General features: G+C 35.8%; 50 protein-coding genes, 3 pseudogenes and 2 riboswitches (2 of these 55 running past the window's edge). Of the genes and pseudogenes, 11 read left to right on the top strand and 42 right to left on the bottom strand.

From position 1 onward, the window contains the following. The 3 genes from ACFOZ1_RS04245 to ACFOZ1_RS04235 form a co-directional block, all read right to left on the bottom strand. Positions 1–730, bottom strand: the 5' portion of a protein-coding gene (locus tag ACFOZ1_RS04245) for a DegV family protein (RefSeq protein ID WP_390196305.1). 113 nt of this gene lie to the left of the window's left edge; 730 of the gene's 843 nt are visible here — the first part of the coding sequence; the start codon lies at positions 728–730; its stop codon lies off the left edge, out of view. Positions 731–876: 146 nt separating this feature from the next. Continuing rightward, a complete protein-coding gene (locus ACFOZ1_RS04240; protein ID WP_390196304.1) occupies positions 877–1578 on the bottom strand; it encodes a response regulator transcription factor in 702 nt (233 codons plus the stop codon). A gap of 112 nt (positions 1579–1690) precedes the next feature. Next, positions 1691–2815, bottom strand: coding sequence for a sensor histidine kinase (locus ACFOZ1_RS04235; protein ID WP_390196302.1), 1125 nt, complete (start codon positions 2813–2815; stop codon positions 1691–1693). A gap of 145 nt (positions 2816–2960) precedes the next feature. Here ACFOZ1_RS04235 and ACFOZ1_RS04230 point away from each other — a divergent pair, with 145 nt between their 5' ends. Continuing rightward, entirely contained in the window at positions 2961–3602 is a 642-nt protein-coding gene (locus ACFOZ1_RS04230; RefSeq protein ID WP_390196299.1) for a YigZ family protein, read from the top strand. A 43-nt stretch (positions 3603–3645) separates the two neighbouring features. On the opposite strand, the gene ACFOZ1_RS04225 is transcribed toward ACFOZ1_RS04230, so the two are convergent. The 3 genes from ACFOZ1_RS04225 to ACFOZ1_RS04215 all read right to left on the bottom strand — a co-directional run bounded on the left by ACFOZ1_RS04225 (position 3646) and on the right by ACFOZ1_RS04215 (position 4897). Further along, positions 3646–3789: a hypothetical protein gene (locus ACFOZ1_RS04225; protein WP_390196296.1), complete on the bottom strand. Its 144-nt coding sequence runs from the start codon at positions 3787–3789 to the stop codon at positions 3646–3648. Between the two features lie 55 nt (positions 3790–3844). Continuing rightward, the gene (locus tag ACFOZ1_RS04220; RefSeq protein WP_390196293.1) at positions 3845–4339 is read right to left on the bottom strand and encodes a VanZ family protein; all 495 of its coding nucleotides are present in this window, start codon (positions 4337–4339) and stop codon (positions 3845–3847) included. A 231-nt stretch (positions 4340–4570) separates the two neighbouring features. Next, the gene (locus tag ACFOZ1_RS04215) at positions 4571–4897 is read right to left on the bottom strand and encodes a helix-turn-helix domain-containing protein (RefSeq protein WP_390196291.1); all 327 of its coding nucleotides are present in this window, start codon (positions 4895–4897) and stop codon (positions 4571–4573) included. Positions 4898–5120: 223 nt separating this feature from the next. Between ACFOZ1_RS04215 and ACFOZ1_RS04210 the strand changes: the two genes are divergently transcribed. After that, complete coding sequence (locus ACFOZ1_RS04210) at positions 5121–6656, top strand: MDR family MFS transporter (protein ID WP_390196288.1); 1536 nt, start codon at positions 5121–5123, stop codon at positions 6654–6656. A 14-nt stretch (positions 6657–6670) separates the two neighbouring features. Here the strand turns inward: ACFOZ1_RS04210 and ACFOZ1_RS04205 are convergent, their stop codons facing one another. Continuing rightward, a complete protein-coding gene (locus ACFOZ1_RS04205) occupies positions 6671–7108 on the bottom strand; it encodes a cell wall hydrolase (RefSeq protein ID WP_390196285.1) in 438 nt (145 codons plus the stop codon). Positions 7109–7234: 126 nt separating this feature from the next. Here ACFOZ1_RS04205 and ACFOZ1_RS04200 point away from each other — a divergent pair, with 126 nt between their 5' ends. Further along, on the top strand, positions 7235–7498 hold the full coding sequence (locus ACFOZ1_RS04200) for a hypothetical protein (RefSeq protein ID WP_390196282.1): 264 nt from the start codon (positions 7235–7237) through the stop codon (positions 7496–7498). Between the two features lie 765 nt (positions 7499–8263). On the opposite strand, the gene cobA is transcribed toward ACFOZ1_RS04200, so the two are convergent. After that, a complete protein-coding gene (gene cobA, locus ACFOZ1_RS04195) occupies positions 8264–9037 on the bottom strand; it encodes a uroporphyrinogen-III C-methyltransferase (protein WP_390196279.1) in 774 nt (257 codons plus the stop codon). Next, positions 9030–10097, bottom strand: coding sequence for an inorganic phosphate transporter (locus ACFOZ1_RS04190; RefSeq protein ID WP_390196277.1), 1068 nt, complete (start codon positions 10095–10097; stop codon positions 9030–9032). Before ACFOZ1_RS04190 ends, cobA begins: the two co-directional genes overlap by 8 nt. Before the next feature lie 91 nt (positions 10098–10188). Next, a riboswitch (SAM riboswitch) is annotated at positions 10189–10290 on the bottom strand. Positions 10291–10519: 229 nt separating this feature from the next. After that, positions 10520–10627: riboswitch (SAM riboswitch) on the top strand. Positions 10628–10758: 131 nt separating this feature from the next. On the opposite strand from ACFOZ1_RS04190, the gene ACFOZ1_RS04185 reads away from it, so the two are divergent. Together ACFOZ1_RS04185 and ACFOZ1_RS04180 are read left to right on the top strand one after the other, a co-directional pair. Continuing rightward, positions 10759–11865, top strand: a complete 1107-nt coding sequence (locus ACFOZ1_RS04185; protein ID WP_390196275.1) for a methionine biosynthesis PLP-dependent protein — start codon at positions 10759–10761, stop codon at positions 11863–11865. Beyond that, entirely contained in the window at positions 11858–13033 is a 1176-nt protein-coding gene (locus ACFOZ1_RS04180) for an aminotransferase class V-fold PLP-dependent enzyme (protein WP_390196272.1), read from the top strand. Before ACFOZ1_RS04185 ends, ACFOZ1_RS04180 begins: the two co-directional genes overlap by 8 nt. Positions 13034–13295: 262 nt before the next feature. Here ACFOZ1_RS04180 and ACFOZ1_RS04175 read toward each other — a convergent pair whose 3' ends face one another. From ACFOZ1_RS04175 to ACFOZ1_RS04085, 19 genes and pseudogenes are all read right to left on the bottom strand, one after another. After that, positions 13296–14021, bottom strand: coding sequence for a CoA-transferase subunit beta (locus ACFOZ1_RS04175; protein ID WP_390196269.1), 726 nt, complete (start codon positions 14019–14021; stop codon positions 13296–13298). After that, positions 14000–14836 (bottom strand): CoA transferase subunit A, encoded by an 837-nt coding sequence (locus tag ACFOZ1_RS04170; RefSeq protein WP_390196266.1) that lies wholly within the window; start codon positions 14834–14836, stop codon positions 14000–14002. Before ACFOZ1_RS04170 ends, ACFOZ1_RS04175 begins: the two co-directional genes overlap by 22 nt. 32 nt (positions 14837–14868) lie before the next feature. Continuing rightward, positions 14869–16200: a CoA-disulfide reductase gene (locus ACFOZ1_RS04165; protein WP_390196264.1), complete on the bottom strand. Its 1332-nt coding sequence runs from the start codon at positions 16198–16200 to the stop codon at positions 14869–14871. A 26-nt stretch (positions 16201–16226) separates the two neighbouring features. Beyond that, positions 16227–16487 (bottom strand): EutN/CcmL family microcompartment protein, encoded by a 261-nt coding sequence (locus ACFOZ1_RS04160; protein ID WP_390196261.1) that lies wholly within the window; start codon positions 16485–16487, stop codon positions 16227–16229. A 30-nt stretch (positions 16488–16517) separates the two neighbouring features. Beyond that, positions 16518–17183, bottom strand: a complete 666-nt coding sequence (gene pduL / locus ACFOZ1_RS04155; protein ID WP_390196259.1) for a phosphate propanoyltransferase — start codon at positions 17181–17183, stop codon at positions 16518–16520. Positions 17184–17196: 13 nt separating this feature from the next. After that, on the bottom strand, positions 17197–17472 hold the full coding sequence (locus ACFOZ1_RS04150) for a BMC domain-containing protein (RefSeq protein ID WP_390196256.1): 276 nt from the start codon (positions 17470–17472) through the stop codon (positions 17197–17199). A gap of 25 nt (positions 17473–17497) precedes the next feature. Further along, entirely contained in the window at positions 17498–17773 is a 276-nt protein-coding gene (locus ACFOZ1_RS04145; protein ID WP_390196253.1) for a BMC domain-containing protein, read from the bottom strand. Then, positions 17766–18110 carry a BMC domain-containing protein gene (locus ACFOZ1_RS04140; RefSeq protein ID WP_390196251.1) on the bottom strand — a complete coding sequence of 115 codons (345 nt, stop codon included), beginning with the start codon at positions 18108–18110 and terminating at the stop codon, positions 17766–17768. The genes ACFOZ1_RS04145 and ACFOZ1_RS04140 overlap by 8 nt, the downstream gene beginning before the upstream one ends. Beyond that, entirely contained in the window at positions 18107–18394 is a 288-nt protein-coding gene (locus ACFOZ1_RS04135) for a BMC domain-containing protein (protein ID WP_390196248.1), read from the bottom strand. The genes ACFOZ1_RS04140 and ACFOZ1_RS04135 overlap by 4 nt, the downstream gene beginning before the upstream one ends. Before the next feature lie 11 nt (positions 18395–18405). Beyond that, positions 18406–18726: a BMC domain-containing protein gene (locus ACFOZ1_RS04130; RefSeq protein WP_390196245.1), complete on the bottom strand. Its 321-nt coding sequence runs from the start codon at positions 18724–18726 to the stop codon at positions 18406–18408. A 52-nt stretch (positions 18727–18778) separates the two neighbouring features. Continuing rightward, on the bottom strand, positions 18779–20278 hold the full coding sequence (locus ACFOZ1_RS04125) for an aldehyde dehydrogenase family protein (RefSeq protein WP_390196242.1): 1500 nt from the start codon (positions 20276–20278) through the stop codon (positions 18779–18781). Further along, positions 20279–21064: a class II aldolase/adducin family protein gene (locus tag ACFOZ1_RS04120; RefSeq protein WP_390196240.1), complete on the bottom strand. Its 786-nt coding sequence runs from the start codon at positions 21062–21064 to the stop codon at positions 20279–20281. A gap of 35 nt (positions 21065–21099) precedes the next feature. Further along, on the bottom strand, positions 21100–22161 hold the full coding sequence (mtnA, locus tag ACFOZ1_RS04115) for an S-methyl-5-thioribose-1-phosphate isomerase (protein WP_390196238.1): 1062 nt from the start codon (positions 22159–22161) through the stop codon (positions 21100–21102). A gap of 12 nt (positions 22162–22173) precedes the next feature. Next, complete coding sequence (mtnK, locus tag ACFOZ1_RS04110; protein ID WP_390196235.1) at positions 22174–23391, bottom strand: S-methyl-5-thioribose kinase; 1218 nt, start codon at positions 23389–23391, stop codon at positions 22174–22176. A gap of 12 nt (positions 23392–23403) precedes the next feature. After that, entirely contained in the window at positions 23404–24402 is a 999-nt protein-coding gene (locus tag ACFOZ1_RS04105) for an ABC transporter permease (protein WP_390196232.1), read from the bottom strand. 2 nt (positions 24403–24404) lie between these two features. After that, complete coding sequence (locus ACFOZ1_RS04100) at positions 24405–25907, bottom strand: sugar ABC transporter ATP-binding protein (RefSeq protein WP_390196229.1); 1503 nt, start codon at positions 25905–25907, stop codon at positions 24405–24407. A 104-nt stretch (positions 25908–26011) separates the two neighbouring features. Continuing rightward, a complete protein-coding gene (locus ACFOZ1_RS04095; protein ID WP_390196226.1) occupies positions 26012–27139 on the bottom strand; it encodes a sugar ABC transporter substrate-binding protein in 1128 nt (375 codons plus the stop codon). Between the two features lie 155 nt (positions 27140–27294). Next, positions 27295–28581, bottom strand: a pseudogene (locus ACFOZ1_RS04090) (O-acetylhomoserine aminocarboxypropyltransferase/cysteine synthase family protein); the annotation flags it as partial. A gap of 183 nt (positions 28582–28764) precedes the next feature. Beyond that, positions 28765–29517 carry a sulfite exporter TauE/SafE family protein gene (locus tag ACFOZ1_RS04085; protein WP_390196224.1) on the bottom strand — a complete coding sequence of 251 codons (753 nt, stop codon included), beginning with the start codon at positions 29515–29517 and terminating at the stop codon, positions 28765–28767. Between the two features lie 213 nt (positions 29518–29730). Between ACFOZ1_RS04085 and ACFOZ1_RS04080 the strand changes: the two genes are divergently transcribed. From ACFOZ1_RS04080 to ACFOZ1_RS04065, 4 genes and pseudogenes are all read left to right on the top strand, one after another. Next, the gene (locus ACFOZ1_RS04080; protein ID WP_390196221.1) at positions 29731–30549 is read left to right on the top strand and encodes a lipoate--protein ligase family protein; all 819 of its coding nucleotides are present in this window, start codon (positions 29731–29733) and stop codon (positions 30547–30549) included. Between the two features lie 14 nt (positions 30550–30563). Further along, complete coding sequence (lipA, locus tag ACFOZ1_RS04075; RefSeq protein WP_390196218.1) at positions 30564–31511, top strand: lipoyl synthase; 948 nt, start codon at positions 30564–30566, stop codon at positions 31509–31511. An 11-nt stretch (positions 31512–31522) separates the two neighbouring features. After that, complete coding sequence (locus tag ACFOZ1_RS04070) at positions 31523–32320, top strand: Cof-type HAD-IIB family hydrolase (RefSeq protein WP_390196211.1); 798 nt, start codon at positions 31523–31525, stop codon at positions 32318–32320. A 451-nt stretch (positions 32321–32771) separates the two neighbouring features. Beyond that, positions 32772–32855 (top strand): annotated as a pseudogene (locus ACFOZ1_RS04065) (YjcZ family sporulation protein); the annotation flags it as partial. 957 nt (positions 32856–33812) lie between these two features. On the opposite strand, the gene ACFOZ1_RS04060 reads toward ACFOZ1_RS04065, so the two are convergent. Next, entirely contained in the window at positions 33813–36083 is a 2271-nt protein-coding gene (locus ACFOZ1_RS04060) for a beta-L-arabinofuranosidase domain-containing protein (protein WP_390196209.1), read from the bottom strand. Positions 36084–36217: 134 nt separating this feature from the next. On the opposite strand from ACFOZ1_RS04060, the gene ACFOZ1_RS04055 reads away from it, so the two are divergent. Continuing rightward, a complete protein-coding gene (locus ACFOZ1_RS04055) occupies positions 36218–37081 on the top strand; it encodes an AraC family transcriptional regulator (protein WP_390196206.1) in 864 nt (287 codons plus the stop codon). Between the two features lie 358 nt (positions 37082–37439). Here ACFOZ1_RS04055 and ACFOZ1_RS04050 read toward each other — a convergent pair whose 3' ends face one another. From ACFOZ1_RS04050 to ACFOZ1_RS03995, 12 genes are all read right to left on the bottom strand, one after another. Then, positions 37440–38009 (bottom strand): biotin transporter BioY, encoded by a 570-nt coding sequence (locus tag ACFOZ1_RS04050; protein ID WP_390196203.1) that lies wholly within the window; start codon positions 38007–38009, stop codon positions 37440–37442. Positions 38010–38606: 597 nt separating this feature from the next. Next, positions 38607–40052 carry a tetratricopeptide repeat protein gene (locus tag ACFOZ1_RS04045; RefSeq protein WP_390196200.1) on the bottom strand — a complete coding sequence of 482 codons (1446 nt, stop codon included), beginning with the start codon at positions 40050–40052 and terminating at the stop codon, positions 38607–38609. A 52-nt stretch (positions 40053–40104) separates the two neighbouring features. After that, entirely contained in the window at positions 40105–40794 is a 690-nt protein-coding gene (gene narI / locus ACFOZ1_RS04040; RefSeq protein ID WP_390196197.1) for a respiratory nitrate reductase subunit gamma, read from the bottom strand. A gap of 14 nt (positions 40795–40808) precedes the next feature. After that, positions 40809–41438, bottom strand: coding sequence for a nitrate reductase molybdenum cofactor assembly chaperone (gene narJ, locus ACFOZ1_RS04035; RefSeq protein ID WP_390196195.1), 630 nt, complete (start codon positions 41436–41438; stop codon positions 40809–40811). Positions 41439–41554: 116 nt separating this feature from the next. Beyond that, positions 41555–43030, bottom strand: a complete 1476-nt coding sequence (narH, locus tag ACFOZ1_RS04030; protein ID WP_390196192.1) for a nitrate reductase subunit beta — start codon at positions 43028–43030, stop codon at positions 41555–41557. After that, complete coding sequence (locus ACFOZ1_RS04025) at positions 43020–46703, bottom strand: nitrate reductase subunit alpha (protein ID WP_390196189.1); 3684 nt, start codon at positions 46701–46703, stop codon at positions 43020–43022. Before ACFOZ1_RS04025 ends, narH begins: the two co-directional genes overlap by 11 nt. A 180-nt stretch (positions 46704–46883) precedes the next feature. Further along, the gene (locus tag ACFOZ1_RS04020; protein WP_390196188.1) at positions 46884–49226 is read right to left on the bottom strand and encodes a bifunctional diguanylate cyclase/phosphodiesterase; all 2343 of its coding nucleotides are present in this window, start codon (positions 49224–49226) and stop codon (positions 46884–46886) included. Between the two features lie 203 nt (positions 49227–49429). Further along, entirely contained in the window at positions 49430–49852 is a 423-nt protein-coding gene (locus ACFOZ1_RS04015) for a DUF3237 family protein (RefSeq protein ID WP_390196186.1), read from the bottom strand. Positions 49853–50086: 234 nt separating this feature from the next. Beyond that, entirely contained in the window at positions 50087–51478 is a 1392-nt protein-coding gene (locus ACFOZ1_RS04010; RefSeq protein ID WP_390196185.1) for a glycoside hydrolase family 32 protein, read from the bottom strand. A gap of 21 nt (positions 51479–51499) precedes the next feature. Next, positions 51500–52891 (bottom strand): sucrose-specific PTS transporter subunit IIBC, encoded by a 1392-nt coding sequence (locus ACFOZ1_RS04005; RefSeq protein WP_390196183.1) that lies wholly within the window; start codon positions 52889–52891, stop codon positions 51500–51502. 152 nt (positions 52892–53043) lie between these two features. Then, positions 53044–54027: a LacI family DNA-binding transcriptional regulator gene (locus tag ACFOZ1_RS04000; protein WP_390196181.1), complete on the bottom strand. Its 984-nt coding sequence runs from the start codon at positions 54025–54027 to the stop codon at positions 53044–53046. Between the two features lie 29 nt (positions 54028–54056). Next, positions 54057–54671: a TetR/AcrR family transcriptional regulator gene (locus ACFOZ1_RS03995; RefSeq protein WP_390196178.1), complete on the bottom strand. Its 615-nt coding sequence runs from the start codon at positions 54669–54671 to the stop codon at positions 54057–54059. Between the two features lie 140 nt (positions 54672–54811). Here ACFOZ1_RS03995 and ACFOZ1_RS03990 point away from each other — a divergent pair. Further along, positions 54812–55204, top strand: a pseudogene (locus tag ACFOZ1_RS03990) (VOC family protein). A gap of 197 nt (positions 55205–55401) precedes the next feature. Here ACFOZ1_RS03990 and ACFOZ1_RS03985 read toward each other — a convergent pair. After that, a protein-coding gene (locus ACFOZ1_RS03985; RefSeq protein WP_390196175.1) for a PEP/pyruvate-binding domain-containing protein crosses the window boundary here: on the bottom strand, positions 55402–57671 show its 3' portion. The gene runs 286 nt beyond the window's last position; only the last 2270 of its 2556 coding nucleotides appear in the window; the start codon falls outside the window, past its right edge — the gene reads right to left on this strand; the stop codon is at positions 55402–55404.

The following is a 57671-nucleotide window of genomic DNA, read 5'->3' as shown; positions in this document are numbered from 1 at the left end:
TTTTTATCTGTATTGCATCTTCTTCTCTATTCGCATGAATGATAGATGCTTCTATTTGCACACCTGTACTTGCATCTTCATCAAATAATTGGAAGATTCGTTTTAATGCTTTTTTCTCTGTGCGGATTTTTTCAAATGGTACAATCAATTTATTTTCAAAATGTAAAATTGGTTTTACTTGTAACATGCTACCAATCAGTGCTTGAGCACCATTTAATCTGCCACCACGATGTAAGTGTGACAAATCTGCTACCATAAAGTATGCACGTAACGATTCTTTCATCACATCTAGTCGTGCTAAAATAGTCGAAGCATTCTCGCCAGCTTTTGCGAGTCTAGCCGCTTCTAAAACGTAGAATCCTTGTGCCATACAGCTAATCTCAGAATCATATGGGTATACATCGATATCTTCGACCATTCCTTTTACTGTCACAGCTGTTTGATATGTCCCGCTTATACCACTAGATAATGTAATGAAAATTGCTTCATCGTAATCTTTTGCTAAATTTTCAATGGATTCTGTTACAAGTCCAATAGATGGTTGGGATGTTTTTGGTAGTTGGGCAGCTGATTTTACTTTTGGGTAAAACTCTGCAGTTGTAATATCTATCTCTTCTTGATACACCTCGTCACCGAATACCACACTTAACGGAATCATGTGAATAGATAATTCGGCACGCGTCTGTTCGGATATGTAAGATGTACTATCCGTAATGATTGCAACACTCATTCCATCGATTCCTTCCCTGTAAATTTTCTTAATCTCTATTTTACCTAACTATGACAGGCTTGCATAGTAATATTATTTTCTACGATCCTATTATACAAAAGAAAGCGAGCAATCTCATTCGATTCGCTCGCTTCCCTTACTTCCTATTAAAGAATTTCTACCCAACCTTTTTTAATTGCAATAACAACTGCTTGTGTACGGTCTTTTACTTTCATCTTTTGTAAAATACTGCTCACATGGTTCTTTACTGTTTTTTCACTAATATACAACGATTCAGAAATACCTTTATTACTCTTACCTTCTGCAAGTAATTGTAACACTTGGCACTCTCTTCTTGTTAATAAGTGCAATGGTTTTCTATGATCGATTTTCTTTAATTTAGATAAAGTATTATCAGATCCGTATAATGCATCTTCTTCTGTTACTAGACGACGATATTCTTTCACTAGATTGTGTGTGACTTTTGGATGTAAGTAAGAGCCGCCTTCACTTACAACAGTAATCGCATCAATTAGTGCATCTGAATCCATTTCTTTTAATAAGTATCCTTGTGCACCTGATTTAAGTGCATGTGTCACATAGTTTTCATCATCATGAATTGATAAAATAATAACTTTCACACCAGGATATGTCTCTAATAATTCTGCAGTTGCTTCTACCCCGTTCACACTTGGCATGTTAATATCCATTAACACAACATCTGGCTTATATTTGCGCACAAGTTCGATAGCCATCGAGCCATCGTCCCCTTCTGCTAAAACGTTAAAGCCTGATTCTAATTCAAGTATACGTTTTACCCCTTCACGAAATAATTTATGGTCATCTATTAATATAATATTTGTGGACATTACTTTTCCTCCTAATTGTTCTATAACTATTTTCTTATTTCACAACTCATTGATAGTTATTTTTATTCATTATACACTTATTATACAGTAAGTGTATAATTATTATCTACTATTAATTGATCGGGATCTTAATCCACACTTTTGTACCTTTGTTTTTCTCACTATCAATCGTCAATTCTCCGTCAAGCATTTCAATACGTTCTCCCATGCCAATTAAGCCAAATGACTTGTCTTTCTTCTGAGTTCGGTCAAAGCCAATCCCATCATCCTTAATCAGTGCGTTAACACTATCTCTAGTCACTTCCAACTTCACATCAATACGTTTTGCGTTCGCATGTTTGATTGCATTTTGAATCGATTCTTGAATCAAACGAAAAAGTGCTACTTCATACTTACTAGGAAGCCTGTCATCTTGTGAACGATAATTAAAATGAATATTATCATGTTGTTCTTCTAATGTAGCGATATATTTCTTAATTGTTGGTATTAACCCCAAATCATCCAATGCCATTGGGCGTAAATCATAAATAATCCGACGTACTTCTTGTAAAGAGGTGCGGACTAATGCTCTTACATTACGCAATTCATTCATTGCTGCATCTGTATCGCCTTTTTGATATGTACGTTGGACAAATTCTGAGCGAATCAATATATTTGCTAACATCTGCGCAGGGCCATCATGCATTTCCCTTGATAAGCGACGTCTTTCTTCTTCTTGTGCTTCAATAATCTGTAAGCCAAATGCTTGTTTTTCTTGTGCATCTTGGATGAGATTTGTCATTGCTTTAAAATCATCATTTAAATAGTTTAAAACAATACTGATTTTTCCCATTAATCCTTCTGCACGTTCCACTAATGCTTCAATGGATTTCAATCTTAGCTCAATTTCATCTCTTCGTTCGCGCAATTGTCTTTCTTTATCTTGTTTCACTACATATTCTGACTGTACTTTATGTGCATGATCATATGCTTCACGAATCACATCTTCCGAATAAATCTTGAAGTTTTTGCTAACAACGGATAATCTATTGCGCGCTAATTTGGACTGTCTTTCTAATTCATCACTTTCTTCAATTGTAATAATGACTTTTTCCTTCAATATTTCTAACTCATTTTTCAAATTTTCGTATTCTTTACGGGATTCTTCCGCAATATGAAATACTTCATCTTTACTATTTTTTACTGTATCAACCATCTCTTGTATAATAGTATCTAAGTGTTGTTCTTTTAAGCTCATAAATTGCCTTCTCACCACCTAATTATTGCATGTAAACCATTCGATATAATTAGTACTTTTTATGGGGGCCTTTTCACATTTTATAGTTTTAATTAATTTTACATGGTTGTATAGAAATACACAACAAATATAGGAGGAGATTACTATGTTAGATAACTATTATACAGTTAAATTAGAGGGATCTGATGAACAGATTATTCAAAAATCCCGCTTTATTGGTTATGTGAGACGTGTGGAAACAGAAGAAGAAGCGCTCACATTTATCCAAGAAATCAAGAAAAAGCACTCAGATGCCACACACAATTGCTCAGCATATATGATAGGTGAAAATGATCAGATACAAAAAGCAAATGATGACGGTGAACCTAGTGGTACTGCTGGTGTGCCTATCTTAGAAGTGTTGAAAAAAAGAAATTTGAAAGATACATGTGTTGTTGTTACACGCTATTTTGGAGGTATTAAACTAGGTGCTGGAGGACTCATTCGTGCATATGCAAGCACAACCACATTAGCAATTAATACAACAGGTGTAGTAGAACGCAAAATGATGTATGCACATGATGTGACTGTTGATTATACATTACTCGGAAAAATAGAAAATGAACTACGACAATCTAATTATCTATTAGAGAAAATAGACTATTTAGAACAAGTTACACTTCAAATTTATGTAATGAGCGGTGATGAAGAAGGATTCGAAGCTTGGATGACAAATTTATCGAATGGAACAGCACACATACAAAAAGGTGACCAGAAGTATGTAGAAATCGATGTTGTAAATCCTTAAATATGATTAGCGCCTGATGAAAGATAATCTGGCGCTTTTGTTATTAAAATTTGGCATTGATTACATTGGAACTACGCAATTCTTGTGTTAATTTTTTTATAAAATCTTCAGAACTATTGATTTGTTTCTGTTCTGTCTGGATCAGCATTTTTTCTAAAATAGATTGGTAAATTTCTTGCTCAGACAACATTTCACCTCATTTATCCCCATCTAATATATTTTATGTCTACTCATATGTTTTGTTACTGTGTCTTTTTAGTACGAAAATGAAGTACAATCCAAATAAACAAGATTGCTAGACTTGCACCGAGGCTATCTAACCACACATCACCAATGTATGGTGTACGATTCGGTGTGAGACTTTGATGCCATTCATCAAATAAAGCATACAATACTGTGACAAAAAACGCAAAGCACAATTTTGAAAAGTCTGACAATTGCGCAAAACTCTTCGTAATCCCATAGTAAAGAAATAGACATATGAGAAGAAAAACCGTGACATGTGCACCTTTACGAAGAAAGAACTCAATAAATCCTTCGATCCCATGCGTTTCGACACTGACAATATTATTGTGATAACTTATCCTAATGTTTTCAAATAGTGGTGTAAGAAAAGATAAATCCACATATTGTTTAAGCAATGGCCTTATATCTTGTTCTTGATATTCTTGTGAAGAGGAATAGAATACAATCCCCATCATGATGATTGCTGGTATAAAGTAAACAACTTTCTTCATTATTCTCTCCTTTTTGCACTACTTGTCTATCATATAATAGAAAAGGAATAATGAAAAGAAGAAAATTGAAATAGTTTACCAAAATTTTATAAAAAATATGTGTATATACATGTATCGAATGAACTATATTAAAGTTAATTAAAAAAATCCGTACTTTTCGCTTTTATGCGTAAGTACGGATTTTTTATGTAATATATCCTATTTCAAACATTACTTAAAATTACTGTTAGATTAGTGACTTTTTTTCCATTTATTAAATTCGACAAATTCTCTAAATTCTTCTTTGGAAATACCTGATTTTCTCGCATCCTCAAGTAATTTCAACCATTCATCATCTAATTGCTCTCTAATAGCTAAACCTTCATTATTTATTAATAATTCATTTACAGTAACTCCTAACACTTTTCCTACTTTTTCCATGAATTGTATCGAAGGGTTTGATTGAATCCCGCGCTCAATGGAACTCAGATATGATTTAGCTACCCCTGCTTGTTCAGCAACTTCCGAAAGCGACATTCGTTTGTTTTTTCTAAGCTCTTGTAATTTTTGTCCTATCATATCGCAACTCCTAATTATTTTTTTATATTCTTATTATAGCACAAAATTACTATTTTGTTCTATATAAAGTATATTTTTTGTCGAAATAATAAAATAAACGTTAGAAAATGTATATTATATTATGTGAATCAGTCATTTTTTCCTTTGTAAAGTATACAATAATTCACATTAATATAGGTAATTGTAAATAAACACTTTTTAATCATATAGTCTTTATACATTTATGTCATATTTTGCTACAATGACAGTATACCACTTTCACGCAAAGGAGAAACATATGGCAAAAAGGAAAACAAATCGACCTCTAGTGCTTATTGCGCTCATTCTGTCTATGTTCATGGCAGCGATTGAAGGTACCATTGTCGCTACAGCTATGCCAAACATTGTGGCAGACTTGGGTGGTTTTTCATTATATAGCTGGGTATTCTCTAGCTTCCTATTGATGCAAGCTATTACGACAATGATTTATGGGAAACTAGCAGACTTATATGGTCGTAAGCCTGTATTCATTATTGGTGTTATTATTTTTCTCATCGGTACAGTACTATGCGGTTTCGCTGCATCGATGGGATGGCTTGTTATCTTTCGTTTAATTCAAGGGATTGGTGCTGGTGCCATACAACCAATCGTTACAACAATTGTTGGCGATATGTATTCAGTAAAGGAGCGAGCAAAAGTACAAGGATACCTAGCAAGCGTATGGGGGATCTCCTCTGTAATTGGTCCATTACTAGGTGGTTTCATCGTTCAGTTCATCGATTGGGCATGGATTTTCTGGATGAATATCCCTCTTGGTATCTTCGGATTAATTGGTGTTGCTAAGTATTTCCATGAAGATATTAGCACAGCCAAAAAGCATATCGATTATATAGGTTCTAGCCTTTTTCTTGTCGCAATCTCTGCATTAATCATCATATTTGTACAAGCAGGTACAGCATGGGCATGGCTCTCCATAGAGAATATCGGCTTCATTTTGATTTTTTTAAGTTGTATGACCATATTTATTTGGCATGAGCGGAAGGCAACGTCACCAATGATTCCATTATTTCTATGGAAAGACAGATTAATTGTAATTGCAAACATTTGCGCACTGTCCTCAGGGATGATTATTTTAGGTTTGTCTAGCTTTCTACCAACATATGTCCAAGGTGTCATGGGAGAAACTGCGATTGTAGCTGGATTTGCACTCAGTACGATGTCAATTGGATGGCCAATCTCATCAACCATTGCTGGACATCTAGTCATTCGAATTGGTTTTCGTACAACTGCAATTTGTGGAGGGACTTTTCTATTAATTGGAACATTTTTATTTTCTCTACTAGATCCTAGTAAAGGTCCAATCTATGCGGCTGTTAGTTCATTTGTCGTCGGATGTGGAATGGGATTAAGTAGTACAACATTCATCGTCTCCATTCAAAATCATGTGGACTGGAATTTGCGTGGTGTCGCAACATCATTACATATGTTTATGCGTATTATCGGAAGTGCTGTTGGTGCATCATTCTTAGGAGGACTTTTAAATCAACAAATGCAACAATATTACCAAAAGCAAAATGTCGAATTAGATGTTGCAAGTACAGATATGCTACTTGATGAATCAACGAGACAAACATTATCTCAAACTGAATTACATACACTACAAGATGGATTGACATTTGCATTGCATCATGTCTATATCGGGTTATTTATTATTGGAATTTTTACATTTATCATGTGTTTGTTCTATCCTAAAATACAGCTAGAAAAAGCAGGAGACTAATCTTCTGCTTTTTCTTAAAAAGTTTGATATACAGATGGGCATTCACTATTTAATGGTGTAAAAAAGCAATGACTCTTGTACCTGCCTGAATTCCATTGTCCATACCACTGTGCAGGACACGCCCCTTCAGGCATGAAAAACCATAATGAATAACTCGCTGGGTGATACCTCGTTCCTTTAATTACCTCTCTCGCTAATTCAATATCATTTTCCCTTGCTCGTTGATAGAAATACCCTTTCTGTGTTGCTTCAAATCCTCCAGGCGATTGAAAAACCATTCGAGAAATCGTATTAATATCGCGAAAATCAAGACATTTTGCTTTTACTCGATTTACCCCAACATTTCCCACCATTAACATACCTAATTTCCCATCACCTTCTGCTTCTGCACGCATCAATCTCGCTAACAACTTCACATCTTCCTCATTTGCCTTAATTACAGCCACGCTCATTCCTCCTTTGCCTACTTCCTATATATTCAAAGTGGAAATAAAATGTACCATACCTAAAATTATAGTGAAAGCGGTATCGGTTCGTGATATACTAGAAATAAGACTTCATACGAGGGGGCGCTATCATTGAAACTAACCAATATGATTCTGCATAAAGATATTCTATTGATTCATACAGAAATTAATAATAATGATTATATATTTACAGTCCAATGGAAAACACCTTCTGATGGGAAAGGTGGTAGATGGGAATTGAAATCATACCTCAATAACACAACAGGTAAAAAAGATTTAGCAGAAGCTACCATTCGAACATTTTTAAATCAAATTAATCCGAAATGGGACTGGGAGGAAGACCAAAAAGAGATTGAACGGGTATTAGGAAAATAGTTTTTCGTGAAGTATCGGTTGATGGGGCCGATACTTTTTCTTTTTTGGGGACTGGTGAGTATTTATCAGCCCATGTTCTTATGGGTTGTGGGTGATTTAATGTGATATCTACCTGTTTCTCTCATTGTTGGAGGGGGATATTTTCATCGGATGGGTGGATATACGCTTTATCTACCTTTCTTTCCACATACATCGGCCGATATAACACATTATCCTCCTCACTCTCTCGTAACTCGGGCGATATTTTCATTGGATGGGTGGATATACGCTTTATCTACCATTCGCTACATTTTATCTGCCTTTCTTCCCACTTACACCGGCCGATATAACACATTATCCTCCTCACACTCTCATAACTCGGGCGATATTCTCATCGGATGGGTGGATATACGCTTTATCTACCATTCGCTACATTTTATCTGCCTTTCTTCCCACTTACACCGGCCGGTATAACACATTATCCTCCTCACACTCTCATAACTCGGGCGATATTTTCATCGGATGGGTGGATATACACTTTACTACCTTCCGCTACACTTTATCTACCTTTCTTCCCACTTACACCGGCCGATATAACACGTTATCCCCCTCACGCTTTCGTAACTCGGGCGATATTTTCATCGGATGGGTGGATATACGCTTTATCTACCTTCCACTGCATTTTATCTGCCTTTCTTCACTCTCACATCGGCTGATATAATGCATTATCCCCCTCACCCTCTTGTAATTCAAGCTAATAAACCACATATCACTCAATAAAACTCACTAAACACTCGCTCCATTTGTAACAACTGTTTGCTTTGTCGCAATTTGCTCGAACCATTGTAATTCTTCATGTAATGACACCACATCACCGATCACAATCATGGATGGGTTACTTATCTCATGCAATCTTGCTTCAATTGTATCCAGTGTACCGATAATTGTTTTTTGGTGAGCAAATGTTCCCCAGTGGATCATCGCAACAGGTGTGGATGGTTTTAATCCTGCTTTTATTAAATACTCGGCTGTTTTTGGAAATTGACGGACTCCCATATAAAAGCAAAGTGTATCTGCACCTTTTGCTAAGTGTTCCCACTCCTCACTAGTTCGCGCATCAGGATTGGATGCATTAATAAAGCTTACAGAGCCACTAATACCGCGATGTGTCAATGGAATACCCGCATATGCCGCTGCGCTAATTCCAGAAGTGATACCAGGCACGATTTCAAATGGGATATTTTCTCTACTAAGTACTTGGCCTTCTTCTCCACCACGACCAAAAATGAATGGGTCGCCACCTTTTAATCTTGTCACAACTTTTCCTTGTTTTGCATAGAAAACGAGCAAACGATGAATCTCATCTTGAATTACACCATGTAATTTCGGTTCTTTCCCACAAAAAATGAGTTCCGCACCTTCTTTTGCTTCTTCTAATAAATCCATATTTATTAAACGATCATATAATATTACATCCGCTTCTTGAATTGCGCGCAACCCTTTAACTGTAATCAATTCTTTGTCCCCAGGTCCCGCTCCAACTATATATACTTTACTCATTCGCCTGCCATTCCCTTCCGATTTTTTTGTCAACTTTTACTTCATACTTTAATAATACAAAAGTTATGACGATTGTGAGTATTAATAATGTCACAGTATAGAAAGATTTTTGTACAAAAATTTCTGTTAAGCTATACGCGATGACTAATGAAATCACAGGTGACGTTACCCATACCTTTACAATTTGATGAATAATACGCTGTTTCCATACGAGTTTCCAGCTTTTTGTTGCGCTAATTCCAACAATTGCTGTTGTCGTTACTTGTGTCATTGGAATTGGCATACCGAAAAATGAAGCAATAATGACTAATACTCCTGTTGTACTTGAAATAACCACACCATTTGCTAATGATAGATTGGTAATCTTCTTTGCATTTGTTTCTAGTACTTTTCCACCAAATAAGAAACTACCAAATGCGACAACAATCGCCAATAATGGCAAACCTACTTCCATTGAGACAATACTTGCACCAACTAATGGTCCTAGTGCATTTGCTACATTATTCATTCCTGCAGCAATTGCTTCGAAAAATCCTGTAATTAATAATAGAATTGCTAATACTTTGTGCGGGATTTTCCATTTAATCCGATGCCCTATTTTTACTCGTAACTTCTCAAACGTATACGTAATTAAAAAAGCAATGAATGGAATGATTAACCATAGACTTACAATTTGTATGACATTTGTGACATATAATTGTTGAAAAGAAATTCCGATACCAACAATTGCACCAACCGTTACTTCACTTGTTGACAATGGAATTCCTATATAATTCGTAATGAGTAACGTCCCTCCAGCTACAAGTAAGATAATTGCAGCAATTGGTACATCAATAATTTCTTCAGAGATGATTCCTTTACCTAATGTGTTCGTCACATGCTGACCGCCCCATAATGCACCAACAATCGCACCAATCCCTGCTAAAAAAAGAGCCATTCTTCTTTTTTTAATGACTTTTGCACCATAGACAACGCCCATGCTTGCGGCAGAACCACTTGCTCCTATATTAAAGGCAAACAGACAAGCTGCTAATATCGCAATTGTAACTAACATATCCATTCCTACTTCCTCATTTAGATTATATGTGCAGAACATTCTTTAGTTTGCAAAAAAACTCCTACTCTTGGCAAAGGTAGAAGTTCATCTCTACATCTTATCTACCAAGTTCATATCCTTGCTGGAATTAGCACAGTGCATTTTGCCTGTTGCTGAGATTTCCTCGGGCCAGTCCCTCCATCTCTCACGATAAGAATTTATCTAATTTTCGAAAAAATGAAACAATGATTTGTATTGAATATAATGGCAATTAATTCGATTGTCAATATACATTTCTTCCCTATAATAGCGGAAAATAGCTAAAAACCCTTATATCCCATGCATTTACTAGGTTTTAAATTTTTTTTATTTTTTTATTGAATTCTCATGCAATAAGATGTATGATGTATTGTATAGTATTTCCATAAAAACTAAATAGTTGTATACACTTATCAAGAGAGGTTAAGGGACTGGCCCAGTGATGCCTCAGCAACCAGCATGTTTTTTGTGCATGGTGCTAATTCCAGACGGTATATTTATACCAAAGATAAGGAGAAAATAAACCTTACGTAACAAGAGGCATTCTTCTTATCTAGAAGTGCGCCTCTTTTTTGTATTTTTTTTAACTTTTTTACAAGTGTATAGAAATAGAATATGAAATGACATTAGAAAGTGAGTGGTCTTTGTGAAACATTTAGAAACAATTCTTGCCCAAATAGGCAATCGTACAGATCCTAGAACAGGTGCCGTGGAAGCTCCAATCTATTTATCTACTGCATATCAACATCAAACAATTGGTCAATCGACTGGTTTTGATTACACAAGAACAAAAAATCCAACACGTGATGTCGTAGAGTCAGCAATTTGTGAGTTAGAAAATGGCACGAGAGGATTTGCATGTTCATCAGGTATGGCAGCAATTCAATTGGTACTTTCTTTATTCAAACATGGCGACCATATTCTCGTGACAGAAGATGTGTATGGTGGTAGTTATCGTTTATTTCAACAATTTGAACAATTATATGGAATTAAACCAATCTACGTCACACCAGATGAAATCGAAACATCAATCACGGAAGAAACAAGGGCAATTTTTATCGAGTCTCCAACTAATCCATTACTAATCGAGTTAGATTTAGATGAAATCGCAACAATTGCCAAAAAACATGACCTATTATTCATTGTGGATAATACCTTCTACACACCATATATACAAAAACCTATATCTAATGGCGCAGATATTGTTGTGCACTCAGGAACAAAATACCTGGGCGGTCACAATGATGTATTGGCAGGATTAGTTGTTGTAAAGGGTGAGCAATTAGCAGAAAAAATAACGTACTTACATAATGCTATTGGCGCAGTTCTTTCTCCATTTGATTCGATGTTGTTAGCGCGAGGAATGAAGACATTGAGTCTACGAGTAGAGAGACAACAAGAAAATGCTAGAGAGCTAGCAAAGTATTTACGTTCCCATGAACTCGTTACAGATGTGTTGTATCCAGGGAAAGGCGCAATGCTAAGCTTCCGTATAGAAGATAAGCGAATGGTTAAACCATTTTTAGAAAATCTGTCTACTATTCTATTTGCAGAAAGCTTAGGTGGTGTGGAAAGTTTCATCACATACCCGACTACACAAACACATGCAGACATTCCATTTGAAGAACGTGAGCGACGTGGTGTCTGTGAACGATTATTACGCTTCTCTGTAGGGATTGAGCATGTGGAAGATTTGAAGCGAGACTTAGATCAAGCATTACTGAAAAGCAAGGAGGAATTGGCACATGTCTAAACATCAATTTGATACAAAAGTCATCCATGCAGGAGTACAAAGAGGATTTCAAGAGAGAAAAACAGGTGCTGTAAATCCACCTATTTACCAATCTTCTACCTTTCACCAAGACCAATTAAATCAGTTCGGTCCATTTGATTATAGCCGCTCAGGTAATCCGACTCGCGAGCTAGTGGAAGAAACGATTGCGGTATTAGAAAATGGCTACAAAGGATTTGCCTTTGCATCTGGCATGGCTGCAATATCTAGTGCTTTTCTATTACTAGAATCAGGTGACCATGTTGTGATTACAAAAGACGTCTATGGCGGAACATTTCGCTTTGTGAGTCAGCTTTTAACACAATTTTCTGTTGATCATACCTTTGTAGATATGACAAATATAGAAGAAATCGAAAAAGCTATCCAACCTAATACGAAAGTCATCTATATCGAAACACCAGCAAACCCTTTGTTACAAGTAACGGATATCCGAGCAGTTGTCGCATTAGCAAAGGCAAACAATGCATTAACATTTCTTGATAATACATTTATGACACCACTCTACCAGAACCCGCTAGACTTAGGTGTCGATATTGTACTGCATAGTGCGACGAAGTTCTTATCAGGACATAGTGATATTATCGCAGGCTTAGCAGTGACGAATGATGAGGAATTGGCGAAAAAACTTCAATTTGCACAGAATACATTTGGAGCAATTCTTGGGGCTCATGATAGTTTTACATTATTACAAGGAATGAAAACACTGGAGACACGATTAGAAAAATCGACAAAATCCGCAACACAAATTGCAGAAATTCTTGCAAACCATGACGCCATTGAAAAAGTGTATTATCCAGGATTAGCATCACACAAAGGACATGACATTCATTTTAGCCAAGCAACAAGTGGTGGTGCTGTATTATCCTTTTTATTAGATGAAAAGATAGACAGCAACCGATTTGTTGAGCAACTCGAACTCCCTGTGTTTGCGGTTAGCCTAGGTGCAGTTGAATCAATCTTGTCCCATCCTGCTACAATGTCACATGCTGCGATGCCACCACATGAGCGCCAGGCTCGCGGTATTGATGATCGACTTTTCCGCTTATCTGTTGGGATTGAAAATGTTGATGATTTAATTGAAGATTTGCAGCAAGCACTAAAGCAAGCGGCTCTAGTTAAAAATGCTTAAACAACAAAAAGTCAACCCATTCCAAGTCATATATATATATTGGAATGGGTTGATTTTATTAGATATCTCACTAACTTCGGGCGATATATTCTCGCTAAGGGTAGATATAGTGAAATATCTACCCACCACATTTATTTATCGCCCTAAATTGAGAATAACACGGGCGATATCTCTTATTATCTACATATATAGCACACTGTTAAGGGGGATAATTAATTTATCTCATCATTAACTCCATTTCTCCAACGCTCATGAGAGATAATCACCCAAACTCTGCCGCACGATAATTATGTGGATCAATTTTTCGTAATATTGCTAATTCTTGTGTTGTTGGAGCTTTAGTATATCGAATTTCATCATACAATAACGGAAAACCCGTGTTTTCTTGCACTTCTTCAATGGTTGTATGTGGGTGAATTGAATCCAAGTGCAGCTTACCATCCCTATATTCAAATACACACAATGGCGTGATAATCTTCCAAAGGTTCCCCCTTGTTGTAACAAAGTCCACTTGCTCAACAAATGTCCTTGTATCATGTTTGGTTCGCCATATAATTGCCTTTTTCGCTGTTGGAATTAATACAGCACTACCTGCACCACCAGGAAGGCGTACTTTTGGCTTTTCGTAATCCCCAATGACAGATGCGTTCACATTCCCATTGATATCAAATTGCACTCCACCTAGAAATGCAACATCCAGCTTTCCACGCATCGACAAATCAAAGATCTCCTCTAACGGGAAATAAGCTTCCCCTAATTCGACTAAATCTGCACCTGCAGAGGAATAGGACGACTTTTTAACGGAAGATGGATTAACCCCACCAGGGATATTTAAATGAACCAAGTTCGGAGCATGCAATTGTCGAGCAAGATGCATGGCAACCATAGGCATTTGGGAGGACACTCCATGAAAAACAGTTTCACCATCTAGTAACATGTTCGCAATCGTACATGTCATTAAATCACTTATTGAATCGTTCGCTGCCATGCATGTGTCCCCCTGTCCTGATTCGTGTACTTATCGACATACCCCTTAATTGCGGATATATCCTTAAGCCCCAAAAACTCTCTTAAAGAAACATCATCTACATCATATTTATTATAACAAGACGTCGGTGCAGCACCTTTTGGCACATGAACGACAGCATCGACTAGGAAATGCGGTATCGCAATTTTATCTTTCCATTGTTTTATTTGAAAAGGGGAAGCGATTTGCTCTGTTGTGATGATCACACGTTGAGCGGCGCGTGACATGAGAACATCCTCGTACTTCGGTCCGTCGATGATTGCATTTCCGAACTCGTCACAATATTGTGTGTGAATAATTGCCACGTCTGGGACAATCGCACGAACTAATGTGACTGGTTCAGAAGTAAATGGATCTTCTACTACGACAAAATACTCATTCTTTTCAATTAAATCACCATACTTCAATCCACTCACAGGCATAAAAGGTACATTCGTTTTTGCTGCGCGTAATGCACTGATTACGGTGTAACATGCATGTTCATTTGCCTTCACTTGTCCTGATTGCACTGCTTTTCTGTAATGCGGTGGTAAGCCATAAACCGTTTCATAGCTAACAAACCCTGCATCTACTTCTTTTACTGCTTGCATCGCACATAATAGATCAATATCATGTGCACCTGCTGTTTTGACGATACGGAGGTTGCGCTTATCCTGTCTAATCATTTCTCTAACAAATGCCATTGGCGCGCGGTGAAGCACATTGCCACCTAACGCAATCGTACTTCCATCTACTATCGTATCTACAGCTTTTTCTAATTGGATTACTTTCGACAAGGTTTCTCCCCCCTAGTCTCTCTTATAAAATCTTACTTTATCGCATTACTTGCAATATGAACAGCATCCCAAACACCTGCAAATGGCGGTGCATAACATAAATCCGTCATTCCTAATTCCGCTGCAGACATTTTATTCTGGATTGCAATTGCGAACATATCAATTCGTAGTACGGCACCTGACTCACCAATTGCTTGTGCACCAAGAATGCGTTTCGTACCTTTTTCACAAATTAATTTGATCCATAATGGCTTTTGACCTGGATAATACCCTGGATGGTTGGCTGCCTTGACGGTTTCTGTCGTATAATCGATGGCTAAATCTTTTGCATCTCGTTCAGATAATCCTGTTCTTGCAAGTTCTAAATCAATGATTTTTACAGCAGCACTACCAAGTGTCCCAATGTATTTCTTGTGTGCACCTGCGATATTCTCTCCAGCAATACGTCCACATTTATTTGCATTCGTTCCAAGTGGAATATAATCATTTTCTTCTTTAACAAAATGATATACTTGGGCACAATCACCAGCAGCATATATATCTGTAACCGTTGTCCGCATTTCACGATCAATGACGATTGCCCCATTATCTGCAAGTTGGATGCCAGTACCCTCTAGAAATTTCGTTGCTGGCTTCACACCAAGCGCCATAATAACAAGGTCTGCTTCATATGTCCCTTTATCTGTTACCACTTCTTCTACATGATTCGTCCCATTGAAACCTTTTACACTCTCATTTAAATGTAGTTGCACGCCATTTTCTTTTAAATGATCGATGGCCATACTCGTTAATTCTGTATCAAATGGTGTCAGAATCGTGTCTGCTTGTTCGACAATACGGACATTTTTTCCTAGTGTGTGCATTGCTTCTGCTACTTCAATACCAATATAGCCACCACCAACAATGACCACATTTTTGATTGCGGAGGCGTCTACTTTTTCTTTTAAAAATAAGCCATCCTCTAATGTTTTTAATAAATGAATACCATCCAATTCTACCCCATCAAATGGTGGAACGATTGCTTCTGTTCCTGTTGCAATCATTAATTTGTCATAATCATCTACAAAAAGTTGTCCTGTATCCAAATTTCGAATCATCACTTGCTTTCTGTCTTGCGCTACTTTGACGACTTCATGCTTTGTTTTGACATCGATGCCCATCTCTTCGAATTGATCAACAGTACGTGCAATCAATTTCTTATAATCATCATTTTCTCCAGATACATAATAAGGGAGACCACATGCACCATAAGATACATAGTCACCCTTCTCATATACGACAACATTTGTATCGGGTTTTACTCGTTTTAATTTGGATGCAGCGGACATACCTGCTGCTACACCACCGATTACGATTAATTTCATCACAAATGTCTCCTATTCGGTAAGTATTATTTTGGCATTGTTGGTTCTTGATCAACAATACCCACTACAATCGCATCAATTGGCGCTTGTTGGTGTAAGGCATGTTGCACTGCACTTCCAAAACTTACGAGTACAATTTCGCCTTCTCCTGCACCAATTGTATCTGCTGCAACGAATACTTCTTTAGTATCACCATTCAATGGCTCAATTACTAATAATTTATATCCTTGTAGTGTGTCATATTTTCTTGTTGATATGACTCTACTTACAACTTTACCTATTACCATAAAAATAAACCTCCATTCAATGGATAAGGTTTACTTGATTAATTTTAAGTATTCCTGACCCTTTATTCCAAAAGCATTGGCATCATCTGTATCAATATGCATATCTAATGCATAACGATTACTTACACGAACTGTCACATTGTACATCATACCAGCTTTATCCCCATCTACTTCTACTTTTACTTTTTGTAAATTTCGGACACCAAATCGCTTGGCATCTTCTTCAGACATATGGATATGCCTGTCTGCAATGATACATCCTTCTTGCAAATATACCTTTCCTTTTGGTCCGATAATGGTAATGGCTGCAGAACCTTTGATGTCACCAGAATGTCTTACAGGTGCCGTGACCCCTAATTTGATTGCATCTGTACGTGATACTTCGACTTGTGTTTCTTTACGTAATGGTGCAACAACGCGGACACGTTCAATTTGTGACTTCGTTCCTTCAATTGTCACTTGTTCCTTACAGGCAAATTGCCCTGGTTGAGACATGTCTTTATATTTTTGGAAAGTATAATCCTTACCAAAAAGAATATCTACATGTGCTTGGGCTAAATGAATATGTCTTGCAGAAACACTAACTGGTACATAATGTTCTGACTCATGTACCAGTTCAATGTCATGTGCTTTTATTTCATCCATGACAGCTTCTGTAATTGCACGATATAGTGAATGATTTCGGTCAACTGTCATTTCACATCATCCTTTATATAAAATCAGGTAAAATTTTTGAAATTTCATTATTTGGACGTGGGATGACATGTACTGCGATTACTTCGCCTACTCTTGCTGCAGCCTCTGCACCTACTTCTGTTGCTGCTTTGACTGCTCCTACGTCCCCTTTAATTATAACAGATACTAAACCTGATCCAATTTTTTCGCTTCCTACGATTTCTACATTTGCTGCTTTTAACATCGCATCTGCTGCCTCTATTGCTGCTGTTAATCCTCTTGTTTCAATCATTCCTAATGAATCACTCATTTGTGTTCCTCCTCAAATTTTATATTTATTCAGCTATTTTTAATAATTTATTTACATCACTATGTGGACGTGGGATGACATGTACTGCAATCACTTCGCCTACTCTAGCTGCAGATTCTGCTCCTACTTCTGTTGCCGCTTTGACTGCTCCTACGTCTCCCTTTATGATAACAGATACTAGACCAGAACCAATTTTTTCGCTTCCTACGATTTCTACATTTGCTGCTTTTAACATCGCATCTGCTGCCTCAATAGATGCTGTTAACCCTCTAGTTTCGATAATACCGATTGAATCACTCATTATTTATTTCCTCCTCTATTAGTTTTGCTTGCTCCTCTTTTATTTGTTGCTCTTTTGGTATGACAAATTTTAATATTTCTGGACTCGGATTTGTAATCATCACGGCGTTTTTTAATGGATGACTTTGTTTTAAACTATTTACATATTGAGCTTGCTCGATGGCGACACTTACATCGGAAATCGAACCACCAACAATAATCGAAACCAACTTGCCACCGAGATCATTTTTGCTTGATAAAAATTCTACAGCTGCTGTCTTAGTAACTTGATCGAGCATCTCTAATGCCACTGTAAAGTATTGTGTCTCGATGATACCAATTGCTTCATAATGCTTCATATCAAATCACCATCTTTCGGTAGCAATGTTCCGTAAATTTTTGGGTCTGGTCGTGGGATTACTTTCACTGCAATCACATCTCCAAGCGTATAGGACGTATCGCTTCCCATTTCAATCGCTGCTTGAACAGATGCCAAATCTCCTGTAATCATAATTGTCACAAGTCCAGCTCCTGTTTTTTCGACATGCTTTATCGTAATAAAAGCATGTTTTGTCATTTGATCGATGACATGAACAGCAGTAGTAAATCCTTCTACCTCTATTATCCCTAGTGATTGATACATCATTCTACCCCTCACCATGCTTGTACTTTACCTGTATGAATTAATTTCTCTAGTCCATCTGCTTGACTGCTAATTAATCTTGTCACAATCTCATCCTCTGCTAGGAACATCCTTGCAGATTCTTTTGCGACATCTAATGCAACTTGGACATCAGACACACTTCCTGTAAACTTCACTTGTACAACAACAGGAATGGTTGCATCATCCCCATTTATCGGATTATTACAATCCATTGCTTGAATCGTAATATTCGCTTGCTTACACGCCTGATCCATCACATAGAGTGCCACACTAAAACCTAATACTTCGAGTAACCCTAACGCATTTGTCATCCCATCACCTAACTTTCTCTCATAAAGACAAGCGTTTTGAAGTTCCAAAAACTTACTTAATATTCAAACCACCATTTGCGATAACTGTGCGTCTTTGCCTTGTGAATGTGCGTGCAGATGTGACACCTTCTCCAGTAGGACCTGCAATCGTCATTGTCGTAAATCCTTCACCGAAATATCCGACACCTGCTAATGAAGAACCATTATTGACAAAAATAGTTGTATCAATCGCACGAGCAAATGCTGTGACATTCTTAATATTATTAGAATGAATAATCGCAGTGTGACGATTGCCATGTTCTGCATCGACAGCCTTTTCGATTGCTTCCTCCATAGATTTCACTCTAACAATTGGTAAAATTGGCATAAGTTGCTCTAACTGTACATATGGATGTTCTGCTTCTACTTCACAGAGCAAAAGTTTTGTTTGGATATTTTGCACACCTATTTCTGCCAAGATTTTTGTCGCATCTTTCCCTACCCATTCTTTTGCAACAAGATAATCTCTCGTCATGTAGGAACACCCACCAGGAATACCCGTTTTATTTTCTTTAAGCGTAAATTGCATCACACGATCGACTTGCTTATTATCTAACATGTATGCACCTTCTGCTAATAACTCAAAAATGAGATCATCTGCTACACTGTCGAGGACGAATATCTCTTTCTCTGCAATACATAACAGATTATTATCAAACGTGGCTCCTGTTATAATGTCTTTGGCCGCTTGCTTCAAGTCAGCTGTCTCATCCACAATGACTGGAGGATTCCCAGCACCTGCGCCAATTGCCTTTTTCCCTGTCTTCAGTAAGCTTTTGACCATTTGCGGTCCACCTGTACCAACTAGCAATCGAATATGTTTGTTTGCTGCGATTTGTTGGACTGTCTCAATTGTTGGTTCTTTGACCATTGTAATTAGATTTGCTGGCCCGCCTGCTTGTGTAGTCGCACGGTTGATTAATTGAACCATTTCTGCTGAAACGTGCTTACTAGATGGATGGACATTAAATACGACTGTGTTCCCACCTGCAATCATTCCAATCCCATTATTTACAATTGTATCAATCGGATTGGTTACAGGAGTAATTGCGCCAATGACACCATATGGCGTTTGTTCGACATATGTAAGACCATGATCACCAGTAAAAGTTTCTGTTTGTAAAATTTCTGTTCCTGGCGTTTTTTCAACAGTTAAGGTTAACTTAGCGACTTTGTCTTCATAATTACCTATCTTCGTCTCTGCTAATACCTTTTGTGCGAAATCATGGACGTTCGCTTTTACTGCTTCTCTAATTGCTGAAATTACACGTTCTCGATCTGCAATGGAGTAAGATTTCATCCATTGTTTTTGTGCCAAATGAGCCTGTTCAATCGCCTCTTCCACATCATCAAAGACTCCATCTACACTCGAAATAGTTTGTTTTTGAGTTGTTGCTTGAGACAATTGCGTCATTTTAATCGGTTTGTTTTTTTCGCTTATCGCACTCTCTACATTTTTCAAGACTGCATTGACAATTGTTTGGATATCTTGTTCATTTAATTGCAACGTCATTTATCCTCCTTTCTGTAATTGTTCCATCACGCGTTTTGTGACTTTTGCAACAATTTCTTCAATCACTGCTTGTTTTGATGATGCTTCTTGCTTCGGTTGGATTTCACATGGTGGAACGCCACCTGTCTTAATTCCCATGCGATTCCGTAACTCAATTAAATCCGAGATTTGGTTACAGTTAAGTTCATTTGCTTTATTTAAAATATTTGTGGAATATGTAAGCATCAAGGCATAATGCTCTAATGATTCCATCCGATAATATGCTTCAATTAAATCTCTACCCCAAGTCAATGCACCATGATTTGCTAATAATACAGCATGATGGTCTTTAATAAATGGTGTAATCGAATCAGGTACTTCTTCTGTACTTGGTGTCGCATATGGCGCAACAGGCACTCGACCTAATAAAACAACTGCTTCAGGTGAGACAGGTTTTTCAAGGCTGATTCCAGCAATCGCATAAGATGTAGCTACAGGTGGGTGTGCATGCACCACAGCATTTGTTTCTTCACTTTCTTTATATACGCGAAGATGCATCTTCACTTCTGATGATGGTTTACGATTGCCAGCTAAAATTTTGCCATCTAAATTCATTTTCACCATCATATCTGGTGTCATGAATCCTTTACTCACACCTGTTGGGGTTGTCCAAATCGTATCAGGTCCTACTCTTACGGAAATGTTCCCATCATTTGCTGCAACGAAATTCTTGTTGTATACCCTTTTTCCTATATCGCATATTAATTTCTTCGCTTCAAAGTCACTATAATATTTCTTTTGATACATGTTGTCGTCACCTCCCTTAAAGAGATTGAAAAAAATTACTCAAAGATTGCTTTTAGATTGTCTTGATAAGATGGATAGACAATCCCCTTTTCTGTAATAATTGCTGTAATCAAGGAATGATCTGTCACATCAAACGCGGGATTGTATGTCTTCACATTCTCTGGCGCCATTGGTTCACTGTACCATTTCGCCTTGATTTCTTCTTCTGGACGTAATTCGATTTCAATCTCTTCACCTGTCTTCGTATCCAGGTCAATCGTAGATAATGGTGCACATACATAGAATGGAATTCCGTAATGTTTTGCCAAAATTGCCACACCTGATGTACCGATTTTATTCGCTGTATCTCCATTTGCAGCGACGCGATCACAACCAACTAGTACTGCTTGAATCTTTCCTTGTTGCATCACAATCGATGCCATATTGTCACATATTAATGTCACATCTACTCCTGCTTGGTCTAGTTCCCATGCAGTTAAACGTGCCCCTTGTAATAATGGTCTTGTCTCATCTGCATATACTTTGAAGTTGTACCCTTTTTCTTTTCCTAAATAGATTGGCGCTAATGCTGTACCATACTTAGCTGTTGCGATTGTACCTGCATTACAATGTGTTAATATTCCCATTCCATCTTCCAACAACTCTAACGCATACTGGCCTATTGCTTCACATACTTCTTCATCTTCTTGTTTAATTAAATCTGCTTCTTCTTTTAATGCTTGCTTGATTTCAGCAATAGATGTCGATTTTTCTTTTTCGAGTCGACGTTCCATTCTATCCAATGCCCAAAATAAATTCACAGCAGTTGGACGGGAAGACGCTAATTTTCCTTTAGCTTGTTGAAATGCAGCATCAAATTCCTCATAGGTAGTTGCTTCAACATGCTTTGTTACGAGATACATACCATATGCTGCTGCGATTCCGATTGCTGGAGCACCACGTACTTTTAGATGATAAATCGCATCCCAAATATCATCCACTGTCTCAAGCTTTAAAAATACTTTCTTGTTTGGTAATTGAGTCTGATCAAGTAAGATAATTTGGTTATTCTCATCATCTAACCTGACCGATTCGATTACTGTCACATGTTCTGTCATCTTCCTGACCTCCTAACGAAATACGCGTGTTACTTGATCCACGAAATCTTTTCCAGTCTGGAATGTCTCTCGTTGTAAAATAAATTGTTTTGCAATTGTTAGACATTGTATTTCTGCTTGTGCACGTTTTTCTTCGTCGTCAATCGACGTAATATCTGCTACTTTAGCTAGTCCAATAATTCGCCTTGATAGTTCAAGTCCTGCTACAGCAGAAGTATCTTTCAGTATTCCATTGATATAATACGTAAAAAATCCTTTGTATGTAGCAACACGATCCTTTTCTGTTTCATTCCATAATTGTTCTACTTTTGTTTTAAATAAATCAATAACTTGTTCGATTGTTGTTAAAATATACTGACAAAATGCGTCTTGGGTTGCGATGTCCGCAATCATAGCTTTACCGTTGGCATAGGCAAAAATAAGATTAGCAATCACGTTACCAACATCATACCCTGCAGGTCCGTAAAATGCGAATTCCGGATCAATTACTTTCGTGTCATTCTTTTTTATAAAAATAGAGCCTGTGTGTAAATCTCCGTGAATTAATGATTGCGCATTTGTCATGAATGCAAATTTTAATTTTGCTGTTTCTAGTAATAACTTCTCGTCTTGCCAAATTTCTTTTTCGACAAATGGTAAAGTTTTAGGAAAGACCTCATTTCTATCACATTGATAAAATGGCTCTGTATACACTAAATCTTCACTAATTTCACAAAGTTCTGGATTAATGAAGTTCTTTACTAATGCTTTCTTTTCTTTATGATTCATGACAACATCCGATGTAAGTAACAATGTGCGAGCCATAAATGTTGTGATATGGTCAGCAAATTCAGGGAAAGTCTGATGTTCCATTAATGCTTGGCGCATAATTGTATAGTCAGATAGATCTTCCATTGCAAAACAATTCATAATCGGATCATATTGATACGTTTTTGGTGTGTATTCTGGCACATAGTTGTATTGAATTGTTAGGATATCACTTTCAATGCGATTTCGATCTGGTGACACTTTAAATTCATCGGAAATACGTGCAACAGGACCTGCTTGTTTCAAGATAATCGAATCTTTATTTTCCTCATCTACTATCCGGAAAACATAATTCAAATTACCATCGCCAATTTCTTTACATGATAATTCGGCGTCTTCTTTAAAATAATTTAACTGTGTTTGCGCATATTCTTTTGCTTGTTCTTCATTCATTGTAAAATAAGATTTTTTAAAATCTGTCATTTCATACGCCTCCTATTTTAATTTGTAATAGGTGATTGCTAATGCTAAAGCAAATACGGTTCCTTTTACAATATCCATTGCGTAATACGGAACACTTAGCATGACTAAACCATTTGCTAAAATACCGATTAAGACGGCACCAATAAATGTACCGAATGCATTTGGCTTCCCTGCACCTAAGACAGATAATCCGATAAATGCTGCTGCTACTGCATCCATTAAATAGCTACCACCTGCATTAATCTCAGCTGTCATTACTCTCGATGCAAGGACAATACCGCCAACGCCTGCCAATAGTGCAGATAATACGTATGCAAGAACTTTGTATTTGTTTACTGCAATTCCTGATAATCGTGCCGCTTCTTCATTTCCACCAATGACATACATGTAACGCCCATGCTTTGTGTACGTAAGGAAAATGTGTACCAATATGACTAGGACAAACATGATGATGATAATGAGCGGATATTTCCCAATTAAGCCAAATGCATCAGCAATTTTTCCTTCTGCATAACTTCCATCAGGCATAATCATGTTCTCAGAGATGCTGGCACTTCTTGTATATGTCAGTGCAACACCTTGGATAATGAACATTGTCGCTAATGTTAATAACATATCGGGAATACGCATTTTGATAATTAAAAATGCGTTCAGTAACCCTACAAGTAACGCTGCTAGCAGTGCAACAATGATTGCAATGATTGTCGGTTGCTGATACCAAACAAACATAGAGATTACAACAGCATTTGCTAGTGAAGCAACAGAACCAATCGATAAATCAAAGCCATTGACAGATAAAGAAATAGTTAGGCCGATTGCAATAATCGTAACAATGGAAATCGATCTTAGAATATTAATAATATTATTTAATTGTAAGAAATTTGGATTAGCTATTGAGAAGATAACAATTAACAAAATAATCGTTAAAATCGTGCCATATTTATATAAAAATTGAAAAAAGTCGAAGGAGGATTTTGATCTAATTGCTCCTTCATTCTGTTTTTCTGTCATGTCTAACTCCCCCCTGTGGAGTAATATAGCAACATTTCTTCTGTTGCTTCATTTGTTTGTAATTCTTTTTTTACCTTGCCATCATAAATGACATAACATCTGTCTGTAATTCCCAAGATTTCTTGTAATTCACTTGATGCATAAATGACTGCTTTCCCTCTTTTGGCTAATTCCAGAATTAATGTGAAAATATCTTTTTTTGAACCGACATCGACACCTTTTGTTGGTTCATCGAATATGTACACATCTGCATCTGTCACAAGCCATTTGCCTATTGCTATTTTTTGCTGATTTCCACCAGACAAATGTTGTAATTTGGTATCTATTGTAGGTGTTTTAACGTCTAATTGGGATACCATTTCCTTCGCTTTTTGTTTTTCTTTAGCAAAGTGTAAGAAAGAAAATGATTTTGTAAATGCGTGAAGATTTGCTGCTGTAACATTTGTCTTCACATCTTCTTCCACAAAGATTCCTTCTTTTCTTCGTTCTTCAGGTACAAATGCAATGCCACTCTTTACCGCATGATATGGGGTTTTTATCTTCAACTCTCGATTATTTAATACGAGCTTTCCTGATGTCTTTGCACTCACACCAAATATCGCTTTACAAATCTCTGTTTTCCCAGCACCAACTAACCCTGCTAATCCAATGATCTCGCCTTTTTTTACATGTAAAGTTATATCTTGCACTTTATCCCCATCTGCTAGTTGTTCCACTTCAAACAGTGGCTCTCCAATTTCCTTTTCTACGACTGGAAATTGTTCGTCCATTCTCTTTCCTAACATTTGTTCAACGATATGGTTTACTGTCGTTGTTGCGATTGCTTCACAGCTAATATATTTACCATTTCTCATAATAGTAATTTGATCACATATTTCCATTAACTCTTGTAATCTATGAGAAATGAATACAATTCCAACACCGTCTTGCTTTAGTTTTCTAACAATCTCGAATAATTGCTTTGTTTCCTTACTACTTAAAGGTGCTGTCGGTTCATCTAGTATTAGAATTTTACATTGACTTGAAATGGCTCTTGCGATTAATACCATTTGTTTCTCTGCTAGTGTAAGCTGTTGAACTAATTGTTTAGATGACATATTCATCTGTAACTCATCGAGAATTTTTGTAGCTTCATGATGAATGTGACGATACTGAATAAATTGCTTCTTGCCCATTCCTGTTACCATGTCATGCAACATAATATTCTCACCGACAGTTAAATATGGAATTAATGCAGTGTCTACTTCTTGATACACAATTTGAATACCTAAGTCACTTGCATTTTTCGGTGAGCGAATTTGTACATTCTTGTTATCTATTAAAATATCACCAGTATAATGTGTGTAGGCACCTGATAATACTTTCATTAATGTCGATTTCCCTGCTCCATTTGCTCCAATTAATGCATGCACTTGTCCGTATTCTAGATGAAACTGTGCATTATCTAATGCACGCACACCTGGGAAATCGATTGTAATATTTTTCATTACTAATCCTTGTGTCATAAAATCACCTTCTTTCTTACACTTGTCTATGTATGGATAAAAAAAGAAAAGGAACACATCCGTCCAAACATTGAACGAATGTGTAATGTATAAACAAAACTAGTTTATTTCGCTTCTTTTAATGTAATCATCCAATCTTCCAAAAATGCGTCTGTTTCTCCCCATCCGTCAATCACATCTTGTAATGTTTCCATATTTACTTCTTCACCAGATGCATTTAAATCTTCTTGAGAGATTAGTGATGCTTCTAATGAATATTCTTGTGGTGTTTCTTCACCAGCCAACTTCTTAGCAAGTAAACGAACATTGACAGAACCAATTAATTTTGGATCTACAGCCGCTGTATATTTCCACGGACTACCTTCTTCTTGCATTAATTGTAAATCAGCATTCGATACATCAATACCATAAATCGCAATCTCATCTCTACCAGCTTCTGTTAACGCACGCGTCGCACCTGTAGCAAATGCATCCCATGTTGCAAAAATGGCATCAATTTCACCTTCAGGATATTTATTCAACCATGCTGCTACAGCATTTTGCGTATCTACTGTTGTATTATCATTCGCAACACCGAATCGTTCTAGTTCTTCGATATTCGGGTTTTCTTCTAATACTTGTGTATAAATATTATTTCTTCTTACCATTGGTGGAAAACCATCTACCCATAAGTAAGCAATTTTCGCTTCTTTACCTTGTTCTTCCACTAATTTATCTAATGCTAATTTCGCTAATTCTTCATCATTTTGTGATGTTAATGTAACACCATCTACTTCTAATAAATCAGGAATAGAATCAAATGTAACTACCTCCATTCCTTTTTCACGTGCAGCTGTTACTAGTTCAACTGTTGCAGCATCATCACCATGTGAAATAATCAATCCGTCATAATCTTGATCAATTGCTTGTTGAATCGTATTATGGAATTTTTCTGTATCTCCATTCGCTGAGAAAGTATCGACTTCCATTCCTAACGCTTGTGCTTCTTGTTGTGCACCAGCTAGAAACTGTGCAGTGTGATCATCTCCACCGATTTTACGAACAACCATAATCTTCAATGGTTCTTCTTTTGTAAATGCTTCAGGTACACCTTCTAAATTTGCTTTATTCGTCGTATCAGAATCCTTACCTGCTTCTTCGCCTGTAGTGTCATCATTGCTTGAACCACATGCAGCTAAAAATAGAACAAATAAGACCGCAAGCAACAATGAGAATAATTTTGTTTGTTTCATTGTAAAGCCCCCTATAAAATGTTATATGATAGACACACATGTACTGCGTGTTGTATCTAGATTCAAATCCGCTTTTCTCTTAGTTGACGGATGACTTCTTGTGTTAATAGTTGGACAATATCTTCTGTCTCTTGTACTTGATTCTCTCTAACAGAAGATGCTTGTCCTGTCGCAAGCTGTAAGGATTGATCTAAATCTTCATATAAATCATCAATATTTTCTAACCCTACAGATAGACGTACCATATCTTCTGATACACCTGTTGCTTTTAATTCTTCTCTCGACAATTGTAAATGGGTAGTTGTTGCAGGATGAATAATTAAGCTTTTCGCATCCCCAACATTTGCTAAGTGTGACCATAGCTTCATTTGATTAATTAATGCACTACCCGCTTCTCTTCCACCTTTAATACCAAAAACCACCACAGACCCGTAACCATTTTCTAAATGCTTCGATGCATATGCATGAGAAGGGTGGCTTGGTAATCCAGGATATGTGACCCAACTCACCGCTGGATGCTTCTCTAACCGTTCGGCTAATTGTAGTGCATTGCTATTATGACGTTCCACTCTAAGATTTAGTGTTTCTAAACCTTGTAGCAACTGGAATGCATTAAATGGACTTAAACATGCACCGAGATCTCGTAATAATTGGACTCTAAGCTTTGTTGCAAATGCGATCTCGCCAAAATCTTTTGCATAAATAATACCGTTATAGCTCTTGTCTGGCTCAATAAATCCTGGGAATTTCGATTGATTCCAATTAAATTTGCCACCATCTACAACAATTCCACCAATAGACGTACCGTGCCCACCAATCCACTTTGTTGCTGAATGCACGACAATATCTGCACCTTGCTCGATGGGACGACATACATATGGAGTGGCAAATGTATTATCAATAATTAAAGGAATATTTGCGTCATGGCTAATCTTTGAAACTGCTGGAATATCAAGTACATGTAAACTTGGATTTCCGATTGTTTCCGCAAATATCGCTTTTGTTTTATTTGTAATTGCTTTTTTGAAATTGATTGGGTTTGTCGGATCAACAAATTTCACTGTAATACCGTAACGTGGCAATGTAATCGAGAATAGATTGTATGTTCCACCATAAATATTGGTTGCAGCTACAATCTCATCTCCAGCTGAAGCTAGATTCATAATTGCCATGGATATAGCTGCCATACCTGATGCTGTCGCAACTGCTGCCACTCCACTTTCTAGCAATGCCATTCTTTTTTCGAAGACATCTAGTGTAGGATTCATCAACCTGCTATATATATTTCCATTTTCTTGTAATGCAAATAACTTCTCTGCATGTTCGGTATTTTCAAACACATATGATGTAGTTTGATAGATTGGTACGGCTCTTGACCCTGTTGTTGGATCAGGCACTTGCCCACCGTGCAGTAATAGAGTTTCTAAACGCTTATCTTTCATCAATGTACCCTCCAAAACGACTCAACTAAATAGCTAAAAATATAATAACACAAATATTCAGAATTTTGTCGAAATTCTGTGTATTATTTTAAAATACATTATTTGCTATTCATTCTATATGTGTATACAAAAAAAACCGTCTTTTCCTAATTGAGGAATTTAGAAAAAACGGTTTTATATTGCTTAGCTAAAAAGAAGTTGTACTGCACCAATTGCAGCGAAAAGTAAAACTAAAAATTGAAACACTTTTTGTGGGATTACATGAATCACTTTCACCCCGAGAAATGCACCAAGAAGAATAAGTGGAATAAACCACAAATTGAACGAAAAGGATTCTACTGTAATCATGCCAAGTGAGATGTAAAAAGGTACTTTCATGACATTCACAAAAAGAAAAAACCATGCACCTGTTCCGACAAATTCTCGTTTAGGTAATCCTTTTACTAACAAGTAAATTGCCATGACACCACCTGCTGCATTCCCTATCATTGTAGTGAATCCTGCTAGTATTCCCATGAGTAATGTAAACAATTTGGATTGTGGCAATGCTTGATTGAATCGCTCACCTAATTTGTCTCTGATCAAATGTAAAACAATCAAACTTAAGACAAGTAATCCAATCATCGGTTTTAATTGTTCATTTGTAATGAATCTCAACATCACATACCCTAGTAAAATCCCTATTAGTACAGATGGAATAAGTGCAAATAGATATTTCCAGACAACATTTTTCCGGTAATAAGTAACCGCATATAAGTCACCAATAATTAATAATGGCAAAAGTATCCCTACTGCATCTTTTGCTGGAAACACAAGCATAAATATAGTGACAACGAGAATTCCCATACTTGCAACGCCAGCTTTAGCAAAACCAATTAATACTGCCGAAAGTGCAATAACAATCCACTCTACGATTGATAAATCAAAAATAATCACCACTTCTTTCTAATTTAAAAATAGATCCGATATATTAAGCGATTACGCTTCACATTCAATATAGCATATACGTCAATATTCCCTTCATCTTTTTGACAGAAACGGGAAGAAGTTGTACGATTATAATGGTGGAAAATGGTAGAATTAATAGATATAGAGACTACTTTGTATTGGAGGGAATGACGTTATTTCGTGTAAATACGTCACATTAATATGAGTGAATCTTGGTATTATGTCCACTCTGGCAAATGCTCGCCAGCATACAATATGGCAGTGGACGAATGTTTATTAAATTGGCATAGCAAAAACGAAATACCACCCGTATTACGATTTTATGAGTGGGAGCCCGCAGGGATGTCAGTTGGCTATTTCCAAAAGACAAAAGGAAAGTTGGATACAAACAAATTAAATGAATCAAATATCCCGATTGTACGAAGGCTAACTGGTGGTAGAGCTGTACTACATGACAATGAACTTACATATAGTGTGATTGTATCAGAAAGTCACCCGAAAATGCCGTTATCTGTTAAAGATGCGTATAAGGTGATTTCTAATGGATTGCTTGAAGGATTCCGTGAGCTTGGCATTGATGCCACATTTGCATTACCTGAAGGGAAATTGGATGTTACCCAATCTGCTGTCTGCTTTGAAGAACCTTCTTGGTATGAGTTAGTGATTGATGGTAAGAAAGCTTGTGGAAGTGCCCAAACAAGGCAAAAAGGAGTGATTCTACAACATGGCTCCATTCCTATAGCAATCGACGATGAAAAGCTTTATAATTTTTTTATATACCCTAATGAAAAAGTGAAAGAAAGAGCACTTCGGGCATTTAGCGAAAAGGCTGTGTCCATTCAAGATGTCACAACTAGAAAAATCACCATGGATAATGTTACAACTGCTTTCAAAAAAGGATTTGAACAAGGATTAGATATAGAATTAGTTCCTTTTACTTTTTCTAGAGAGCAACAAGTAGAAATCGAACACGTCATGAAGACAAAGTACATGAATGATGACTGGAATTTATCTAGATAGGAGAAGATGACAAAATGGCAAACAGAGAAGAACACTTACGTAAACCGGAATGGCTCAAAATTAAATTAAATACAAACAAATCTTATAATAAACTTAAACACTTAATGCGTGACAAACGTTTGAATACAGTTTGTGAAGAGGCAAAATGTCCGAATATTCATGAATGTTGGAGTGAACGTCAAACAGCGACATTTATGATATTAGGGGATACATGTACGAGAGGATGTCGCTTTTGCGCTGTAAAGACAGGATTGCCGAACGAATTAGATTGGGGCGAACCAGAACGCGTAGCAGAATCTGTCGAAATCATGAATTTAAAACATGTTGTCATCACTGCAGTAGCGCGTGATGATTTGAAAGACGGCGGTGCACTCGTATTTGCAGAAACTGTAAGAAAAGTTAGAGAACGTGTTCCTGGATGCACGATTGAAATCCTCCCTTCTGATATGAAAGGGGATTATGAAAGTTTACATACATTAATGGATAGTAAGCCAGATATTTTTAATCATAATGTCGAGACAGTGCGTAGACTTACAAAAAGAGTACGTGCCATCGCCATGTATGATCGTTCTTTAGAATTACTTAGACGTGTCAAAGAAATTGCACCAACAACACCAACAAAATCTAGTATTATGGTTGGTTTAGGTGAAACAAAAGAGGAACTTATTGAGACATTAGACGATTTACGTGCAAACAATGTCGATATTGTGACAATTGGACAATATTTACAACCAACGAAAAAACATTTGCAAGTAGAACGTTATTATCACCCAGATGAATTCAATGAATTAAAAGAGATTGCATTGTCTAAAGGATTTACACATTGTGAAGCGGGTCCACTCGTGCGCTCATCCTATCATGCAGATGAACAAGTGAACAATTCAGCAGCTCAACGCCGTTTAAAATACGTAAAAGGTTTTGAAGAAACAAGTGGAGAACAATTAACTAAATTAACTTTTTAAGGAGTAAACAAATGGCAAATTACAAAGTGTTGTTTTTAGATATTGATGGCACGATTCTCCGAGCAGATCATACGATTGAAGATTCTACGAAAATTGCAATTAAAGCAGCGAAAGCAAATAATATTGAAGTATTTTTGGCAACAGGTAGACCTATTCATGAAATAAAGGAGATTGGAAAAGAATTAGATGTCCATTCCTATATTGGCTACAATGGGGCTTATGCTATCTATCAAGATGACATTATTGTGAATGAACCAATGTCCTCTTCTATCATTGAACATTATTTAGATGTTGCACGTACACATCATCATGATATGATTTTGTATACCAATAAGCTAAATTTGCTAACGTCAACAGAAGGAGACATTATTGAACATTTCCTAGATTACTTTGATATCCATCAAGCTCAAATTTATGAAGAAAAATATAAGCAAGATATTTTAGGGATTACCATCATGAATGTGAAACCAAATGAACCTGTTCTATATGACTTAGAAGAGGAGGACATTTATTTTTCTCAAGTAAATGTGGATGGACTCAGACATAGTTATGATGTCATCCGCGAGAATGTAAATAAAGGTAGTGCCATTAAACAAGTATTAGAAAGATTAAATATAGCTAAAGAAGATGCGATTGCATTTGGTGATGGAATGAATGATAAGCAAATGCTTTCCTATGTTGGACACGGGTTTGCAATGGGTAACGCAAATCCAGAACTCTTTCCTTACGCTAAATACAAAACAACTAGCGTAGATAATGCTGGTATTTATAATGGATTAAAGCAATTAGGTATTGTAAAAGAAGATTGAAACATCCTAGTTAGCTCATCTCTATGTTTATCAAAAAGAAGCCACTAAATCCTTTTTTAGAATTTAGCGGCTTCTTTCTTTCGTGCTTTTCACTGAGATGCCAATTACTTTTTTGTATCACACCTTAAATGAATGGAGAGCAACTAGTAGCTACATATATTTTTACACGCGGACTAATCATTCTTACATGCACTCACTAGTTGTTATCTACACTATAACAACTTCTTTCTCCATTGCCATTTTCTTTGTTATATTGTCTAACAATCTTTTTACATATGGGAATAGACAAATCCATTACACGCCCATTTTGAAAAAATTAGTCATTTACCCTAACAGTTTGGTACATTTCACATACATTATATAGTGATAATACAGAAGGAGGTTGAAATGAATGAGCTACTACGGCGGATGCAATCCATGTGGAGGGTATGGCAGTGGTTACGGTTATCCTAGCTATGGTTACGGTGGTGGATTTGCTTTAATCGTTGTTCTTTTCATCTTATTAATCATTGTTGGTGCTTCTTATTACAGCTAATCTAACAACAATATACCATTGATTTAAAAAACTGTGACAAGAGAATTCCTTAATTACAAATATCCAAACGATTCGAAAGCTATTTTCCGAGTCGTTTGGATTTTGTGCGTATTGGATGTCTCTATTTTGTAACTTTGAGCTTTTATATGTGCTTAACAAACGCTCCGGCTTGTCCGTTTCCCTTTCCGTGGGTTTTTCCCTTAAGCTAACTTTTTAAGCAAAGGGCGCTAAAAAAGTGGATCTTAGGGAAAAAACATCCCACAGGAGTGGAAACGGACACCTGCGCTAATTTATAACTCTACAATTACTGTAATTATAAAATCGTTGGCTTTATTCCATATTGATTATAATTTTGTCTTTAGATTACGTATCATGATGAACCAAACAAGTGTTTATTCGTAACAAATCAAAATATAAGCACTTCCAAACATTGTAGAACTTCATAGAGCATAGGCGCCCACTCCCACTCCTATGGAATCCTTTTTCCTGAAAATCCACTTTTCCAAGCGGTCTGTGCTTGGAAAAGTTAGTTGAAGGAAAAAGCCCATGGAAAGGGGAGTGGACAAGCCGAAGCGGATTATACGCACATCAATCGTTTCAAACTCATCAATAAAAGTGATGTCATATATTGTTTATAGCAAAACAACCGTTATGTTTTTAACTGTTTTATTAATTAATATACTGTCTGTTAAAATCCACTATACATGCACTTCCAAACATTGTAGAACCTCACTAAGCGCAGGCGCCCACTCCCACTCCTATGGGATTCTTTTTCCTGAAAATCCACTTTTCCAAGCGGTCTATGCTTGGAAAAGTTAGTTGAAGGAAAAAGCCCATGGAAAGGGGAGTGGGCAAGCCGGAGCGGGTTATACGCACACCATTTATTTCAGACTTACTAGTTAATTCTATGTCAAATCAACTTTTATAAGCAAAACTATAGCTATGCCTTATACTCCATTATATTTGATTTTCATTAATCATTCTTACTTCATATACTCCACCGGCAATGGTTCCTTCTTGTGCTTGGAATCTTACTGTTACGTTGGATTGCTTTTCATACCATTCCATCGGTATTGGATGCACATTTGTAAACAACTTACCAGGTTTATTATTATCTAATAGTTGATGTGCTAGCAATTGATCATTGACGAAAATATCAAAATCACGTTCCATTCTTTTTCCATCGATATGCATTGGAATATCGCCACCAAAATAAGTAACCGCAAGATACATTTGTTCTGATGATTTCACAGCTATTTCATAACTGAAGAATCCACCATCTCGTGCATCGCGATACCCTCTATGAACGACATTAAAATAACCTGATGTAGACTTACTTGTTTTCATCTGATGATCCACTTCTGGTTGTTGCTCATGTGGTGTGACAACATCTACTGTAATTCTTTGTAATCGATCACGTAATTCTTTTTCTTTATCAACAAAATGATGGTAATTTTCCTCTTTCATCACATTAAAATAAATCGTGTAACGTTCATGATGTACCGCATAAAATGGCTTTAATGTGACTTTTTGATTTCCAGGCTGTCCTATCGCACTCGTTTCAAAAATAAGATTCTCTTCATCTATGAGCGCTACCCAATTATTCACATCCGATTCATTTGTCACAATTGTTGGCACTTCAATGAGAGGATGATTATTTAGTTCTTGATGATCATCTAAAATGTCTGTCTCAGGGAAATTCTCTCGTCCTAACGCACCAGCTAATACTAGTGGACCATACATCACTACTTGTTTCTTCACATCATCTTTTGCTTGATATAGATGTAAGCCAATTGTAAAACGAATCGATACTACATCCCCTTTTTGGAATCCATTCGTTAATTTTACATATCCATTCTCCTCTTCTGCATCTACTATCTCACCGTTGATACGAATAGTAAGCGCACCTTTTTGCCAGTAAGGATTACGGATATAGATCGCCTTCGATGCTGGAATTTTATCAATTGTAAGCACTGTTTCGTTACGATAAGGAAATAGAGTTTCTTGTTTTATCGCAGTGTCATTTGACTTGTATGCTGCTGCAATGAATAAATGTACATAAAAACGGTCATCCATTTCTTCAAAAATACTTCGGTTGTAACGAGCGGGATTTTCCATACCTGTTCCAGTACAACACCAAAAAGAATTGTCCTTTGAATTATATACTTTAAAATGGCCTGGTTCTGACGAAACAAAATATGTCTTCATTCCAGAATCCGGATCTTGGGATGCGAGAATATGATTATAGAGTGCTTTTTCGTAAAAATCATAATATATACTATTTGGATCCCATCTAAATATGATTTCTGTCAATTTCAACATATTGTACGTATTACATGTTTCTGTTGTTAACACACCTAACTCTTCTTCATTTTCTTGGCCGAAATGCTCACGTATACTATTGCCACCAATCGCATATGTTCGATACTTAACGACTTGATTCCAGAAAAATGTAGCGATATGCTTGTACTTTTCTTTTCCAGTAATTGTATATAATTTCGCACATCCGATGACTTTTGGAATTTGAGTATTGGCATGTTTTCCTTCTAGGTCATCTTCTCCGATTGCTAACGGTTCTAATATTGCTTCATGGTAAAACTTCTCCGCTAATTCCAAATACCTGTTGTCATTTGTGATTAGATATAAATCCGCAAATACCTCATTCATCCCACCATGTTCACATGTTAGCATCTTTTGGAATGCATCATACGTTAAATTAGAAAGACCTTCATATGCCCAATCTGCCATTTTCTTCACAATCGTTAATGCACGTTCATCCTCTAATAGACGATAGACATCAATTAACCCTGCATATATTTTATGAATCGAATACCACGGGACCCATGATCCTGTTAAACTGAAATTTTCCACTTCAAATTCACCAGTAAACACTTTGTCAAAGCATTCGCGTGAAAAACCACTGATATAGCCATCTTTATCCAATGATTGGACATACTGCAGTTCATCTAACGCATAATTCAGTTTCTCTTTTAACTCAACATCCTTTGTCACTGCATACATTGTTGCCGCAGCACTTAACCAGTGACCGATGGAATGACCAGCTATTGGTGTACTTTCCCATCCTCCGTATCGTTCTTTCTTTGGCTCTTTACCTGCTGCTATATAACAAGGTGCAATTAAACGATCTACATCTAAATATAACAAGTATTCTTTTCCTTTTTCTTGTGATGTTTGAAATAAACCATGTAATAATTTTGTTTCACTCATACTATCATCCCTCCACTTATAAATTGCTATATTACTTAGTATCTACTATTATATAAGTAATGTACATTAACTAATTAATAGAATACCTATCTTTTTTTTAGTTTTATATACTGGAAATTGTATGAGGTGATGATGTGAAACACACTTTAGAACTCGATACAATGTCGATACCATTTATTAATGAAATTGGTTATATGGAAGATATAGATGGTGTGATGCGACATCCTAATCGTGTCATGCCAGAGTTACATGTATTTGTATACGTTATGGAGGGTAAATTACAAATTATCGAAGACGAACAATTGTATGATTTAAAAAAGGGAGAATATTTATTTTTAAAGAAAAATGTGCATCACTATGGACGCGATTTGTATCAAAAAGGGTCAGAGTGGTATTATATTCACTTTTTTACTAAAGAATTAACAAAAGAGCCGGAAGAATTTTCAATGTATGGCCAAACTTCTCTCTTTCCGCTTGATTTTTATCAAAAAAAATTATCTTTACCTAAGTACGGCAAGGTAAACCAATCATTGTATCTCGCAAAAAAGCTAAAGGATATTTTAGTTCAATATGAATCTTCCCATCCATTACGAGCATTATTCACAAGCATCCAAGTATATGAGATGTTTATGGAACTATACTCACATAGCAAAGAAACAACCTATTCTAAAAAACATAGAATCGTAGGATTGTTAATAGAATTATTTCATGAACAGAAAGGTAAGAAACTATCAAGCGAGGAGATTGAGGCTAAAATAGGGATGAATTATTCCTATTTGTCTTCTCTATTTAAAAAATATACAGGCAAATCGATTGTGCACTATCAAAATGAATTAATGATTGAACAAGCCATACAATTATTTAAACAAGGAAAATATAATGTATCGGAAGTTAGCGATCAGCTCGGCTTTACTAATCCATTTTATTTTAGTCGTGTATTCAAAAAAGTGACAGGTATGGCCCCAATTGCTTATGTGCAACAAAGTTATCGAAAGTAAGCAAAAAAATGATAAGATACTACTTTAGTTCGAACTTATCAAATGATTTGTGCGCATATAAACCGCTTCGTCCAAGCGTTGACTCTTTGGTTTATTACGAATATTGTTATAATGATAAGTAATCTAAATATACACAATCATAATCGATATCGAATTTTTATAATTACATTAATTGTAGAGTACAACAAAGCGGACAAGCCGAAGCGGTTGCAACGCACATAGCTAAGCTCAAAATTGCCAGATAAAACTACATCTCACTTTCCTTCTAAATACGCACAAAATCCAAACGATTCGGTAAACAGCTTTCGAATCATTTGGATTTGTTTAATCAAAGAATTCTTTTGTTCCAATCTCTCTTTTAAGCTGCTGATGCTTTTGGCGTTTCTGTATGTAGTAATCTTGCTTTTACTAAACGATGACGTACGACAATTCCAAGCCAACTTGCGAGCAATGCTTTGATAATACCAACAATAATAAATGGTGTTACTCCATTCGCAATAGCAAGTGACCATGGCAATTCTGCAACATACTTTAGTTGGATTGTCCCAAATACTAATGTAACTATCATTCCTACTATATTCGCTACAACTGCCATTTTAAATGTAAAAGCAGTTTTTTCTAAAATAAGTCCTGTAACAAATGCTGTTGCAATAAATCCAATAATATATCCACCCGATGGTCCTATAATTGCTTGTAACCCTGAAGAAAAACCTGCAAATACAGGAGCGCCAATCAATCCGAGTAACATATAACAAATCATCGACAATGTTCCTAAACGACTCCCTAGAATCGTTGCTGCTAAACCTACTGCTAATGTTTGTCCACTAAACGGAATCATGAATGCTTGAAATTGCACTTGAGCTAATATTGCTGTAATTGCTGCGAAAATACTTGCTAAAATAATCGAACGTAATTTTGATGATTGCAAAAAATTCTCCTCCACTCTTATGTAAACCTTATTAATATTTAGTTAACGTTAACTAGACAATAAATAAGTTAACATATAAAAAATGAAAAATCAACAATTACTTTTATTAAAAAAGAGATTATATCAAAAGAATTCTTCCATTAGAAAAACCCAAACGACTCGAAATTTACTTATCGAATCGTTTGGATTATAGAACTTTACTAAGCGCAGGCGCACAATCCCACTCCCATGGGATTCTTTTTCCTGAAGATCCACTTTTCCAAGCGGTCTGTGCTTAGAAAAGTTAGCTGAAGGAAAAAGCCCATGGAAAGGGGAGTGGGCAAGCCGGAGCGAGTTATACGCACATAATTGATTACACATTACTCATTGGCGAAGCATCATCTTTTTATCTCCAAAATCATACACGTGTTTAGTATGAAAATAATAGTTATATCTCAATCTCTATTACTTACTGTTATTGCCTTCCATATAGCTTCGTTTAACTTGTTGCTCTGTTTCTTTCATGCCATTCAGTTGCTGCTTGTTTTTTCCTTTACGCTGTTTCCTTTCTTTGCCCATCTTTATCACCTCCGTCATAGATTGTGATAAAGACATTCTTCATATACTTTGTTTTTGCAATTTCACTATTTTATTTTCATACAATGGTAATTTACTTAATTGATTGGTCTTTTGGTAAAAAGTAATGATTGCCATATAAGCTTCTTCCATTAAGTCAGCATCTTTTGCTCGTTCAATGTCAGCAATCCCTTGTTTGTACATGTCTTCTGCTTTTTCTAGTTCCTCTAATTGCTCATAACAATAGCCTAAGCGAATTGCAGCTAAGCCTTTTTCATTTCGACAATTGGATCCAAGCTTACTGTATATTTGTAAAGCTTCACTGTATCTAGCTAATGCTAATTGCATTTCTTCTTGTCTTAAATAGTTATACGCTAATGCTTGTAATGTATTTCCATATGCAAGTGTATTTGTTTTTTCTTCTTGCTCTAAGCCAAATAAGAAGTTCGTATACATATCAAAAGCTTTATCATATAATTCTTTATCAGAATAAATCTTGCCTAAAGCATAGAAATATTGCATTTCGATTTTTTCGTATGCTTTTGCATATGGTAAGCCATCTTCTAAATAAGATTGAGCTTTGTCTAATTCACCCATTTTTAAATGTATGGTACCTAATTTCGACAATAAGAAAACGTGTAAAAAGTGTGTTTTCTCATGTGTTTGGACTACATGATCAAATGCTCTTTTGTAATACTTTACAGCACGTGGATATGCAACGATATTCTCTTCTATTTCTGCCAACAACATATTGCCACGTAAATAAATAGGGTGTGTTTCATCAACTAATTCAATTGCTTCAATGATTGTCTTTCTTGCGATTCGCAAATCAATATGAAAATTCAATTCACCAATTTTTATTTTGATTGTAGCACATGCTTCTTTTGATATTGAAGCATCCACTATATTTGTAAATAGTGCAACAGCTTTTTCAGGTTGTTCTAACGCGATATAAATCTCTGCTAACTTATCTAGCAATTGTAACATCTCAGGATCTGTCTTTTTACATGATTTTTCTAATAATTGTTTTGCTTGTTCTAATTGCGTATGCGCTTGGTGTAATTCATCTTCTTTATAAAAAAGCCAGCCTATTTTCTGATACACTTTTGCAATGATTCGCTCATCGAATTGATGTTTCTCTAAGTATTGTAACAAACGTGCAAGCGTCATCTTCGCTTCTTTCAACTGATTCGTGGACTCATCTAATGTCGCAAAAGACAAATGTGCTTGAATATATAACTGTTCTGTTTCTTTATCTTTTGGACGGTATTTCATCGTTTGTTGAAAATGATGCGAAGCGAGCGCATAGTTCTTTTCTTCTTTATAAAAAAGACCTGCAGTATAATGAAGAAATAGAAGCTCAAGCGTTGACAATTCCTCAATTTTCTTTAATTGTTCCTCTATCGCTACAATATCACGAATGACCTCTTGTCTTTTCCCTTGCTGAATTTTCATGATTGTTTCTTTCGCTTTTTGCTTCCATTCCATTTCTCATCACACCTTTTTTATATTCATTTCTATCTGTACTAATCTATATCTGTTAAGCTTTTCTAACTTGTTTTTTGTAGATGACATAGCTTCTTGATAAGTAACGCACTGGGAAGCTAAATACATGTACCATTCTTGTAAATGGCCAAATTGACGCAAATGCATAATTAGCAAGTAAATGTATTTTAAACCAAACAGGTACATCTGCCATTAGATGTGGTTCAATTCGGAAAATAAATAATCCTCTAAACCATGGTGCAATCGTTGTTCTATAATCAAATCCATGTGCATCTAGATTAAGAAACGTTGCTGATAAACCTGTTAACACAACAATCATTAAGAAAAACAATACTGCCCAGTCCCCTTTTGATGTTGTTTTCATAATACGCTTGACTGACAAGCGGCGGTAACAAAGTAATGCAAGTCCAATCACTGCAGCGATCCCTGCTGGAATACCAAAAACTAATGCAATGATATGATATTGGTGTTCTGTCACACCTAACGTATTGTATACACCGACTGGAACTAAAATCCCAAGAAAATGCCCACCTAAAACGAATAACATTCCCCAATGAAATAAGGTAGAACCAATACGCAGGTGTTTTTTCTCTAAAAATTCACTTGATTTTGATGACCAACCAAATTGATCTTTTTGATATCTGTAAATATGTCCACCAATAAATATAGTTAAAACAATATATGGAAGGATGCCCCATAGAAACCAATCTACTGAGTTATTCATTTCCATCTTCCTTTCTAGCCTAACTGATTACGGATCAGCTGGTCTCTCATTTGTTGCATAATCCTTGCATCTTCTAGTGACAATGGCTTTTCTTGGTATAGTTGAGTTTTGTCATCTACTTCGATACCTTCATGTTTCATCAATGCAAGTAATGCTTGTAATATATTTGCGTAACTACTTTTTAATTCTGTTAGTTTTTGAGTTGTTTCAACAATTGCGAGTGTGTATTTTTCTAATAAATCTACTCTTACTTCTTTGGTTACTTGTGAACAGAATTCGAGCATAATTGGTAAATAATCTGGTAATTCTTTATCTGTCACATCATATCCTTGTGCTTCGTAATATTTCTTTAAACGCAGCAGTTCTAAGCCTCGTTCTTTTTGTTCGCCTAATTTTAAATACGTCATATACAAGTTCGAAGTTTTTCCAAAATCAAATACTTCGATATAGTGTTCAATCCATTCTTCTTTCGACCAATTTGTAATGATTTGGTGAAAATCTTCGAATGGTTTCTTAATCGATTTTTCGCCTATTTCTTGAAGAAATCCAGTCATATCTTCCATTGCATCTACATGCTCTTCTGTCGGATATGCAAGTAAAAAACTAATTAGTTGGTATGTGGATGTCATTGTTTCTTCTTTCATGTTAATCCTCTCCTCTATCAGCAGTATGAAGTTGCTAACATGCTGATATCATTGATTCGTTCCTTTTGTTTAAATAGTTCCAGTACTCAGAGATTATCTGAGCACCTTCTCTATTATTAAGACAATACACCACAACTTCCTGGACCGCCTGCAAAGTCTAGGCCACACGCGCCTTGATCATCATACAAGTCACGAACTTCTTCTTTATGGCTTTTTGGAATAACGAATCTGTCATTATATTTAGCGATTGCTAATAATCGGTACATTTTTCTTGTTTCTTCTTTATCCAGTCCAAGTTCATGCATGATAGATTCATCAAAGTCTCTTCCTGTTGTTTCTGCACGCATAAAACTTCTCATTACAGCCATTTTCTTCAACACTGTTCGAATGTGTTCTTGATTACCTGCTGTTAATAAATTCGCTAAATATTCAATCGGTATTCGCATATCATCAATTGCAGGGAAAATATCGTCTACGTCTGCTACACTACCTTTTCCTTCAATTACATTCATAACAGGACTAAGTGGTGGAATATACCAAACCATTGGCATTGTACGATATTCTGGGTGTAATGGTAATGCAATCTTCCAATCAATAATCATTCGGTAAATTGGTGATTGTTGTGCTGCTTCGATCCAATCATCATGAATACCATCTTTCTTCGCTTGTTTGATAACTTCTGGATCTTTTGGATCTAAGAATATTTTTAATTGTTCTTCATATAATTTCTGTTCGTCTTCTACGGAAGCGGCTTCTAATACACGATCTGCATCATATAACATCACACCAATGTAACGAATACGACCAACACATGTTTCTGAACAAATCGTTGGTTGACCATTTTCAATACGCGGATAACACATCGTACATTTTTCCGCTTTATTTGTTTTCCAGTTGAAATATACTTTTTTGTATGGACATGATGTCACACAATGACGCCATGCACGACAAGCATTCTGATCAACTAATACGATACCATCTTCATCACGTTTGTACATTGCACCAGACGGACAAGAAGATACACATGGCGCATTAATACAGTGTTCGCAAATACGTGGTAGATACATCATAAATACATCTTCAAACTCTGTCTTAATGGACTCTTCCATTTGCTCTACGTTCGGATCACGTAATCCAGTAATGTGACCACCTGCTAAATCATCTTCCCAGTTTGGTCCCCATTCTAAATCCATAAACTCACCAGTAATAGCAGATTTTGCTCGTGCTACTGGTTGGTGCTTTCTTTCCGCACTATTTGTTAATTTTTCGTAATCATAATTCCATGGCTCATAATAATCATCAATTGTTGGTTGATAAGGGTTGTAAAAAAGGTTCATCAAACGTTTTGTTCTAGATCCAGATTTCAAACGTAATTCTCCTTGTTTATCTAATTCCCAACCACCTTTGTAATGATCTTGATCTTCCCAACGTTTTGGATAACCAATACCTGGCTTTGTCTCTACGTTGTTAAAATACATATATTCTGCACCTGGACGATTTGTCCAGGTGTTTTTACATGTAACACTACACGTATGACAGCCAATACATTTATCTAAATTCATGACCATCCCTATTTGTGCTTTAATCTTCAAGCCAATCAACCTCCTCTAGTTTGCGGATGACAACATGTAAGTCTCGTTGATTACCTGTTGGACCATAATAGTTAAATCCATAACTTAATTGTGCGTATCCACCTATCATATGAGTTGGTTTCATATGGATTTTAGTTGGACTATTATGTGTACCTCCACGGTTTTTCGTTAAATTAGTACCAGGTACGTGAATATGACGGTCTTGCGCATGGTGCATAAATGCCATTGTTCTAGGAATTCTGTGTGAAACAACTGCTCTCGCTACTACAACACCATTTCTATTGAAACATTCAATCCAATCATTATCTTCAATACCTGCTTCTTCTGCATCATCTTTATTCAACCAAATTGTTGGTCCACCACGGAATAACGTTAACATTGGTTGTGCATCATAATACATACTGTGAATCGACCACTTATTGTGTGGTGTTAAATAATTTAATGTGATTTCTTTCCCTTTCACAGGTGGACGGTCTTTCTTAAATGGTGTGTGGTGAAGCATCGGCTTAAATGTTGCCATCTCTTCACCAAATTCCTTCATCATCTCATGATCTAAGAAATAAGATTGTCTACCAGTAATTGTCCGAAACGGAATCAAGCGTTCAATATTCGTTGTAAATGGTGAATATCGTCTACCACCTTTCTCTGAACCACTAAATGCAGGTGATGTAATAACAGTCTTTGGTTGCGCATTTATTTGTTCAAATGTAAACAATTCTTCTTCACGCTCTTCTGCTAAATCACGTAATTCTAAATCTGTTTGTTTTTCTAATGCTTCCCATGCTTTCACTGCAAGCTTGCCATTTGTCGTTGAAGACATACGTAATATGGCTTCACATGCTGTACGTGCATCTGTAATATTAGGCAATCCTTTAGAAATCCCCTCATCCTCTACCACTCCAAGTGCATGTTTTGCTTCTTCGTATTCTTTTTCCATTGACCAACTAATCCCTTTTCCACCATATGGATTTGTGGCAATATTTGGTCCAAGTGAAGTGAATTTCTTATATATAAGCTTATAATCTCTCGCAACAACATGTACGTTCGGCATTGTTTTACCAGGAATCGGTTCGCAATCTCCTTTAGACCAATCTTGAATTTCACCTAAAGGTTGAGCAATTTCCTGTGGCGTATCATGTAGTAGTGGACTTGTAACTACTTCTTTAATTTCTTCCATATCTAATTCTTCTGCTAAATCAGATATACCTTTCGCTAATGCTTTAAAAATATCCCAATCAGACTTTGCTTCCCAAGGTGAAGAAATTGCTGGATTAAATGGGTGAACAAATGGGTGCATATCTGTACTAGATAAATCATGTTTTTCATACCATGTAGAAGCAGGTAAAATCACATCAGAATATAATCCAGTACCTGCCATTCGGAAGTCTAAATCCACTAATAAATCCAACTTACCTTCAGGTGCTTCGTCACGCCATTTAATTTCTGATGGACGTAAACTATCTGAATCATCATTTAGTAAACCGTGACTTGCTCCTAGTAAGTGTTTTAAGAAATACTCGTGACCTTTACCTGAACTAGAAATTAAATTGGCACGCCATACAAATAATGTTCTAGGATAATTCACTGGATTATCTGGATCTTCTATCGAAAATTCAAGTTCTCGTTTTTTCAATTTGTCTGCTACATAATTCCCAATAGCTTCTACTGTTTGATTCCCTGCTTGAACTGCTTCATTATACACATCAATACCGTTTTTACTAAATGTCGGATAAGATGGTAACCAACCTAGTCGTGCAGCCAGCACATTATAGTCTGCTGGATGATCATATCTTGCCTTATCGACAGTTTTTGCAGTCAACTCATTAATCGATGTTTCTTCATAACGCCATTGGTCTGTCGCAAAATAGAAGAATGATGTACCATTCTGTAACTTAGGTGGTCCTTGCCAATCCTTCGCTGTTGCAATGGTGTTCCAACCTTCAGCAGGACGTAATTTTTCTTGGCCAACATAATGCGCCCAACCACCACCATTGACACCTTGTGCACCAACCATAATAACTAAGTTCACAACTGCACGATAAATCGCATCTGAATGGAACCAGTGGTTAATACCAGCACCTACAATAATCATAGAGCGACCATTTGTATCAATCGCATTTTGAGCAAATTCTCGTGCGATTTTGATCACTAATTCGCGATCTACACCTGTAATTTTTTCTTGCCATGCTGGAGTAAATGCTGCAATATCATCATACGATTTACCTACATCTCCACCAATACCTCTATCGATACCATAATTCGCTAGCATCAAATCATAAACAGTTGTAACATATTCTGTTTTTCCGTTTATTTCGATTTTTTTCGCAGGAACGTTACGTTTCATTGTCGAACGAGTCTCTGCATCAAAGTAGGCAATATCGACTGTTTTCACAACATCTTCCATACCTAAAAATCCTAAGACTGGTTCAATTTCGTGTCCATCACGTTCGTCTTTTAATTTCAAATTCCATTTGCCATTCTTATCCCATCTTGATCCCATTGTTCCTTGTGGGATAGCAAAATCATTTGTTGCTTTGTTGTACATTAATGGCTTCCATTCACTATTCGTTGTTTCTATTGCTAAGTCTTTTGCTTGTAAGAATCGATCTGCAACTAATTTATCGCCTTTTTGTTTTAACAAAACAGTAAAAGGAAAATCCGTATATGTTTTTGCATAGTTATCAAAATATGGAGTAGATTGTTTTTGATAAAATTCATTTAAAATAACATGACCCATTGCCATTGCAAGGGCACCGTCTGAACCTTGCTTTACAGACATCCAATCATCTGAAAACTTTGTAGATTCTGCATAATCTGGACTTACGGATACTACTTTTGTTCCTTTGTAACGTGCTTCTGCAAGGAAATGAGCATCTGGTGTACGAGTAAGTGGTACATTCGAACCCCATGTCATAATATATCCTGAATTGTACCAATCAGAACTTTCAGGCACATCTGTCTGATCTCCCCAAATTTGCGGAGATGCTGGTGGTAAATCTGCATACCAATCATAGAAACTTAACATTGGTCCACCGATAAGTGACATAAAACGACTCCCTGCAGCGTGGCTTACCATCGACATCGCAGGAATTGGTGAGAATCCAATATTTCGATCTGCACCATATGTTTTTGTTGTATAAAGAACAGATGCCGCAACTAATTGTGTGACTTCTTCCCAACTTGACCGAACAAGACCACCCTTACCTCGTGCTTGTTTATAGCTATTTGATTTTTCTTTGTCTTCTACAATACTTTTCCATGCATCAAGAGGAGTCTCATGTTGCTCTAATGCTTCACGCCATAAGTGCAATAATTTTTTTCTTACATATGGATATTTCACACGTAATGGACTATAAATATACCAAGAGAAGCTCGCACCTCTTGGGCAACCACGTGGTTCAAAATCTGGCATATCAGGGCCTGTTGACGGATAATCTACCGCTTGTCCTTCCCATGTTACAATGCCATCTTTTACATAAATATTCCAACTACATGAACCAGTACAATTCACTCCGTGCGTGGAACGAATCACTTTATCATGTTGCCATCTTCGGCGATAGACATTTTCCCAATCACGGTCTCCTTCTTGTAATTGACTGTGATTATTCGCATATTTTTCTTTTGGTTTTAGATAATTCATTCTTTGCCATATTGGGGATTTTTTCTTTGGCATTCTTGATCCCTCCATGTTCCCAATCTGATGTTTATATGTTCATTTAATCACGAGAGACTTCTCTATGTTGTGAACAACATCACACCAAAAAGGCGAATGGGCTAACAATACCAATGTTTTCTAGTGTTTTTTTATACTTTTGAATATAAAAAGTATAAAAAAAACCAGCAAGAATTTCCCTCACTGGTTTGTCCGTATTATATATTCCATTACTTCCATTGCTTCTAACGGTTTAGCGTAGTAATAGCCTTGAATATAGTCACAATGATTCTTTTTCAACCATTCTACTTCTGCTACTTGTTCGACACCTTCCATTAACACATCTTTCTTCAAATTGTGGCCTAATTGAATAATCGATCTAAGTATTGCTTCTTGATTCGAGTCCTCTAGTAAACCAAAGATAAATGAACGATCAATCTTTAATTTATGAACAGCTAATTCTTTTAAATGTTCAAATGACGAATAACCTGTTCCAAAATCGTCTAAAGATAAGCCAATTCCCATTTCTGATAAACGATTTAATTTCATATGTAATGATTCATGATAATTGAGTGAAGACGATTCTGTAATTTCTAATTCCAAATAAGTAGGATCCATTCCTGTCTGATTACACACTTCTTCAATCATCTCAATAAATTGGTGGTTGGCTAATTGGATTGCGGATACATTAATTGCAATGTGAACAAGCGGCTTCCCTTGTTCTTTCCACTCTGTCCATTGCATACATGCCTTCTCTAATACCCATTTTCCAATTCTGTTAATAAATCCTGTTTCCTCTGCAATCGGAATAAACTCAGCTGGTGAAATAAATCCAAATTCTGGACTATTCCATCTTAATAGCACTTCCACACTAGCTACTTTATCTGTTCTTGTACAAATTATTGGTTGATACACCAAATAAAATTCATCCTGATTAAGTGCTATGGTCATTGCTTGATCAAGCAACACTTTTCGATTCATTTTATCTAAAATTGTTTTTTCAAAATACATATAATTATTTCTACTTAATTTACTAGACTCCAAGCTTGCTAGACTTGCGTAATTCACAATAGATTGTAAATTAGTGGTATCTTCTGGATATTTACTTATACCAATATTAAATGTTAGATTATATGACGTATTTTTAATTTGAACAGATTGGGACAATTGTGCAAGCAAATGTTCAAGTAATGTATGTACATAATTTTTGTTACTTTTAAGCACAAAGATAACAATGACTTGATCATCATAATGAAATAAATATTCTTGACTTGTGATCTTCACTCTTAACAACAAAGCAACTTTTCTAATAAACTCTTCTCTTTCGTCAACAAATGTGGATCCAAGTGAAAAGCGTAATCTATCTACCCTTATATAAATACATGTCAGATCATTTATATGATTCTCTTGCCAATGATTTAATTGTTTCTCTAACATATTACTATTTGGTAAATGAGTAATTTCATTATAATATGCAAGACGATGAATCATTGCATCTTTTTCCTTTTTCTCTGTTATATCCCTAAAATACCACAAATATTGTTTCTCATCATCTGCTTGCACTGGTACTTTCGTCACTTCTAAATAGAGGTGACGATAATCAATCTCTGTCACATCAAAGGCTTTTAGTTCCGTAATCGCAAATGGGATCGTCATATGTAGCCACTCACTCGTTAAACTAATCTGTAATTGTTTCATTAAATTAGCAAATTCGTGATTGTATCTAATCATCTTATTCATAGAATCTGTTAATACAATCCCTACTTCACTAGAATTAATTAATGTATCTTGCAAATCTAATGTATTTTTCATCAATTTATAATAAAATATGAGAAAAAATACAACAAAGAACAAGGTAAATGTAGTGATGATAACAATCCATTTAAATACATCGATGTCTACTAAATTTACTGCATTTAAAATATTTTTCTCATTATAATCGAAATGAGCTGCAGCCATTCCAGTATAATGCATACTAGAGATGGCAATTGCCATGATGATAGAAAAACTAACTTTTCGATATTTAGAAAATGTTTGTGTTTTACCTGGTAATACAAATCCAATAAGAAGTGCTGTCATTGATGCAATGATGGCAATAATTACAGATAAAAATACAAGCATATCGTCATACGTAATCTCTACACCTTGAATTGCAGTCATTCCAACATAGTGCATAAGTCCAATCCCAATCCCCATTAGCGAACCAGAAAGAATAAATGTAACAGTATTTCTTTGTAAATATGTAATAAAATAATAACCAATCACACACGCTATTATCGCGAATATTATTGATAAGGTCACATACCAAATATCATAATATACTTTTGTCTCAAATTGATAAGAAATCATTGCAATAAAATGCATCGACCAAATGCCTATACCTAGTGATAAACCACCTAGTAATAACCATACACGCTTTACTCTTCCATTGGAGTCATCTATTTGTCTTGCTAATTCAATCGATGCATATGATGCAATTGCTGCGATAATAAAGGAAAGAATAACATAAATAAAATTGTGATTTGTATGTAAGAAATGTAACAAGATTTTTCCATCCTTAGTTGTGTATTTTATGATTGTTCAAAAAGTTAATTTATTTACATGACATCCTACCTATATATTTAATCACATATTGTCATATTTTGATAGTTAAAAAGTTGTGAAGTGGATTAAAAAATTCACATTGTCACTTTATTTATGAATATCCTCTTTTTATAAAACAATGATGATGACTACTTTGAAATATCTTATTCAAGTACTGCTCCACCATGATAAAAACTTAATTTCACCACAATACCTTCAGATGTCGGAAGTGGGTCTAGAGTACCAATGAAGATTTCATCATTTAGCCAATCATATTTGCCTATTGCAACAAGAAATGTTGGCTTTGTTATGATACGTTCTCCATTTGGTTTGATTGTCCCTTCATTCGTGACAGATATGAGAACACCATCATCTGTTTCGATGGTGTATTTGGCAAATACTTCTGCTACACCATCTTCCCTAGTCATATTCCAGTCTGCTCCACCAGGTATTACTTTCCCCTTTAATCTAGGCCCTTCAAATGTCCCCCCAATGATTGGAATTACTCTTAGATAGCCTTTTGGAGTCTCTCCAACTTCGAGTGGTTCTGCGCATCTCACCGTTACTTCCATTACTTTGTTATTCAATGTATTTAGCACATCCTTTTTCCTTTTTTTGAAGTATGTTTTATGTAAAATCAGTTATTTGTTCGTTGTAGCAAACAATTCTTTTCTTGTTCTTAAATATACAGTTATTTTCTCACGAAACATCATTTAGAGCGAGCATTTACTCGTTCGAAACTTAAATTAGTCCATACAAATAGCCTGAACAACCAATTTTGTCGTTCAGACTATTTACTCATTTCTTATATTTTTAACATTTTATAACTTCCATGTTGATACAACTAGATTTCCATTAAACTCTACAACATGATTATCCGCATCTGGAAACATTCTCATTGAAAAGACAACTTCACCGTTGTTAATAAACAATTCAAGAGATGATTGATCGATAAAGACATGAAAATCATCCACCTGATTTTTTACTGTACCATAGCGAAATTCAATTTCTCCATTCTTAAGTGTATTTCTACTTACTGTGATTTTTTGACTTTTAGCTGAATAAACAATCGTAATTATACCAAATATAGAAATGGTAAAATCAGCATTGTTTTGATTAGAAGCACAAATTTCTACTGTTCGCGGTAGAGAAAACCGATATTTATGGGCTATTATTTCATTATCTAACAATTTTTCTTTTCGCAATAATTGCATTTCGGCAACAGGCTGCTGATATATTTGCTCGCCTTTAAGAACTAACTCTCTCGGTATTGTTAACTGATGAATCCATTTATTTTGATGTGTTGGATGGTATTGCTCATCATCATCTGCCATACCCATCCAACCAAATAGTAATCTTCGCCCTTTTTCATCTAATGTAGTTTGCGGTGCATAAAAATCAAATCCTTTGTCTAGCTCAATAAAGGAGTCTAATTGGAGTGTCTTATCTTCCTGCCACTTTCCAAAAGCATAGCCTGATTGAAATGTGTTCATATTTTTTTCCCCATCTTGTTCTAAACCTTGAGGTGAAAAGATAAGAACATCTCTACTATCTAATTGAAAATAATCCGGACACTCCCACATATAACCGTAACCACCTGCTATTTCATTAACAAACTCCCAATTCAACAAATCATTCGATTGATATAAGACAACACACCCTATTTCGTCTTGTCTCTGTGCACCTAATACTAAGTAGAACATTTCTCCAGATTGCCACACTTTTGGATCACGAAAATGTGCAGTATATCCTTCAGGTACAGATATGACGGCTCCTAGCTTCTCAAAATGTATACCATCTTCTGATACAGCTATACATTGGTATGCCTCACGCTTCCCATCTTTTTTTACATTACCAGTGTAAAACAAATAGAGTTTATTATTGTATGCTATTGCGCTTCCAGAATAGCAGCCATCTTTGTCATACACTTCTGTTGGAAGTAATGCAGGTTGTTCTTCTTTCCAATCTACTAGATTAGTCGACGTGACATGCCCCCATAATTTTGCGCCATGCCCCGTATGAAATGGCATCCATTGATAAAATAAATGATAGACGCCATTCCATTGAATCCACCCATTTGGATCATTAATTAAACCAACTGGAGCTGCAATATGATAGCTTGGATAATATATATCTTGTTTTACTATTTCACGATTAGTACTTACTACTTTTTCTAGTTGTTTTTTTAATTGTCCCTCATTAAATATTTCCAAAAACTCACCTACATTCCTTTATTACTTTTCTTCTTTATCTTTATATCCGAAGAAATACGTTAATAGAAAGGCGATAGCAATTGCAACAATGTTAACAAGTAAATATAACGGTAATTGACTATTCAAGTATAGTAATGTACCCGGAATAACAGTAATTGCCATACCTGTTGCTTTTAATTGGAAGATTGCTCCTAAGAAACCTCCAACACCTCCACCAATTAAACCAAAAATAAACGGTTTTCCGTGACGTAAATTAACACCGAAAATTGCTGGTTCTGTAATACCTAAAAACGCAGATAAAGAAGAAGGATACGCCAAAGCTTTCATTTTTTTCAGTTTTGATTTTACACCAACTGCTAAAGCCGCTCCTCCTTGTGCTGCTATAGAAGCAGTAACAATTGGATTATATGGATTGTAGCCTAAATTCTCTAATAATTGTATTTCTAAAAAGTTAAAGATATGATGTACACCTGTGATAACAATAATTTGATTAAAGAATCCAATAATTAATCCACTTAGCCCTAATGGCATTTCCAACAAATATTTTGTACCTTCAAAAATCCAATTTTCTACTACATGTAAAATCGGTCCTAATGCAAATAATGACAAGATAATCATAATAAGCAAGACAATAAATGGTGTCACAATAAGGTCTAGTGCTTCTGGTACACGTTTACGGAAGAAACGCTCAATTTTGGCACCAACTAAACCTGCAATAAATGCTGGTAAAACAGATCCTTGATACCCAATTACAGGAATAAAGTCTAGAAAATATATTGGACTAGCATCACCACTAGCTACTGCCCAAGCATTAGGCAATGATGGTGAAACAAGCATTAATCCTAGTACAAGTCCAATAATCGGTGTTCCTCCAAATACACGGAATGTTGACCATGCAACAAGTGCTGGTAAAAAGACGAATGCAGTATCTGTCAGTACTTCTGTGAACAATAAGAAGTTTGCTGAAATATCATCAGGAGTAAGACCAAAAATCGCTAATATTTGTTCTTGTGTAATAAGTCCTCTTAATCCCATAAATAATCCTGTTGCTACCAAGACAGGAATGATAGGAACAAATACATCACCAAATGTTCTTATTGCACGTTGGAAGCTATTCCCTTGTTTTTTTGATTCTTCTTTTAGCTCTGATTTAGATGAACCAGTGATACCTAGTGCTTCAGTTTCTTCATAGATTCGATTAACAGTACCAGTCCCAAAAATCACTTGATATTGGCCAGAGTTAAAAAATGCTCCTTTTACTTTGTCTAGTTCTTCTACACGCTCTTCATCAATTTTCTCGCGATCATTAACGATAATTCTCAAGCGTGTCGCACAATGAGCAATCGAATGAATATTTTCTTTGCCACCGACTGCCTCTAATAATTGTTCAGCAATTTCTCGATTAGTTGCCATTTTATTATCCTCCTCTTGTGGTATCGATTCCACATATAAGCAAGAGAATTGTTTCATTTCCCCATTCCCAAACTAAAAAATGAAATCGTTCCCATACAGAATTTAAATAATATGAACAGGATGGAATCGATTCCATCACGTTCATATTTGTACTATACACTATTTCTTTTTAGAAGTCTATATGTGTGCACCAATTTTTCATTAACTTTTTCTCCAGATATAAGTTGCATAATTAATGTTGCCGCTTTTTCACCTGCTTGTTCATTTAAAAAATCAACAGTTGTTAAGGATGGATCTATATATTCAGCAAGTGAAGAAGCACCTGTTGTAGCGATGGCAAACTGCTCAGGTATCACAATATTTTTTTCTTTTAAGAATTTCACTGCACCTACCGCCATACGATCTGTTACGACAAAAACACTATCAATCTCTTCCGAATCCTTCCATATCCGTTGCATTGCATTATAACCGGATTGAATGGAAAAATCCCCTATTTGTACGTGTTTTTTATCTAACATTAGTTGATGTTTCATTAATGTATCAACATACGCTTTTTTTCTTACGATTCCAACAGCTGGATCTGATTCTGGTACGCCTATAAAGCCAATTTTGCGCCTACCCTTTTTAATCATATATTCTATCGCTTCACATGTTGCTTCATAATCAGGATATACGATACAAGGAATTTCATCAAATTCCTGTCCAACTACAATGACTGGTATTCTTAATCTCTTAATCGCTTCTGCCATTTTATCATCTGTGTTTGTACCTAATACTATAATGCCATCTACATTTCTTGATTGTAATAATGCTAAATAGCGCAATTCTTTTTCTTTGTCCAAACCAGTATCCGCTAGTAATGGTTGATAATCATATTTTCCCAATTCTCTATTGATACCGCTCATTACACGACTAGCTGTTTCTGTGCTAATTTTAGGTAAAATAACTCCAATTACAGAAGTTTTATTTGTTCTTAAGGATTTAGCAGATTGACTTGGCATATATCCTGTCTCTTCAATCACTGCTTTAATGTTTTCTTTAGCCTCTTCACTGACATAACCACTTTTATTCAAAAAGCGAGATACTGTAGATCTAGAAACTCCTGCTAATTTTGCAATATCATTAATCGTAGTCATGATAACAATGTTCTCCTTTTACTAATAAACTAATCTTCTCCAACATTTTTATTTTCCAAAAAAATCCGCTCACTTATTTGATCTAAAAATGTTGACCATTCTTCTATAAACACTTCATCTTTGTTCTCTAATCCTGTTATCATTTGTGTAACTTTTCCATATAACAATGGATAAATTGTTAGACTAGACATCATTAATGTGATGAATCTTGGATCTAAATCTTTTGGAACTAAACCTTTTTCTTGTTTTACTTTCATATCTTCCACATAGGATTGTAACACTTTCTTACGGCTTTCTGCTCCAATTGTGTCATTCGGAATGTCATCAATTACTTCCCATGCCGTGAATTTTAAGAAATCCATTAAGTGATGAATATTTACATGAAAACGAAATGATGCTATATCTACAGGATTTGAAGGTAATGTTAAATTCTCTGTTGGCACAGATTTTGCAAAATAAGAAATCATTTCATCTATTAATGCTTCTTTATTTTTAAAATAATGATAAATTAATTGCTTATTTAATCCGGCACGTTTTGCGATGGATTCAATTCTAGCACCAGTATACCCTTTTTCACAGAACTCTTCTTTTGCCGCATTCAATATTTTTTGTCTTGTGCGTTCGGCATCTCTGATTTTACCCATTCTAATCACCTTCTGATTCTATTATCACATATTTAGATTAATTTGTAATTTTACTTAAGTCAAATTGTTTCAACTTGACAAAGGTAAACTTATAATTCAATTATTATTTTATATACAAATATTAAAAAGGAGAATGAATAATGATTACAGATGTTGGTCAAATAATGTTATATGTGAACAACCAAGACAATGCAAAGAGGTTATGGATGGAAAAACTTGAATTTCATTTTATTTAAGACACTACAATCCATCAGCTTAGAGCAATTGAAGTCGCACCAACAAAAAATAGTAACACAACTATTGTCATTCATGATAAAAAAGCGGTTTCAGTAATAGAACCTGAAATGAACCTCGACACCCCTTCTATTATGTTTTATACAAGTGACATCGTTCAGTTTCATAATGATTTAAAAGAGAATAATATAGTTGTAGGAGAAATAATAAAGATGGATATGGGCCGCATATGTAATTTTGCAGATGAAGAAGAGAATTACTTTGCAGTGATGGAAAAAAATAATCGAACCGGAATATAAAAAAGAAATCAGCGTAAATGTATTCATTTATTCTGATTTCTTTTTTATGAAGTTGATTTTTAGCTTAGATATTCAGTAACTTTTCAAACTAAAATAAAGTTATTTACTCAGTGTCTTTGTTTATCCATACAGTTATTAATTAATAGATTCCATCGTAAACCTATAAAGGATTGCAGCACTTCTACTTTTCAAAATTTCTATCTACACAAAAACCGCTGTGTCACAATATCAGACAATAATTCCATTTCGTCAAATTGCGCCACATGAATGACATTCCTCCATTGTTTTCCTTTATCAATTAAATGAAAGACTTTATTTGGTTTACTCGTTATATACGTAGAATCAAAACGCGTTTCTTTTGCTCCTTCCATTACTGCAACGTAAAAAATGTCAGACTCTACAATATCTTGGAAGAAATGACTACCATAAGATAACTCTGGCATAAATCCTTTTTGCTTTGATGCAACTTCTGCGATTGCATTCACATGTTGGATTTCGGAAAAATGCACAGGCACACCTAAAGAAGGTGTAGTCGTACCCCATCGCCCTGGTCCAATTAGAAATAGATTGCTATCTTTTAGCTTTCTTGTTATCGTACCAATTAATCTTGCTACAGTATACTTATCCTGCTCTGTTAATTTTAAGTATGCATGCATATCAACATAAATGGCATAATCAATCGGTAAACGCACATTTCCCCCCATAAAATTTCCATGTGTTTGAATAAAGCAATCCTCTTCTTCCAATACATAAGGTACACTTACAGATTTACCTAACCCTTTTGTCTGAAGTGGTCGACATTGAACAATATTAATTTGAAAATCTTCTTTGGATTTGAAATTTGCGGTGAATTCTACATCAACTGGATATTGATAAATATGTGCTAATTGTTGAAGCATTTCTCTCATTACAACAGGAAATGTTGAATGCTTTAATAATTGATTAAAGTTAAGAATATACGGTGCCTGTATATTCTTATATCCTAAATCTCTCAATCGAAAAAAAGTTTCCGTATCAATAGAGGCAAAAATAGTACGATCTACGTTCCACACCTCATGCATTGCTTGGTCTAATTTTATAGACTTCCATTTATTTTCTTTAATTGATAACACATCTACACCATGTTGCGAGTATTTCTTTTCATCTTCCATTAACATAAGACCTTTTCTTGTTGGTTGGTCTAGTGTCACAATTTTTACGTAATCATCAACTGTCCGATCAACTGCTCTCGTACCTAACCCAAATACTAAGCGAATCATCCCAGCATTCATATCTACATTCTTATCCCATACATACAAGTTTGATGAGTTACCTACTCCAGCAACATGTGGGAAAAAATGATCGCCAAAATGATCACCAGAAACACGTTGAATCAATATCGCCATTTGTTCATCCTTTTCAAACAAACCTCGATTCATTCGATATGCCAATGCATCTTCATTCATTGTGCTTGCATATACTTTTCTAATTGCTTCTTCTAATTGTGCATATCTTTGTTCTGGTGTCCCTTGATTGACACAAAATACGCTGTCATACTTTCCCGCAAATGCATTTCCGAAATTATCTTCTAGTAAAGAACTAGATCGTACAATGATTGGTGATTGTCCATAATATTCTAGGATTTGAACAAATTGCTCTTTTATATTAGAAGGAAATTTCCCTGTCACTATTTTGTCTCTTAACTCTTTTGCATAGTGAAAATAACCTTCTCTCGTCTTTTGTTTCATCCGTAACTTCCACCAGCCATTTTGGACTATATATGTGTAAAAAACATCAGATCCGACATAAAAAGAATCGTGACTTTCAAGGTATTTTTCGAAACGTTTGTTAGGATCTTGTTGCAATATCTTTCTAGCAAGCAGCATCCCAACACTTTTCCCACCAATGAATCCTGTACCAATTTCTCGATGTGCAATTCGGATGAGATCCTTCAGTGTAAAATAAGTAGCACATAAATCGTACATTCTGGATTTCTCTCCAATAAGCAATGCCATGAGTTTCTGCTTTGTTTCTTCTTGCTTTTCTATACTTTGATGTACTATTTCTTTTGCTCTTGTAAAAATAACATCCCAATAATCCAGCCGTTCTTCTACTACATTTATGTTTGCGAACAGACGTGATGCTTCTTGACTAGAAGTAATACATTTCACTTTATTTTCCTGAATAAAATGCGGGAAAAACATTGCCTGAGAATACCGATCTAATACCTTTAATGGGTGAATGTATTTATCTCCATCTACTTCATATAAGTCTAATAACACTTGCGTTGTTTCTCTAATTCTAGCAATGGTACTATATGTGTGGACATTACGAATAATTGCAAAATAAGCAACTGTTTCTAACTCATACAAGTAAGGACAACAGACTTTGAAGAAATTTCCAATCATTAAATCAGATGACCAATTACTTAATAGTTCTGTTAAGCTATCGAATACATAGAATGTTTTCTTTCCTTCTTTCTCAATAA

It is taken from the genome of Gracilibacillus marinus, assembly GCF_042651725.1.
Taxonomy (GTDB): domain Bacteria; phylum Bacillota; class Bacilli; order Bacillales; family Amphibacillaceae; genus Gracilibacillus; species Gracilibacillus marinus.
Note: the sequence above shows the minus strand (reverse complement) of the source record. Positions and strands in the feature narration are given on the sequence as shown.

What these genes read in the sequence shown, in the direction of transcription:
- ACFOZ1_RS04120 (WP_390196240.1), bottom strand. Translation starts at nt 21,064, where the DNA reads ATGTATCAAAAGAAATATTATAGTGACTTTGAAGCGAAGAAATTAATA.
- ACFOZ1_RS03995 (WP_390196178.1), bottom strand. Translation starts at nt 54,671, where the DNA reads ATGGGTAAAATCAGAGATGCCGAACGCACAAGACAAAAAATATTGAAT.
- ACFOZ1_RS04145 (WP_390196253.1), bottom strand. Translation starts at nt 17,773, where the DNA reads ATGAGTGATTCAATCGGTATTATCGAAACTAGAGGGTTAACAGCATCT.
- cobA (WP_390196279.1), bottom strand. Translation starts at nt 9,037, where the DNA reads ATGAGTAAAGTATATATAGTTGGAGCGGGACCTGGGGACAAAGAATTG.
- ACFOZ1_RS04100 (WP_390196229.1), bottom strand. Translation starts at nt 25,907, where the DNA reads ATGACACAAGGATTAGTAATGAAAAATATTACAATCGATTTCCCAGGT.
- ACFOZ1_RS04000 (WP_390196181.1), bottom strand. Translation starts at nt 54,027, where the DNA reads ATGACTACGATTAATGATATTGCAAAATTAGCAGGAGTTTCTAGATCT.
- ACFOZ1_RS04095 (WP_390196226.1), bottom strand. Translation starts at nt 27,139, where the DNA reads ATGAAACAAACAAAATTATTCTCATTGTTGCTTGCGGTCTTATTTGTT.
- ACFOZ1_RS04175 (WP_390196269.1), bottom strand. Translation starts at nt 14,021, where the DNA reads ATGGCAGCGAACGATTCAATAAGTGATTTAATGACATGTACGATTGCG.
- ACFOZ1_RS04105 (WP_390196232.1), bottom strand. Translation starts at nt 24,402, where the DNA reads ATGACAGAAAAACAGAATGAAGGAGCAATTAGATCAAAATCCTCCTTC.
- narJ (WP_390196195.1), bottom strand. Translation starts at nt 41,438, where the DNA reads ATGAAAGAAGAAACAATGACATCCACATACCAACTAATTAGTTTTTTA.
- ACFOZ1_RS04160 (WP_390196261.1), bottom strand. Translation starts at nt 16,487, where the DNA reads ATGGTAATAGGTAAAGTTGTAAGTAGAGTCATATCAACAAGAAAATAT.
- ACFOZ1_RS04165 (WP_390196264.1), bottom strand. Translation starts at nt 16,200, where the DNA reads ATGAAATTAATCGTAATCGGTGGTGTAGCAGCAGGTATGTCCGCTGCA.
- lipA (WP_390196218.1), top strand. Translation starts at nt 30,564, where the DNA reads ATGGCAAACAGAGAAGAACACTTACGTAAACCGGAATGGCTCAAAATT.
- ACFOZ1_RS04230 (WP_390196299.1), top strand. Translation starts at nt 2,961, where the DNA reads ATGTTAGATAACTATTATACAGTTAAATTAGAGGGATCTGATGAACAG.
- mtnA (WP_390196238.1), bottom strand. Translation starts at nt 22,161, where the DNA reads ATGACAGAACATGTGACAGTAATCGAATCGGTCAGGTTAGATGATGAG.
- ACFOZ1_RS04220 (WP_390196293.1), bottom strand. Translation starts at nt 4,339, where the DNA reads ATGAAGAAAGTTGTTTACTTTATACCAGCAATCATCATGATGGGGATT.
- ACFOZ1_RS04235 (WP_390196302.1), bottom strand. Translation starts at nt 2,815, where the DNA reads ATGAGCTTAAAAGAACAACACTTAGATACTATTATACAAGAGATGGTT.
- ACFOZ1_RS04080 (WP_390196221.1), top strand. Translation starts at nt 29,731, where the DNA reads ATGAGTGAATCTTGGTATTATGTCCACTCTGGCAAATGCTCGCCAGCA.
- ACFOZ1_RS04180 (WP_390196272.1), top strand. Translation starts at nt 11,858, where the DNA reads ATGTCTAAACATCAATTTGATACAAAAGTCATCCATGCAGGAGTACAA.
- ACFOZ1_RS04005 (WP_390196183.1), bottom strand. Translation starts at nt 52,891, where the DNA reads ATGGCAACTAATCGAGAAATTGCTGAACAATTATTAGAGGCAGTCGGT.
- ACFOZ1_RS04025 (WP_390196189.1), bottom strand. Translation starts at nt 46,703, where the DNA reads ATGCCAAAGAAAAAATCCCCAATATGGCAAAGAATGAATTATCTAAAA.
- ACFOZ1_RS04070 (WP_390196211.1), top strand. Translation starts at nt 31,523, where the DNA reads ATGGCAAATTACAAAGTGTTGTTTTTAGATATTGATGGCACGATTCTC.
- ACFOZ1_RS04135 (WP_390196248.1), bottom strand. Translation starts at nt 18,394, where the DNA reads ATGTATCAATCACTAGGGATAATAGAGGTAGAAGGATTTACTACTGCT.
- ACFOZ1_RS04045 (WP_390196200.1), bottom strand. Translation starts at nt 40,052, where the DNA reads ATGGAATGGAAGCAAAAAGCGAAAGAAACAATCATGAAAATTCAGCAA.
- ACFOZ1_RS04210 (WP_390196288.1), top strand. Translation starts at nt 5,121, where the DNA reads ATGTCATATTTTGCTACAATGACAGTATACCACTTTCACGCAAAGGAG.
- ACFOZ1_RS04190 (WP_390196277.1), bottom strand. Translation starts at nt 10,097, where the DNA reads ATGGATATGTTAGTTACAATTGCGATATTAGCAGCTTGTCTGTTTGCC.
- ACFOZ1_RS04125 (WP_390196242.1), bottom strand. Translation starts at nt 20,278, where the DNA reads ATGACGTTGCAATTAAATGAACAAGATATCCAAACAATTGTCAATGCA.
- ACFOZ1_RS04140 (WP_390196251.1), bottom strand. Translation starts at nt 18,110, where the DNA reads ATGAAGCATTATGAAGCAATTGGTATCATCGAGACACAATACTTTACA.
- ACFOZ1_RS04060 (WP_390196209.1), bottom strand. Translation starts at nt 36,083, where the DNA reads ATGAGTGAAACAAAATTATTACATGGTTTATTTCAAACATCACAAGAA.
- ACFOZ1_RS04240 (WP_390196304.1), bottom strand. Translation starts at nt 1,578, where the DNA reads ATGTCCACAAATATTATATTAATAGATGACCATAAATTATTTCGTGAA.
- mtnK (WP_390196235.1), bottom strand. Translation starts at nt 23,391, where the DNA reads ATGACAGATTTTAAAAAATCTTATTTTACAATGAATGAAGAACAAGCA.
- ACFOZ1_RS04215 (WP_390196291.1), bottom strand. Translation starts at nt 4,897, where the DNA reads ATGATAGGACAAAAATTACAAGAGCTTAGAAAAAACAAACGAATGTCG.
- ACFOZ1_RS04130 (WP_390196245.1), bottom strand. Translation starts at nt 18,726, where the DNA reads ATGACAAATGCGTTAGGGTTACTCGAAGTATTAGGTTTTAGTGTGGCA.
- ACFOZ1_RS04205 (WP_390196285.1), bottom strand. Translation starts at nt 7,108, where the DNA reads ATGAGCGTGGCTGTAATTAAGGCAAATGAGGAAGATGTGAAGTTGTTA.
- narI (WP_390196197.1), bottom strand. Translation starts at nt 40,794, where the DNA reads ATGAATAACTCAGTAGATTGGTTTCTATGGGGCATCCTTCCATATATT.
- pduL (WP_390196259.1), bottom strand. Translation starts at nt 17,183, where the DNA reads ATGACAGTTGACCGAAATCATTCACTATATCGTGCAATTACAGAAGCT.
- ACFOZ1_RS04150 (WP_390196256.1), bottom strand. Translation starts at nt 17,472, where the DNA reads ATGAGTGATTCATTAGGAATGATTGAAACAAGAGGATTAACAGCAGCA.